Source organism: Citrobacter sp. Cf118, from assembly GCF_030334095.1.
In the GTDB taxonomy this organism is placed as follows: domain Bacteria; phylum Pseudomonadota; class Gammaproteobacteria; order Enterobacterales; family Enterobacteriaceae; genus Citrobacter; species Citrobacter freundii.
The window spans coordinates 144,254-201,924 of record NZ_JAOWES010000086.1 but is presented as its reverse complement, the minus strand read 5'-3'; the positions used below and the strand labels follow the sequence as shown (position 1 = coordinate 201,924).

At 49.9% G+C, this 57,671-nt stretch carries 43 protein-coding genes and 2 pseudogenes (1 of these 45 cut by a window edge); 23 read left to right on the top strand and 22 right to left on the bottom strand.

Annotated elements, in window-relative coordinates; translation table 11 throughout:
• Nucleotides 1-13 precede the first annotated feature (13 nt).
• The 11 genes and pseudogenes from OGX67_RS15025 (at nucleotide 14) to OGX67_RS14975 (ending at nucleotide 5,916) form a co-directional block, all read left to right on the top strand.
• Entirely contained in the window at nucleotides 14-724 is a 711-nt protein-coding gene (locus OGX67_RS15025; protein WP_047174770.1) for a DeoR family transcriptional regulator, read from the top strand.
• A gap of 25 nt (nucleotides 725-749) precedes the next feature.
• Nucleotides 750-1,286: a DUF4339 domain-containing protein gene (locus tag OGX67_RS15020; RefSeq protein WP_165716174.1), complete on the top strand. Its 537-nt coding sequence runs from the start codon at nucleotides 750-752 to the stop codon at nucleotides 1,284-1,286.
• 41 nt (nucleotides 1,287-1,327) lie between these two features.
• The gene (locus OGX67_RS15015; protein WP_023321463.1) at nucleotides 1,328-1,765 is read left to right on the top strand and encodes a hypothetical protein; all 438 of its coding nucleotides are present in this window, start codon (nucleotides 1,328-1,330) and stop codon (nucleotides 1,763-1,765) included.
• A 66-nt stretch (nucleotides 1,766-1,831) separates the two neighbouring features.
• A complete protein-coding gene (locus tag OGX67_RS15010; protein ID WP_064791165.1) occupies nucleotides 1,832-2,242 on the top strand; it encodes a hypothetical protein in 411 nt (136 codons plus the stop codon).
• Nucleotides 2,243-2,319: 77 nt separating this feature from the next.
• A pseudogene (locus tag OGX67_RS15005) lies at nucleotides 2,320-2,556 on the top strand (DUF905 domain-containing protein).
• Between the two features lie 85 nt (nucleotides 2,557-2,641).
• On the top strand, nucleotides 2,642-3,100 hold the full coding sequence (locus OGX67_RS15000; RefSeq protein ID WP_196588619.1) for an antirestriction protein: 459 nt from the start codon (nucleotides 2,642-2,644) through the stop codon (nucleotides 3,098-3,100).
• An 8-nt stretch (nucleotides 3,101-3,108) separates the two neighbouring features.
• Nucleotides 3,109-3,591: a JAB domain-containing protein gene (locus OGX67_RS14995; RefSeq protein WP_165716177.1), complete on the top strand. Its 483-nt coding sequence runs from the start codon at nucleotides 3,109-3,111 to the stop codon at nucleotides 3,589-3,591.
• Nucleotides 3,592-3,599: 8 nt separating this feature from the next.
• Nucleotides 3,600-3,821, top strand: coding sequence for a DUF987 domain-containing protein (locus tag OGX67_RS14990; RefSeq protein WP_165716178.1), 222 nt, complete (start codon nucleotides 3,600-3,602; stop codon nucleotides 3,819-3,821).
• 18 nt (nucleotides 3,822-3,839) lie between these two features.
• Complete coding sequence (locus OGX67_RS14985; RefSeq protein ID WP_165716179.1) at nucleotides 3,840-4,157, top strand: type IV toxin-antitoxin system YeeU family antitoxin; 318 nt, start codon at nucleotides 3,840-3,842, stop codon at nucleotides 4,155-4,157.
• 20 nt (nucleotides 4,158-4,177) lie between these two features.
• A pseudogene (locus OGX67_RS14980) lies at nucleotides 4,178-4,368 on the top strand (hypothetical protein).
• Between the two features lie 381 nt (nucleotides 4,369-4,749).
• The gene (locus OGX67_RS14975) at nucleotides 4,750-5,916 is read left to right on the top strand and encodes an integrase domain-containing protein (protein WP_257651649.1); all 1,167 of its coding nucleotides are present in this window, start codon (nucleotides 4,750-4,752) and stop codon (nucleotides 5,914-5,916) included.
• A gap of 35 nt (nucleotides 5,917-5,951) precedes the next feature.
• On the opposite strand, the gene OGX67_RS14970 is transcribed toward OGX67_RS14975, so the two are convergent.
• Both OGX67_RS14970 and OGX67_RS14965 read right to left on the bottom strand, forming a co-directional pair.
• Nucleotides 5,952-8,231 carry a hypothetical protein gene (locus OGX67_RS14970; protein ID WP_286526718.1) on the bottom strand — a complete coding sequence of 760 codons (2,280 nt, stop codon included), beginning with the start codon at nucleotides 8,229-8,231 and terminating at the stop codon, nucleotides 5,952-5,954.
• A gap of 309 nt (nucleotides 8,232-8,540) precedes the next feature.
• Nucleotides 8,541-9,089: a phage polarity suppression protein gene (locus OGX67_RS14965; protein WP_373371753.1), complete on the bottom strand. Its 549-nt coding sequence runs from the start codon at nucleotides 9,087-9,089 to the stop codon at nucleotides 8,541-8,543.
• Between the two features lie 544 nt (nucleotides 9,090-9,633).
• Between OGX67_RS14965 and OGX67_RS14960 the strand changes: the two genes are divergently transcribed.
• From OGX67_RS14960 to OGX67_RS14950, 3 genes are all read left to right on the top strand, one after another.
• The gene (locus tag OGX67_RS14960; RefSeq protein ID WP_200058806.1) at nucleotides 9,634-10,179 is read left to right on the top strand and encodes a hypothetical protein; all 546 of its coding nucleotides are present in this window, start codon (nucleotides 9,634-9,636) and stop codon (nucleotides 10,177-10,179) included.
• A gap of 627 nt (nucleotides 10,180-10,806) precedes the next feature.
• Nucleotides 10,807-14,349 (top strand): inverse autotransporter beta domain-containing protein, encoded by a 3,543-nt coding sequence (locus tag OGX67_RS14955; RefSeq protein ID WP_257651583.1) that lies wholly within the window; start codon nucleotides 10,807-10,809, stop codon nucleotides 14,347-14,349.
• A gap of 433 nt (nucleotides 14,350-14,782) precedes the next feature.
• Nucleotides 14,783-19,138 carry an autotransporter outer membrane beta-barrel domain-containing protein gene (locus OGX67_RS14950; protein ID WP_257651584.1) on the top strand — a complete coding sequence of 1,452 codons (4,356 nt, stop codon included), beginning with the start codon at nucleotides 14,783-14,785 and terminating at the stop codon, nucleotides 19,136-19,138.
• A gap of 214 nt (nucleotides 19,139-19,352) precedes the next feature.
• Here OGX67_RS14950 and iolB read toward each other — a convergent pair whose 3' ends face one another.
• The 10 genes from iolB to OGX67_RS14900 all read right to left on the bottom strand — a co-directional run bounded on the left by iolB (nucleotide 19,353) and on the right by OGX67_RS14900 (nucleotide 32,526).
• Nucleotides 19,353-20,171 (bottom strand): 5-deoxy-glucuronate isomerase, encoded by an 819-nt coding sequence (gene iolB / locus OGX67_RS14945; protein WP_204583342.1) that lies wholly within the window; start codon nucleotides 20,169-20,171, stop codon nucleotides 19,353-19,355.
• A 9-nt stretch (nucleotides 20,172-20,180) separates the two neighbouring features.
• The gene (iolE, locus tag OGX67_RS14940; protein ID WP_204583341.1) at nucleotides 20,181-21,071 is read right to left on the bottom strand and encodes a myo-inosose-2 dehydratase; all 891 of its coding nucleotides are present in this window, start codon (nucleotides 21,069-21,071) and stop codon (nucleotides 20,181-20,183) included.
• A 14-nt stretch (nucleotides 21,072-21,085) separates the two neighbouring features.
• Complete coding sequence (locus tag OGX67_RS14935; RefSeq protein ID WP_032938051.1) at nucleotides 21,086-22,990, bottom strand: bifunctional 5-dehydro-2-deoxygluconokinase/5-dehydro-2-deoxyphosphogluconate aldolase; 1,905 nt, start codon at nucleotides 22,988-22,990, stop codon at nucleotides 21,086-21,088.
• A 12-nt stretch (nucleotides 22,991-23,002) separates the two neighbouring features.
• Nucleotides 23,003-24,136, bottom strand: a complete 1,134-nt coding sequence (locus tag OGX67_RS14930) for a Gfo/Idh/MocA family protein (RefSeq protein ID WP_086550382.1) — start codon at nucleotides 24,134-24,136, stop codon at nucleotides 23,003-23,005.
• A gap of 8 nt (nucleotides 24,137-24,144) precedes the next feature.
• The gene (locus OGX67_RS14925; protein WP_003839791.1) at nucleotides 24,145-25,173 is read right to left on the bottom strand and encodes an ABC transporter permease; all 1,029 of its coding nucleotides are present in this window, start codon (nucleotides 25,171-25,173) and stop codon (nucleotides 24,145-24,147) included.
• An 11-nt stretch (nucleotides 25,174-25,184) separates the two neighbouring features.
• Entirely contained in the window at nucleotides 25,185-26,732 is a 1,548-nt protein-coding gene (locus OGX67_RS14920) for a sugar ABC transporter ATP-binding protein (RefSeq protein ID WP_003839789.1), read from the bottom strand.
• A 53-nt stretch (nucleotides 26,733-26,785) separates the two neighbouring features.
• Nucleotides 26,786-27,715, bottom strand: coding sequence for a sugar ABC transporter substrate-binding protein (locus tag OGX67_RS14915; protein WP_003826099.1), 930 nt, complete (start codon nucleotides 27,713-27,715; stop codon nucleotides 26,786-26,788).
• A 38-nt stretch (nucleotides 27,716-27,753) separates the two neighbouring features.
• Nucleotides 27,754-28,740 (bottom strand): inositol 2-dehydrogenase, encoded by a 987-nt coding sequence (gene iolG / locus OGX67_RS14910; RefSeq protein WP_003845960.1) that lies wholly within the window; start codon nucleotides 28,738-28,740, stop codon nucleotides 27,754-27,756.
• A 343-nt stretch (nucleotides 28,741-29,083) separates the two neighbouring features.
• Nucleotides 29,084-31,009: a 3D-(3,5/4)-trihydroxycyclohexane-1,2-dione acylhydrolase (decyclizing) gene (gene iolD / locus OGX67_RS14905; protein ID WP_204583340.1), complete on the bottom strand. Its 1,926-nt coding sequence runs from the start codon at nucleotides 31,007-31,009 to the stop codon at nucleotides 29,084-29,086.
• 11 nt (nucleotides 31,010-31,020) lie between these two features.
• Nucleotides 31,021-32,526: a CoA-acylating methylmalonate-semialdehyde dehydrogenase gene (locus OGX67_RS14900; RefSeq protein ID WP_192474309.1), complete on the bottom strand. Its 1,506-nt coding sequence runs from the start codon at nucleotides 32,524-32,526 to the stop codon at nucleotides 31,021-31,023.
• A 293-nt stretch (nucleotides 32,527-32,819) separates the two neighbouring features.
• Between OGX67_RS14900 and OGX67_RS14895 the strand changes: the two genes are divergently transcribed.
• The 4 genes from OGX67_RS14895 to OGX67_RS14880 all read left to right on the top strand — a co-directional run bounded on the left by OGX67_RS14895 (nucleotide 32,820) and on the right by OGX67_RS14880 (nucleotide 39,065).
• Nucleotides 32,820-33,674, top strand: coding sequence for a MurR/RpiR family transcriptional regulator (locus OGX67_RS14895; RefSeq protein ID WP_003839777.1), 855 nt, complete (start codon nucleotides 32,820-32,822; stop codon nucleotides 33,672-33,674).
• A 244-nt stretch (nucleotides 33,675-33,918) separates the two neighbouring features.
• The gene (locus OGX67_RS14890; protein ID WP_003839775.1) at nucleotides 33,919-34,485 is read left to right on the top strand and encodes a Slp family lipoprotein; all 567 of its coding nucleotides are present in this window, start codon (nucleotides 33,919-33,921) and stop codon (nucleotides 34,483-34,485) included.
• A 280-nt stretch (nucleotides 34,486-34,765) separates the two neighbouring features.
• Nucleotides 34,766-35,920 carry an efflux RND transporter periplasmic adaptor subunit gene (locus OGX67_RS14885; protein WP_060855037.1) on the top strand — a complete coding sequence of 385 codons (1,155 nt, stop codon included), beginning with the start codon at nucleotides 34,766-34,768 and terminating at the stop codon, nucleotides 35,918-35,920.
• 28 nt (nucleotides 35,921-35,948) lie between these two features.
• Nucleotides 35,949-39,065, top strand: coding sequence for an efflux RND transporter permease subunit (locus OGX67_RS14880; protein WP_286526711.1), 3,117 nt, complete (start codon nucleotides 35,949-35,951; stop codon nucleotides 39,063-39,065).
• Nucleotides 39,066-39,273: 208 nt separating this feature from the next.
• Here the strand turns inward: OGX67_RS14880 and OGX67_RS14875 are convergent, their stop codons facing one another.
• Nucleotides 39,274-39,621, bottom strand: a complete 348-nt coding sequence (locus tag OGX67_RS14875) for an HdeA/HdeB family chaperone (protein WP_008321512.1) — start codon at nucleotides 39,619-39,621, stop codon at nucleotides 39,274-39,276.
• Complete coding sequence (locus OGX67_RS14870; RefSeq protein WP_044699615.1) at nucleotides 39,621-40,217, bottom strand: DUF308 domain-containing protein; 597 nt, start codon at nucleotides 40,215-40,217, stop codon at nucleotides 39,621-39,623. The genes OGX67_RS14875 and OGX67_RS14870 overlap by 1 nt, the downstream gene beginning before the upstream one ends.
• Before the next feature lie 281 nt (nucleotides 40,218-40,498).
• On the opposite strand from OGX67_RS14870, the gene OGX67_RS14865 reads away from it, so the two are divergent.
• Nucleotides 40,499-41,131, top strand: coding sequence for a YfdX family protein (locus OGX67_RS14865; RefSeq protein WP_016150840.1), 633 nt, complete (start codon nucleotides 40,499-40,501; stop codon nucleotides 41,129-41,131).
• A gap of 74 nt (nucleotides 41,132-41,205) precedes the next feature.
• Here the strand turns inward: OGX67_RS14865 and OGX67_RS14860 are convergent, their stop codons facing one another.
• The 6 genes from OGX67_RS14860 to dpaL form a co-directional block, all read right to left on the bottom strand.
• Nucleotides 41,206-43,989 (bottom strand): ATP-binding protein, encoded by a 2,784-nt coding sequence (locus OGX67_RS14860; RefSeq protein WP_373371755.1) that lies wholly within the window; start codon nucleotides 43,987-43,989, stop codon nucleotides 41,206-41,208.
• Between the two features lie 463 nt (nucleotides 43,990-44,452).
• On the bottom strand, nucleotides 44,453-45,067 hold the full coding sequence (gene evgA / locus OGX67_RS14855) for an acid-sensing system DNA-binding response regulator EvgA (RefSeq protein WP_003839762.1): 615 nt from the start codon (nucleotides 45,065-45,067) through the stop codon (nucleotides 44,453-44,455).
• Between the two features lie 470 nt (nucleotides 45,068-45,537).
• A complete protein-coding gene (locus OGX67_RS14850; RefSeq protein ID WP_003839760.1) occupies nucleotides 45,538-46,824 on the bottom strand; it encodes an MFS transporter in 1,287 nt (428 codons plus the stop codon).
• A gap of 78 nt (nucleotides 46,825-46,902) precedes the next feature.
• Complete coding sequence (locus OGX67_RS14845; RefSeq protein ID WP_257651587.1) at nucleotides 46,903-48,495, bottom strand: N-acyl-D-amino-acid deacylase family protein; 1,593 nt, start codon at nucleotides 48,493-48,495, stop codon at nucleotides 46,903-46,905.
• A gap of 67 nt (nucleotides 48,496-48,562) precedes the next feature.
• The gene (locus tag OGX67_RS14840; protein ID WP_003839756.1) at nucleotides 48,563-49,747 is read right to left on the bottom strand and encodes a YgeY family selenium metabolism-linked hydrolase; all 1,185 of its coding nucleotides are present in this window, start codon (nucleotides 49,745-49,747) and stop codon (nucleotides 48,563-48,565) included.
• Nucleotides 49,748-49,779: 32 nt separating this feature from the next.
• Nucleotides 49,780-50,994 (bottom strand): diaminopropionate ammonia-lyase, encoded by a 1,215-nt coding sequence (gene dpaL, locus OGX67_RS14835; protein ID WP_008321489.1) that lies wholly within the window; start codon nucleotides 50,992-50,994, stop codon nucleotides 49,780-49,782.
• Nucleotides 50,995-51,375: 381 nt separating this feature from the next.
• On the opposite strand from dpaL, the gene OGX67_RS14830 reads away from it, so the two are divergent.
• Nucleotides 51,376-53,124: a sigma-54 interaction domain-containing protein gene (locus OGX67_RS14830; protein ID WP_204583337.1), complete on the top strand. Its 1,749-nt coding sequence runs from the start codon at nucleotides 51,376-51,378 to the stop codon at nucleotides 53,122-53,124.
• 78 nt (nucleotides 53,125-53,202) lie between these two features.
• Here the strand turns inward: OGX67_RS14830 and OGX67_RS14825 are convergent, their stop codons facing one another.
• The gene (locus OGX67_RS14825; protein WP_257651588.1) at nucleotides 53,203-53,694 is read right to left on the bottom strand and encodes an anti-virulence regulator CigR family protein; all 492 of its coding nucleotides are present in this window, start codon (nucleotides 53,692-53,694) and stop codon (nucleotides 53,203-53,205) included.
• A 259-nt stretch (nucleotides 53,695-53,953) separates the two neighbouring features.
• Between OGX67_RS14825 and OGX67_RS14820 the strand changes: the two genes are divergently transcribed.
• The 3 genes from OGX67_RS14820 to galE all read left to right on the top strand — a co-directional run bounded on the left by OGX67_RS14820 (nucleotide 53,954) and on the right by galE (nucleotide 56,806).
• The gene (locus OGX67_RS14820) at nucleotides 53,954-54,589 is read left to right on the top strand and encodes a carbonic anhydrase (protein WP_003839748.1); all 636 of its coding nucleotides are present in this window, start codon (nucleotides 53,954-53,956) and stop codon (nucleotides 54,587-54,589) included.
• 209 nt (nucleotides 54,590-54,798) lie between these two features.
• A complete protein-coding gene (locus tag OGX67_RS14815; protein ID WP_071697091.1) occupies nucleotides 54,799-55,737 on the top strand; it encodes a glucosamine inositolphosphorylceramide transferase family protein in 939 nt (312 codons plus the stop codon).
• A gap of 52 nt (nucleotides 55,738-55,789) precedes the next feature.
• A complete protein-coding gene (galE, locus tag OGX67_RS14810) occupies nucleotides 55,790-56,806 on the top strand; it encodes a UDP-glucose 4-epimerase GalE (protein WP_286526706.1) in 1,017 nt (338 codons plus the stop codon).
• A gap of 46 nt (nucleotides 56,807-56,852) precedes the next feature.
• Here the strand turns inward: galE and OGX67_RS14805 are convergent, their stop codons facing one another.
• On the bottom strand, nucleotides 56,853-57,671 hold the 3' portion of the coding sequence (locus OGX67_RS14805) for a DUF4832 domain-containing protein (RefSeq protein ID WP_086504457.1). 573 nt of this gene lie beyond the right edge of the window; only the last 819 of its 1,392 coding nucleotides appear in the window; the start codon falls outside the window, past its right edge — the gene reads right to left on this strand; the stop codon is at nucleotides 56,853-56,855.

Here is a 57,671-nt window from a genome sequence, read left to right as displayed (position 1 = left end):
ACGGAGATTTAAGATGACACAGGCAGAGCGCCGTCATGACCGGCTGGCTGTCAGGTTGTCACTGATAATCAGCCGCCTGGTTGCAGGTGAAACGCTGAACATGGCGCAGCTGGCTGCAGAGTTTGGTGTGTCAGTCCGTACCCTGCGACGGGATTTTCGCGAACGGCTGATGTACCTCGACCTTGAGTATCGACGGGGACAATGTCGCCTGCGCAGCACCGGTGGGGGCGTACAGGGCGAACTGGATGCGCTGACCTTCGCGCACCGGGCCGGACTGGCCGATATTTTTCCGGGGCTGGACCGGCGTCTGGCGGGCATGCTGCTCACTGCAGGAGGGATGCCATGTCTGGTATGGCAGCCGCCACAGTCTGTGTCACCGGCCAGCTCACTGGTGTTCTACCGTCTTGTCAGTGCCATTACCGCCTGCCAGCGGGTACTGCTGCTGGCCGAGGGAGAGCGCTGTGACGGGCTGGCCCCGTACCGCCTGATATCACTCGACGGCTGCTGGTACCTCACTGGTGAACTTAACGGATATATCACCGTGCATCCTCTGGCGACCATCCATGCGGTGACAGTCCTCAACACAACGTTCACTCCGCTAAAACGTCTCAGCCAGTTAACCACACAGGCGGGCTTTATCCGGGCCCTTCCGCACTTCAGCTGTATCCGTGAAGTCCTGTCTCCTGGGCCCTCTGAGGAGGAGCCGGGCAACACACTGATTTAATTACCTCTGTTAAGAAGGAAAAACAATGATCTGGCATTACGAGAAAAATGGCATACGTCACGACAATGTGACCGAAGACGACATCACCAGCCTGATTATACGCGGTGAACTGACTGCATCCACTTTGGTGTGGCGACAGGGAATGGCAGAGTGGCAGCCGATCTCCGCTACTCCGCTTGCTTCGGCGCTGCTCCGGAGCACCACACCGCCAGCGCTGCCGGGGAACCGCATTCCGGGTGGCGTTGTGTGGACGCTGGCATTTGCTCCCTTCATTGGCTACGCGCTGGAGTTGTGGACTGCAGGATTGAGCGGGATGTCATTTGGCGAGGCATATGATGCCGTCTCGGGTGGGCAGTACTGGTTTATCACGCTGCTGCTCAATATCGCTCTGGGGTATCTCGATGAACGACGCCTTCGTAAGGCCGGAGTGGACACCACCACGTTCGGCAAACTGGCCTGGCTGGTGCCGTTCTATCTGTGGCGGCGGGCGAAAACTCTCGGTCAGAAACCGACTTACTTCTGGGTATGGCTTGTGATGCTGGGCCTGACCGTCTGGGCCTGAATGACCGCTACCTGATTCTTTCTCTGTTAAGGACCAACGTAATGAAAACACTAATTAAAATACTGGGTATTACCGGCAGCCTTCTGCTCTGTGCGGGCGCTCAGGCTCAGCCTTATAACCGGACTCTACCTGCGGTAGTTAATGACAATAACGGGAACATTTTCTGGTGCGATGCGCATCGTCAGGTTACTGGAAAATGCGAAGCTATGTCTGTTGACCGTCTGGGTGGGATGGTCACGGTGCGTTCCGCACCCTTTAAAAACTGTGAAGGCGGCCTGTGGGGCTGGATAACCATCATGCACAACGATGTGTCGAAGGGATTCACCATTACTCCGGATAAGAAATTCGGTCTCACCGTAAAAGATCTGTGCCGTCCGGGCACGGTAGTGACCTTTAAGCCCAACCAGAAGAAGCCGGAATATGACGACCTGGTGGCACTTTACCAGGGCAAAGAGCTGTTTCGCTACCGGCGCTTCTGATAACACCCGATATCAACCACTCTTATTTTGCCCAACTGCGGGCTGGATTAATTCAGGACGAAGACCATGCTGAAAATACTGACCTCTGCTGTACCCGCCCTCATTCTGTCACTTGCCGCATTCAGTGCCGGTGCCGCTCAGCTTCCGGCAAGCCTTATGGATAAAGACAATCCAGGCCAGGAATACTGGTGCCAGGGAAACGATATCAACACCTCCATGTGCTCACTAACAGGTGTCAGCGACGACCATAAATTTGCCCTGATTCACGACCTGCCGGGCCCGGCCTGTGAAGACTTAAGCTTCGGGGTTATCGACCTGGTGCGCCAGACCGGTGTCAACATTCCTTACGACGGTGGTGACTGTAAGGGCGATGTGCAGGCCGGGTTTGTGCGCGGCACAAAAGATAATGCCCTGTATGTGAAAATTGTCCGGGGCAGTAAAACCCTGCGGTTGTATAAGGTACAAACCGGTTACTGATAATCACCCCACATCTGCACACACTCATAGCCCCTGACGCTTCTGCGTCAGGGGCTTTTGCTTTTAAGGTACATCGAATGTCTGAATCTCACATGCTGCCACCGGGACCTTTCACCCGACAGCAGGCTTAAGCGGTTACCCGCCGGTATCACAACATCAGCATTGAAGACGACCAGGGTAGCCACTTCCGCCTGGTGGTTCGTGACTCTGAAGGTCGAATGGTCTGGCGGGTGTGGTACTTTGAACCTGATGCTGGTGAAGGACATAACTGTTATATCCGACAGTACGGCACCCTCAGAGCCTCCTCCTCCTGATTACACCCATCCATCATCCCTGCATGTCCTTTATTTCCCATACGCCAGCCATCGTCGCTGGCGTTTTAATTGACGGAGAATATCCATGACGACACAAACGCAATTCAAATTGATGTCCGCTAATGAACCTCAATTTGACCTTACTGCATCACCAGTACCTGACGAGCAGCGTCTCGATTTCTGGCCGCTGCACTTTGGTGCTATCACACAGTGGATAACGCTGGAACCCCGTATTTTCGCCTGGATGGACCGCTTCTGTGATGAGTACAGCGGTGGTATCTGGTCCTTTTACACGCTCAGCAATGGCGGCGCGTTTATGGCTCCTGATGCTGACAGTGACGATAAATGGCATCTTTTCAACAGCATGAACGGTAATGGTGCGCAAATGAGCGCAGAAGCCGCAGGTATTGCTATCTGCCTGATTGAATACAGCCATCACGCCTGTCGCACCGAATGCGATGCCATGACGGAGCACTATTACCGCCTGCGGGATTACGCCCTGCAGCACCCTGAATCCCACGCCATTTTTCGCATTATTGATTAAGGATATTCATGATAGAACAGTCACTTATCCCACAGGCTCCGGCACTTCCACTGACCGCACAGCGTACGGTAAAACGCGCCTTAACCCTGCTTGACCGACACCTGCGCGAAACAGGCGTGGCATTTACCTCCACTCAGGCTGCCCGTGACTGGCTGAAAATTAAAATGGCGGGGCTGGAGCGCGAAGAGTTTATGGTGCTGTACCTGAATCAGCAGAACCAATTGATTGCCCATGAAACCCTGTTTGCCGGTTCCATTAGCAGCACCGAGGTACATCCCCGTGAGGTGGTCAAACGCGCCCTGTATTTCAATGCAGCAGCAGTGATACTGGCGCATAACCACCCCTCCGGCGATACCACGCCCAGCCAGGCAGATAAGACCATAACGCAGCGTTTGGTACAGGCGCTTCAGCTCGTTGATATCCGTGTGCCTGACCATCTGATTGTCGGTGGCAAGCAAATCTATTCATTCGCTGAACACGGTCTACTGTGAGGTATGACATGAACATTATCAGTAAACGCCGGGCGATGACGATTTACCGTCAGCATCCGGCCTCCCGCATTTTCCGATACTGCACCGGCAGATACCAGTGGCATGGCAGTGTCTGTCATTACACCGGTAAGGTAGTTCCTGACATTCCCGGCGTGCTGGCGGTATACGCCGAACGCCGCCAGGACCGCAACGGGCCCTATGCCTGTCTGATGAGTATCACTCTGAACTGACAATAAAGGAGGTTATAAATGAGCAACATTACATGGGGCCTGCAGCGGGATACCACGCCGCGTCTGGGAGCCCGTCTGGTACAGGAGGGGAACCAACTACATTATCTGGCTGACCGGGCCAGTATCACCGGTAAATTCAGTGACGCCGAATGCCGGAAGCTGGATGAAACATTCCCGCACTTTATCAGCCGGATGGAATCGATGCTGACCACTGGTGAAATGAATCCCCGCCATGCCCACTGCGTCATCCTGTATCACAACGGTTTCACCTGCGAAGCCGACACTCTTGGCAGTTGCGGCTATGTATACATCGCCGTCTATCCCACAAAACGCTAACAAATTTCACGAGAGCAAACATGAAAAATCTACCTGCTACAATTTCGCAGGCGGCGAAGCCCTGTCTGTCGCCCGTGGCTGTCTGGCAAATGTGCTTGTCCGTATCGATCGGAAAGGATTTTCGTGGCAAGAGCAGACCCCGTATCTTTCCGTAGTGGATATTCTGCGAGCAAGGCGCTCTACCGGCTTGCTAAAAACTAACGTGAAATGAACGCTTACATACAGAGCAGACCAAAGGAAAGCAAAATGTTAATCTCACAGACGAAGAGACTTCTACTGTAACCTCCCCTCCCCTGCAAAAAACCTGACATTTTCTTTTAGGACCAACAATGGGACCAAAATGAAAATTGAACTGAATGTTATCAGCCATTAAACAATGAGTTACACAACCAATTCAGACTCCGCCAGCCCACCAAATGATGATCCGGATACGTCCGGTGAAGTACAGAAAGCCCGCATGGCACAAGCCCTGCGGGCTTTTTTGTGTCTGTCGTTGTCCGAGAACATCCGGCTAAATCCGGTGATTATTGGTATACGTTTAGGTATACGGTAGTATGTATACCTAAAAGCGTATACCAATTCATGACGCCCCCTGACCAACACTGAAGTTCTGCGCGCTAAAGCGTTAGAGAAGGATCTGACGCTGCATGATGGCGATGGGCTTTTCCTGATAGTGAAAACCAGCGGGAAAAAGCTCTGGCGTTTCCGTTATCAACGTCCGATAACAAAGCAGCGAACAATGATGGGGCTTGGTGCTTTCCCTGCCCTTTCGCTTGCTGATGCCCGAGGGTTAAGAGCTGATTACCTTGCCTTATTAGCCAACGGAATCGACCCGCAAATTCAAGCTGAAATTGCAGAGGAACAGCAGCAAATCGCACTGGACAGTATTTTCTCAACTGTGGCCGGCAACTGGTTCATAATGAAGAGCAAAAGCGTCACTGAGGACTACGCGAAGGATATTTGGCGTTCTCTAGATAAAGACGTATTCCCAGCAATAGGCTCGATACCTGTTCAAGAAATTAAGGCCAGAACGATAGTTGAAGCATTGGAACCAATCAAAGCACGCGGCGCATTAGAGACTGTTCGTCGCTTGGTCCAGCGCATTAACGAAATAATGATTTACGCAGTCAACATCGACCTGATTGATGCTAACCCGGCATCAGGTGTTGGAATGGCATTTGAGAAACCCAAAAAGCAGAACATGCCCACGCTACGACCAGAAGAATTACCTAAGCTGATGCGTTCTCTGGTCATGTCGAATCTGTCTGTTCCGACTCGCTGTCTTATTGAGTGGCAGCTCCTGACCCTTGTTCGCCCTTCAGAAGCATCTGGCGCTCAATGGGCTGAGATCGATCTTGATGCAAAGCTCTGGACAATTCCTGCAGAGCGGATGAAGGCCAAGCGTGAGCACATTGTTCCTTTATCACCTCAGGCATTAGAGATTCTGGATATCATGAAGCCTCTCAGTGCACATCGCGAACATATCTTCCCGAGCAGGAATGATCCAAAGCAACCAATGAATAGTCAAACAGCTAATGCTGCTTTGAAGCGTATGGGGTATGGTGGCAAGTTAGTTGCACATGGATTACGTTCCATTGCAAGTACCGCTATGAATGAACAAGGATTCAATGCTGATGTAATTGAGGCAGCACTTTCTCATTCAGATAAAAATGAAGTAAGAAGGGCATATAATCGCTCAACATACTTAAATAAAAGAAACGAATTGATGAATTGGTGGGGAATGAAGGTCAAACTATAGAGATTGGGACATTAGTCCCAATCTGATTTTTATCATCAAAAAAAGAAAGAGGAGTCACCATATAGAGCTAATTTATTATAAGCTACATCATGGTCATCTAAATTCTTACCCACAACCAAACAAAGCTTCTTCCCTTGAATATCTATAAGCTCATTCGCACAACCTTCAGAAAAAGATGTAGCATCTTTTTTATTTTTGTTGCAATAAGCAAAGTAACAAAAACCAAAGCTTTCAAAAATCCCAGATGAATAGATAACTGAATTTACATGACCAGAAACCCTCCAATTTTTCCTCACGTTTCTCTTCATTTCATTTATCATATCATAAATAACCGCCTGCTCATTTGGATGTATATTATTTAGTAACAAGGACAGTTCCAACCATCTATACGTCTTCCTCGTTTCCAGTTGTGTAATAATATCCATAAAGAGTTTTCGCACTTTTGGTTTTGGTTTTGGTTTTGTTATTTTTATTCCATTCTCCAAAGAAATATAATAATCATCTATTTTTTGTGACATAGTAGTCAATATTAAATTGGTTTTTTCATCTGATCCCTCCAAGCAAAAAAGGGTATCCAGATAGGTTCCTAGCAAATCCAATTCATCACCAAAATAATTGTATTCACTCTCTATACGTTGACGTGAAGAGAGGTAATGCAAAACAAATGAAGGTTTTTCTAGTATATCAATAACAGTTTCAAAATCGGCTAAGCACATAGATGGGCAGGACTCAAAATCATCTGTAAACCATCCACATGCCTTAATCTTTTGCATATGCGACTGCATAGCACCAAAACTTTCCAGTGAAACAGATACTCGAATAATCTTTTTTACTTTTCTTAATTCATCACCTAATTGTTTTGTAAGATCATCTTCAATATCCAAATTTCCATTTAAATAAATCATCCTATCTCTCAGTCTTTGTGACTGTATACACGGACTGATAATTAATTCATTTATATGTTTTTTTAACCGTTCTGGCGCCCCACGCAATGCTGGTTTAGATATTTTCCCTGATTTAGCTTCAAAGATAATGGCAAATGAATCTATAAGTGTTAATACATCCGTCTCATATACCTGCCCATCCTGCGTCCACTTCAAGCCATTATATATTACTGCTTCATCAAATTTTGATTTAACTATCTCATTTATCTTATTTTCTAAATAGACACTTTTCCTATCTGATAAAGCCACGTCAGAAAACGTGGAGACCAGATCATCAAATATAGGAATAATAAAGCTAAAAAATACCTGAGGAATAAAGCAATAAACCTCCGACTGACTTTTATTTATAAGAGGTTTATACCAAACAGGATTATCAAGAGTTAGATAATCTCTATTTATTCCTGCCAACTGCCCTTTTTCAAGAGAAAAATAAGTTTGTATGTTTCTAACTTCATTTATAGGAATAGAAGTGCCAGATGATATTTCTGAGTCATTAAAAACAAACAATGACTCATCGTAATGCATTACTCTAACCAATAAAAAATAAATTAAGGTTTCTTTGTTCGCATCATGAACCCCATATTTCATAAGTTCCAAGAACTCATCTTCATTAGTTTCATCTAACACTACTTTACGCAGACTTCCTATATCAAGCTTATAATATTCCTGTAACTTTGAAATTCTTTCATTTATTTTTGATTCTATAGTATCTATAAGGAATTCAAAAAAACCAATGACATTATCGACACTAAACCCAAAATGCTCTTTAAGACCATCATTAAAATATCCATAAAGTTCTAAAGAAATTTTCTTTACCTGTGTGTAGTACCCCCAATTTCTAACCGATGTAGTCTGCCCCTGCATTAAACTCCGCATTAAAAATGCGCTTTTTTCCTCATCAGTCTCAAGTTCAGTTCCGCCATCAAATCTCGCCAACATATTTGTTGAAAAGATATAATCCAAACTATCTTTAATACTATTAAAATCTTCACTTGTTGTTTTTGCTTCTGTATTAAATTCATTGCCAGGCAATGTTAAGAAAAGAGCTTGAATATACTCAATGTAAAACTGTGGAATTGCAATTTTACTATCTTGTATAGATATACCTTTTTTCTCATCAATAGGAGAAAGAGAGCTTGTAACAAAACCTGATAGCAAATGAATGGGATTAACCTCTTTTATCAAATCAACAAGTTCATTTTTTAATAGTGGTAATTTTTCCTTAGCATCTAAAAATGATGCACCCACTACTTTTTTTATTTGTTCTCTACTCATATCCTTAAAAGGGTTTATAACCTCAGTCAAATCACTAGAGTTTTGTATTTGAAATTGTTTTTTATTAATCATTTTTTTACTAAATTTATTCTTCACCTTACCGTTCCTTTTCATAAATATAATTAAAGCTTAGCTACACGCATTTTTGTTATCACCTATGAAAATGTATCATCAATATGATAACGATGCTTATTAATGCTGTATGTTACATACTCTACTATTCAGAAAGCCAATAAATATACAGCGCGCAATGCTCTCCCCGCCACGCCTGCCCGCTTCGTGGCGCGCTTTTAATGCAGGTGCGTGAGGGCACTCAGGCCGCGCCAGTGCTGGTGTGGCTGGGTGTGGAAAATTCAGGGTTTTGCATGCAAAGCCATGCAGCGTAGGCATGCATGGCTATTTTTATTAAAAAAACGGGTATTTTCGGGGCGTTTTATGCGGATTTTTTGCGGGTCTGCGCGGCCTGTCGACACATGAAAATCTGACTCTGTTCAGGCGTATATTTGCCCGGTTGTCGGCTCCCGATGCTCTGTCAGGCCGGAAACCGATGGTTGTCAGAATGTCGCGATCTTCCTCTGCGTAATCAATGTTTCCTCCGCGGGTTATATGTACGGACAGCGCTTCGCGAACACTGGCGGCCGCCCGGTCGAGAGCCCGTTCTCTGACGATGTCAGGTTGTTCGCTGAGATTCAGTAATTCCGGTGCCAGTGCGGCGGCCAGCGCATCACCGCTTACCTGCATAAAGTCATGGAGCTGACGCCGGATACTGATACGCTGCACGGCCTCATGTGACCGGATGTGCTGCCCGGCCGACTGATTTACCGCCCATTTTTTCAGGTCAATATCATCACGCAGCGCCTGTGCTGCCTCCGGTTCATAACGGGTGCAGGTCAGCTCCAGCTCTTTAGCCCGCGCCATTCTGAGGGCGGGGCTTTTGTAGAGTTTCATATCCATGCAGGTGGAAATCGCCTGTGATGTATTACTCAGTTCCTTTAACCTTAAACAACAGTAAGTTGCTTGCAAAATAAATGATTAACTAACAGCGTTGGTATCATTTTTTAAAAGTGACTAGCCTCACATTTTGTAAAAGAAGAGGAGAGATACAACTGCAGCATCTTGAATGAAAAAGAACCCATACTCATATCAAGAGTACTGTTTTTAACCTATGAGGTTTTTCATGCCTACCTGCCAAGCACCACACCGCTACGACACAATGTTTGCCGCCCTTCCAGAGGATCAGAGCTATCCATTCCGTCATAAATGTGCCGGATGTGCATACGAACTGGGATTTCAGGCAGGGGTATCAAACCAAGAGCCTAGCGCTGCTACGGCTATTGACTCCATTTTAAAAAGCCAAGCGGCTGAAGTTCGCCATAGAAGCCCAAGAGTAGCTTACTACCAAGGTTACACCGATGGTCTGAACGAGTATTACCTACAAAACCCTCGTGGATAATCATCCACACTCTGTGACTTTCATTAATTTAGCAAGGAATCCTATATGATCACTTATGCTTCTGATTTTAATGAAATACCTAGTGCTTTAGGCAACAACCAAGAACTCCAAAGCAAAATGTTATCTCTTATTGCCAGTAAAAAGATTGCGGGCAAAGCGACCGAAGGAGCAGGCAGGGTAGAAGAGTTCAGAGCAATTTTATCTCAGCTCACAAAAGGTGAATTGCGCTTAGACGAAGCAATTAGAGCTGTTGAAGCTCGCATTCCACGTTATACATCAATCCATTCAGGGGATAACAGAGTCTTTGCTAGTGGCTGGGCTGAACGTTTAACCAGAACACAGTTTAGTCGGTTCTACAACCAAGCAGTATTAGAAATCGAGATAGCAAAGGGACACAACGAATGCTTTGTTCCCCCATCGTCGCAGGAGCAAGCATCATCACAGTGCTCACAAGTTCTTGCAGGCCGTTCTCATGACGTCAGTCATCTACTCAGATTATTAGTTACCTCTTATGAGGATGGCAACTGGGACAAAACGCCTAAAATTCCTGATCATCCCCATTGCACCCACGTAATTAAGCCGATGTCTTGATTTTTGTATTGGGCATCTGACATAGTGGTGTGACATTGATTCCCGCTACATTGCTCAAAGAATCAGATAGTTAGTATTTGGTGTTGCTCTCAGCCAGCTCCACCAATCATGATTGGACAGTGCCAGGACGGTACTAGCAAAAACAGGAAGTTAGCAGTCTCAGCAGGACACCGACCAGACGGTGAGGGGACAAAAAAAGATACGCAAAGGAGCCGCGGCTCCGGAGTGACATAAAAGCCCGCTTATGCGGGTTTTTTTATGCTCTTTGACCCGTCCTGAATAGCGTTGGCACGTTCCAGACTTAAATCCGGAGAACGTGATGATAGATGAATACGAACAAGCAGATTAATTTCCTGATACCCCTTTTTATTTAACAGTGAACGACCAGGCTTAAATAATAGCCCTATAAGCTTAAGATCGTCACTATAAAAAGAAACGTATTTTTTAGAACATTCGCCATTTAAACGTTCGACATCGCCAGACAACCCCGACAGAGGATCGTGTAAAAATATCCAGTTAACTTCTCCATGAACAACTCTTGAATTTTCCTACTAAATACATATATTACGCATCCCGTTCAGTACATAGAATAACCTTTGATTTTTTTAATTGATATTGGAGTTACGAATGTCAAATAAGAAAATTTCGCGGAGCAATGGGGCAACTGGCCCCGTTAATAAGGTTGTCGCATGGTCAACAATCGCTTTGCAGGCCCTGTATCCTGCCCTTCTTAGCTTCACGCCAACCATTAGCCATGCGTCAGCCGTTAAGGCATCGCAGACCGCCGTAGAACAGCAAGAACTGCGCGGCCTGTCTTCTCTCACCGCGCAAGCTGGCAGAAGTATTGAAAACGGCCATGCGGGCAGTTTTGCTGCCAATACCGTCTCAGCACAGGCAACGAAGGAGGTGGTAGAGTGGCTACAGAAGTACGGTAATGCGCGTATTCAACTCAACGTCGATGACGCTTTCTCGTTGAAAGATTCGTCGTTCGATTTCCTTTATCCGTGGATTGATACAAAGCAGCATGTTTTATTTAGCCAGACATCGCTTCACCGTACCGATGACAGAACCCAAACTAATATCGGTATGGGTTATCGCTACTTCACGGCGGATAATTCAATGCTGGGCGCAAACTTATTTTATGACTACGATTTAAGTCGTCATCACGCACGTATGGGTGCAGGCGTTGAGTATTGGCGAGATTATTTACATGCAGGCGCAAATGCTTATTTAAGATTATCAAAATGGAAGGATTCCCACGATCTGGATGATTATCAGGAACGTCCGGCGGATGGATGGGATATCTATACCCAAGGTTGGTTGCCATCGTATCCGCAACTGGGCGCATCGCTTAAATATGAAAAGTATTACGGCAAGAATGTCGGCCTCTTTGGCAGCGATCATCTTCAGGAAAATCCGTACGCCTTTACAGGCGGGATCAGCTATACGCCGGTTCCGCTAGTTACGCTTTCCGCTGAACACAAGCAGGGGCAGAGCAATACTCATGATTCACGCTTCGGCGTAGAGATTAACTATCGCCCCGGCATCCCGCTGGCGAAGCAGTTGGATAGCGACAATGTTGCGTTGATGCGCGAAGTTCAGCACGGACGCTACGATTTTGTCGAACGAAATAACAATATTGTTCTGGAATACCGCAAAAAATCGGTTCTGAAAATCCGCCTGCCTGAAAGCGTACAGGGGGAAGGTGGCGCCGTTGTTCCGGTGACTATTTCACTGGATAAATCCCACTGGGGCATTCAGTCGGTAGAGTGGAACGATAGCGCATTTGCCGCCGCTGGCGGGCGCATTTCCGGTAGCGGCACGTCATGGCAACTGACGTTACCCGCTTATACACCAGGCGGCACCAATCAGTGGCAGATCGGCGCAACGGCGCGAGATGTTAAAGGAAACGTCTCTAACTATGCAGTGATGAGCGTAACGGTGACGGGGAATTCAGCCTCTGTCGGCACAATGGATTTTACATTGAACGACGAGCAGCAACCGATCATCGCGGCTGATGGGAAGTCACAGCATCCGGTTAAGCTGGTGATTAAAGATACCAATGGCAATCCGTTAACAGGGCTCGCACATGACATTGAATTGTCTTTGGCATTTACGCCTGACGCACAGAGAAATCGTGAGCGTTCGGCACAGGCTCCAAAGCTTGGTGAAGTGCAGGAAACCCGTTCAGGGGTGTATACCGCTATGCTGACGCCGGGTTTAACGGCGGGGACGGCACGCATAACCGCTAAAGTCCTGGGTAAAACAGAAACCCTGACAGTGACACTAAAAGCGGTTTCCGCCGAGTCGGCAAAATCGACATTCACGGTAATGCCCATAGAGCAGGTCGTTGGGCACCCGATTAACCTGGCGTTAGAAGCAAAAGATAAAGACGGGAATGCCATCACCGGCGACGACAGCTTACGTTTTTATGCTGTTTCAGCCAGCGGCGAGATCCGTTTTACTGCAGTAGAAGAGAAAGACGGCGTGTACAGCGCTAAGGCAACGTCTGAACTGGCTCAGGCGACACGCATTGGTGTGACGTCACAAAAACATGATTTCTCCGGGCTGGAAAAACAAGCCAACTGGATTGCAGACAAAACGCAGCCGGTGGTGCAGGCGTTTAACCTGACCAGAGACAATGCGCTGGCGGATGGCAAACAGAGTAATGTCGCGGTCGTTACCCTGACCGACCCTTATGGTAACGCGCTATCCGGATACACGGTCACCCTGGCGTTACCGTCACAGGTCAAGGTTGCGAATGGCGAGAACGTTGCCACCACCGATGCCAAAGGTGAAGCAAGATTCTCACTGACCAGTTCAACGCCGGGAACCTATGAGGTTACGCTGAACGTGGGGAACATCAGCTCATCCCTAAGCGTCACATTTGCCTCTGCAATGGAGGGGGCAACATTGTCTCTGACAGCCAAAGACAATGGCGCAATCACCAATATTGCAGCAAACGGTCGCGATGGTGCCACGCTTGAGATCATGCTCAACAATACCAACGCGTCGGTTGAAGGACAGAAAGTGGAGCTTATCGTAACCCCACAAGGTCTCGTGTATCCGGACAAAATCACCACCAATAAAGAGGGTTACGCGACGGTAACGTTAACAACGGTTAAGGCGGGTCATTACACCGTTAATGCCAGGGTTACAGATGGGCAGCACAGCGTTGAGTCCTCAAGCGTTGACCTGGAATTCGTACCTGATATTAACAGCGCAGTGCTGAATTTGGCGGCACCTGCTGAGAGCATCGTGGCAAACGCATCAGCTACGCATGAAATTCAGGTACAGGTTGTCGACGGTGAGAACAACCCATTTAGTGGCGACGTGCACCTGACCAGCACCCCTGCCAGTGGATTAAAACTGGGCCAGTCAGAACTGACATTGGATGAGAAAGGAATGGCATCAACAACCTTTGTTGCCACAGAAGCCGGGCACTATCAATTGCAGGCAACCTTTATCAAAGAGGGTAAACGCGTTACGGCTGGTAAGGCGATTGAGGTGGTATCAGATCTGCAAAATGCAGCGTTGACGATCGAACCGTCAACCACATCCGCCGTAGTGAGTGATGTGGATAACGTGGCGTTTACCCTGCATCTGAGCGATACATCGGGGAACAGCGTCAGCAACCGTAAGCTGAAGATTACGGCCACAGGCCCATCGCCACGCGATCCTCTGGTGATTGATAATACGCTTGTCACCACCAATGCTTCCGGTACTGCGACCGTAAATGTCCACGGTCAAAAGGCGGGTCGTTACACGCTGACCGCCACATTGGCTGAACACGGTAGCAACGTCTCGGCAAATGCTTCGCTGATGCTGAATGCTGATGCCCAGAATCCAGTACTCACTCTGGAGCAGGATTTTGGCTACGTCGTTGCCAACCTTGAGCCGATGGGCTTTATGGCCCGATTGCGGGATAAATTTGGCAATCCGTTAAACGGCAGTGTCGAATTTAGCGCAGGCAGCAGAGCCAAACCCGACAGCGGAACCTTTACGATGACACCGGATAAAACCAACTTTAAGTTAGGAAATGCCTACTCTGAACTGAGAACGGATACTGCTGGTGAAAGTTGGGTGAAAGTGAAGGCAACGACGGGAGATAAAACGTTGGAAAAAGAACTCACCGTCTGGGTAGTTGAGAATCATCAACCGAATTCCTGATCGGGATATAAACAGGAGATAGCCGCAACATGGCGGCTATCTCCCTTTCTATATATTGTCCACACGTCTTCTACCCACTAAGACTCAGAACTGTAATAGGTATTGCAAAGCTAAGTTCACTCTCGACGATTTCCCCTCCCCCGTTGATTTGAAAACAAGCAGCAATATAATAAAAGGGCTGGAAATATCGGCAAAGCCTCAGGTAAAATATTTTCAGACTGATGGCAGTATTATCAAAATTAATTTATCACGTGACAAACTACGCAGGGAGACTTGAATCAAGTATCCAGTACTGATGTTTACACCACATTAATGACATATGACATATATCATCAATTCGGAGATCTGCATTTTCACTCTCAAAAATGTGGCCCGATAAATACCTCACCCCAAAAGTGTTAAATTTTTATTATGATTATTTTGCGGAGAGTTTATGAACAAAATATATCAAATAAAATGGAGTAAAATCCGTAATTGCTGGTGTGTGTGCTCCGAACTGGGAAGGAAGAACACGAAAAAAAAATCCAGGGCGTTATTAGCCGGTGCTGTAGCGCTATGTTCATCAATGGCCTTTGCTAATGATATTGATGTCAGCACAGATAACACCGTTGATTTTGGCGAAAAAAACCAGTCTATTAATTACCATATCAATGTAAAAGATAATGCTAACCTGGTAATCAATGCGCCGGACTCTCGCCCCCGCCTGACCTTCACATCAGGTGGTGGACTGGATATTACCCAAGGAACAGTGCGTATCAATGGCGAGCTAAACGTTCTGCTGAGAGGTACGGGTTACCTTAACGTGTCCAATGCAGGCAGCGAACTCTATGCTGACGACTTATATGACAGCGCATCAGACAACTGGCGAACTGGTGGTTATTTTAACGTGTCTGATGGCGGTAAGATTCATGTTAAAGGGACCAGTCGTCTTACCTATGAAAGGGGAAACATTAGCGGCGAAGGTAGCCAGGTAAATACACAAACATTCTTTATGGGTGTTTTCAAGAGCTACGGTGGCGATCAATTCCTGTCGGTTAATAACAAGGGTGAAATTAACGCCAGTGAGAAATTAAGCCTGGGGTATTACAATCAAGATTCAAATACCACGCTGGTGGTATCTGACATGGGGAAAATATCTGCCCCAGAAATTAGCTTGAGTACGAACTCAGAATTAGCATTAGGCGCTCAAGAAGGTGAGAAAGCTAAATCTGCTGGAGTTATTGACGCCAAGAAAATAGAGTTTGTCTGGGCTAGCACAGACAATAAAAAAATCACACTGAACCACACCAGTGATAACGCAAATATAACAGCTGATATATCAAGCGGCAGTGAGGGGCTGGGTAATATCAATGCGCTAAATGGTACAACGTTTTTATCTGGTGATAACTCAAAATTTAGCGGCAACGTAAAAATTGCCAGGAATGCCACCCTTGGGGTTACGCAGAACCTGGGAACCGCTGATATTAGCAATAGCGGCAAACTCTTACTGAACGCCCAGGACAACATGGCGTTTACCAATAAGGTTTCGGGGAACGGCATTATCTCCGTCGGCGCCGGAAATGTGGCGTTATTAGGTGATAACACCGCCTTTAAAGGAAAGATCAATGTTGAATCGGGTGCCGTTGCAACCGTGTCCGATCAGAAAAACTTGGGCTCTGCCGGGTTATCCGTTGACGGGAAACTGCAGCTCAATAGCACCAGCGACTGGTTGTTTAGCCACCAGATTTCTGGGTCTGGCATCCTGGGGGTCGATACGGGAAATCACGCTTTCTCTTTTAAAAATAGCGCAGCGACCTCTGGGTTCACTGGTGATCTGGCATTACAAAATACGACATTCAACCTGCAGGGAACCAACACCGATGCTCTTGCAAAAGCAGGGCTGATTGCAGGAAAAGGGAGTGAAATTTCACTGGGCACAGGCACACAGTCCATCGGAAGTCTGGCCTTTTCTGGCGGTACCATTGAGTTTGGTAACATTACCCCCGGCATACACCAAACCGACAAAATGGTGAATGTTAAAGACCAGTTAGACCTGACGGGATCTGGTGCTGTGCAGGTGAATCCTGTGGGCGTAGTGGACGCCATATCTCAAGGTATTGATACCGGTCTCTCCTTAATGGAGCAGGAAGACGCCAATGCGGAAATTAAACTGGTTTCCACCAATTCAGCAACCGTTGTAACAGGAGATGCCGGAAACCTGCAACTGCAGGATCTGAACGGTAACGCGATAACAGACGCTGTTCAGCATGACATCAGCCAGGACGGGCAGGTTGTAGCAAAGGGAACATACGACTATCGCCTGACCAGCGGGCAAAACCATGACGGCCTTTATGTGGGCTACGGTCTGACGCAGATTGAACTACAAGGACAGGGTCAGAATGCACTGATCCTGAACGCCAACGGAAAAGTCGGGGCGGCTGCGGAATTGAGTTCCCGCCTGACCGGCTCCGGGGATCTGGCGCTCGACAGCCAGAAAGGCCACACAGTTTCACTATCTGGTTTGAATAATGATTACACCGGTTTGACCGATTTGCGCAGCGGTAATCTACTGATGCTCAATGACAATGTTCTGGGCCATACAGCAGGTCTGCAGATGGCAGAAGAGACCGTTTTGGATATGAATGGGCATAGCCAGACGATTGGGCAGCTAACCAGCGCAGCGGGATCAGTTCTGAATATTAATGGCGGTAGCCTGACGATTTCTAACGGCGGAACATCCGCGGGGGCATTGGTCGGCAGCGGTAATCTGAATATCGATAACGGTGTCTTTAGCGTGAAGGGCTGTAATGCGTCCTTAAACGCAACAACGGCCATCGCCTCCGGCGCAGAGGTCACTCTGGATAATGTTCAGGGATTGGGAACCGGGAAGATTATTGCCGATGGTCATCTCAACCTCAATGCCGTTGAGGGACACTTGTCCAACAACCTTAGCGGTAAGGGTGAAGTTTCATTCAGCGAATCTAACGTCGCTCTTAAGGGGGATAACAGTGGATTTAGCGGCCAGCTTAACCTGGATAAAAACACACAATTAGTGGCGTCAGCCGCCGAACATCTGGGGGAGGCGACGATTCACAATCAGGGTGACATGATCCTTAGCAGCATGGATGACTGGACCATGCAAAACCAGGTCGATGGCAGCGGTAATATCATCAAGCAAGGCCAGGGCACTGTCACTCTGACTGCGAATTCCACCTATACCGGCACCACGGATCTTCAACAAGGGAGGCTGATGCTGGGTCAGGAGGATGCGCCTGTTACTTTAGCGAGCCAGCAGGTCAATATATCTTCGGCCGGTATGCTTTCAGGCGCGGGAACGGTACTAGGCAGTATCCATAATGCCGGACTGTTTGTTGCCGGAAATGGAGCATCAGGCCACTTTACTGTTGGCGGAGATCTCACCAATCAGGGTGCGATCTCTTTGGGGAATATTGGACAGTCCGCCGGCAACCAGCTGATTGTTGAAGGAAATTACCACGGCAACAATGGTCATATTAATTTTGATACGGTTCTGGGGGACGATCGTTCGGCCACCGATAAGCTTATTGTAAAAGGTGATACCACTGGCAATACTCAAGTAAGTGTCACCAATGCAGGAGGCCAGGGTTCACAAACTCTGGAGGGGATTGAGCTTATTCATGTTGATGGCCGTTCTGATGGTGATTTTGCTCAGAGCGGGCGTATCACTGCGGGTGCGTATGATTATTCATTGGTTCGAGGTCAGGGGGCTAACAATAATCACTGGTATCTGACCAGTCAGTTGATTAAGCCTGAAAATCCCGAAAAACCGGTTTCGCCCACAGAGCATATGCTTCGCCCGGAAGGAGGAACCTATACCGCGAACCATGCTGCAGTAAACACCATGTTCAACATGCAGCTACACGATCGCTCGGGCAAAGCTCAGTACACAGATGTGTCAACCGGAGAGATGAAAACCACCGGTATGTGGATGCGTCAGGCAGGTAGCCACCAAAGTTGGTATGACGGTAGCAGCCAGTTGCGTACTCAAAGTAATCGCTATGTGATGCAGCTCGGCAGTGATATCGCGCAGGGCTCAACCAACGGGCATGATAGCTGGCGTCTCGGGATCATGGCCGGATACGGTCATGACAATAATCAGACCCGCTCATCAGCAACGGGTTACACCTCGCGAGGTAGCGTCAATGGCTATAGCACTGGCCTTTATGCCACGTGGTTTGCCGATAACACTGATCATAAAGGCCTGTACTTCGACGGTTGGGCACAATATGGATGGTTTGATAACCATGTCAAAGGTGAAGGACTGGCTTCTGAGTCCTATAAATCCAAAGGTCTGACGGCATCTGTTGAAACAGGGTATACCTTTAAAGTTGGCGAATTCTCTGGCAGCAAAGGAACCGTTAATGAGTGGTATGTTCAACCGCAGGCGCAGGTTACCTGGATGGGGGTCAAATCTGATGACCATCGGGAAGCTAACGGAACGCGTATCGAGATGAATGGTAACGGTAATATTCAAACCCGTCTTGGAGCCAGAGCCTATCTGAAAAGCTTTAATAAAATGGATGAGGGCAAAGGCCGCGAATTCCAGCCATTTATTGAAGCTAACTGGCTCCATAATACACGCAGTTTTAGCACAAAAATGGACGATGTTAGCGTCAGCCAGGAAGGTGCACGCAATCTGGGAGAGATTAAACTGGGTGTCGAAGGCCAGATTACGCCAGATTTAAATCTGTGGGGTAATGTGGGCGTCCAGATGGGAGACAACGGTTACAACAACAGCGCGGCAACGTTAGGACTGAAATATCATTTCTAATCAGCCCGCAACAAAATATAGCCGGGGTGTTTTCGACAGCACCCTAGCTACTGCCATAACCCCAAATATATCGACGCTTGCATTATTCTCATAGCCAGGCGAGCTATGAGAATAATGAGCACTTAAATAGTACCAACCGTCATCCCATTCCTCCCATTTTACTGATCAAAGGGAGGGAAAAAACGACTCGCTTTTAACAAAGCCATTCAAAACCTTATTTATCAACTGGATACTCGCGATTAATCCACGCATGTTCATCTTCCCAGGTGAACATCCATTTGCGTACCGGGCCCGCCATCACGTTGAGGTAGTAGCTGTCATATCCTGCCAGGGTTGCCACCGGGTGATACCCTTTTGGCACCATCACGACATCACGGTTATAGACAGCCATACACTCGTCAAGCGATCGGTCGTCGGTGTATACCCGTTGCAGACAGAATCCCTGCGGCGGGTTGAGGCGATGGTAGTAAGTCTCTTCCAGATAGGTCTCCTGCGGCGGATTGTCGGTATCATGCTTATGACTTGGCCAGGAACTGGTACAGCCTTCGTTGGTCCACACCTCCACCACCAGCAGGCTGTCGGCGGGTTTATCTTCCGGTAAGATGTTGTGCACGTAGCGCTGGTTATGACCTTTGCCACGCGCTTCGCCGTCGATATCCTTAGGTGCAATCAGCCGCGTCGGATACGTTCCTTTCCCTGGTGCCGCGCAGACCGCCAGCTCCAGTCTGGTCACCGCCTGGACCTGTATTGCCTCGCCAGAAGTGACATACACCGCCCACGGTTTGATACGCTCGAACGGGCTCATTCGCTCGCCGATATCCGTAAAGGTTGCGCCCGGCGTGGTGACGGTCGCGCGTCCGGCGACCAATACCAGACAACGTTCTTCGCTGACGGCGGGCAGCGTAAGCTGCTGCCCCTCTTCCAGTTCGTACGCTTTAAAGCCAACATATTCCCAACCGGCGCTTTCCGGCGTCACTGACTGCGTACGCCCCTGCGCGTCCGGCTGCTGCCAGCGTGATAATAAACGTGACATATCACCTCCTCAGATAAGACCAGCGTCACGCGCCAGACGGCTAAGGTTGTTATAGCCCAGACGCGCATACGTTAGCGGATGCGCGATGGCCGGATCCTGCTCCGCCTCCACGACTAACCACCCCTGATACTGGTTCGCCTTCAGCAAGGCCATGATCGGCGGATAGTCAACGCAGCCATCGCCCGGCACGGTAAAGACCCCACTCAGTACCGCATCGAGAAAGCTGGTTTTGCGATTTTTGACATCCGCCAGCACGTCGGCACGCACGTCTTTACAGTGAACATGGTTGATACGCGATGCCCAGCGCTGCGCCACCGCCAGCGGATCGGCCCCGGCGAAGGTCAAGTGTCCCGTGTCGAGCAGCAATCCCACTTCCTCACCGGTATGGGTCATCAGGTTGTCCACGTCATCGGCGGACTCAATCACCGTTCCCATATGGTGGTGATAGGCAATCTGTACCCCCTGCTGCTGGGTGTAGCGCGCAAACTCGGTGAGCTTTTCACCGTATTCTTGCCAGCGCTCTTGCGGGAAGCGCGGACGCAGATGTACCGGCGTCTGCTGCTCGCCGTGAATGCAGCCACTGACTTCGGCAAAGACCAGCACCTTGGCCCCCAGCTCGCGCAGTAACGTCAGATGTGACTGCACGGCGGCAATCTCCTCCTCCACACTGCGTTCCAGTAGACGTCCGGAGTACCAGCCGGAAACCAGTTGCAGGTCGTGACGCTGCAAAATGGGGCCGAGCAGTCGCGCCTCGCGCGGGAATTTATTACCCAGTTCGAAACCAGCAAATCCGGCCTCTTTGCCCTCGCTCAGACAAGTATCAAGCGACGTCTCAGCGCCCAGTGAAGGAAGATCATCATTCGTCCATGTCAGTGGATTAATACCTAATTGTACCGTCATTATCTTCTCCTGAATTATGCTTGTCCGCGCTCGCGCCACCAGGCGATAAGCTGCAGGTAGTTATCTTTAATGCGCGCCACCAGTTGCGCATCGTCAATATCGTGTTTCAACCACGCGCGGGAAGCGTCGCCAAACAGCGTGCGTCCCACGGCAAATCCTTTCACCACCGCATGACCCGCAGCCGCTTTGAAATCCGCGCGCAGTTGCTCTGCCGGTGCGTCCAGACCAAGGATCACCACGCCACGGCAGTGCGGATCGCGCCGTTCGATAATGTCACTCAACGCCGTCCAGCCAGCAGAAGTCAGCGGTGGGAGTTTCCACCAGTCGGGGTAAATCCCTAAGTTGTAGAAGCGGGAAATAGCGCGCAAATACAGTTCATCACTGCGCGGCATACTGGCCGGCAAAATCACCTCCAGCAGCAGCTCATGACCAGACTGGCAACAGGCGCGGTACACCTCGGCGATTTTCTGTTCTTGCTCCAGACGCAACGCATGGGCATCTTCCGGATGGAAAAAAACCAGACACTTCACCACATGTTCCTGCGGCCAACTGATGAGCTGCGAGCCAATATTGCCGTGTTCCATCTCCAGCGGGCGAGATCCCGGCAGTTCGATAGGGCGACCTATCCACCAGCCCTCTCCGGTTATCGAATTCAGCGCATCCTGACCAAACGTACCGTCGCAAAGCAGCCCGGCCTTGCCCTCCAGCCCGGCGCTGTTGGCCGCTTCACGGCTGGCCTGCAAAATAAGCTGTTTCAATGCCGGAATACGCTTCAAAGACGCGCCGCACTGTAGCGCCATCTCTTCAAGCTGACTGCGGTGATCGAAAGCCATCACGCACAGTTCCGGCCATGTGCGACGGCGAGTCGTCACGCGATGCAAATGGTTGAGATGCGGATCGAGATCCGGACGCGGAACCTCCGCAGCACGAGAAAGATAATCATCTAGCTCAACTTTGCTCGGCATCGCCGGCGCACAGCCGTGACGAGATACCACCAGCGCACCGCAGGCATTAGCATAGCGGCACGCCTGCTCCCATCCCTCATCGTTGAGGTAGCCGCGCAGCAGGCCGGACATAAAAGCATCCCCCGCCCCCAACACGTTCAGCACCTCCACGCGTACGCCGGTCACCGTCAGGCCATCGTCCAGCCGGGCCGGGATCGCGTCGGTATACACCGAGCTACCGAGCGCACCGCGCTTGCAGACCAGCGTCGCGTTACTCACGCCGCGAACCTGCGACAGCGCCTGCAGCGTATCGGTACTGCCGCCCGCGATATGAAACTCCTCCTCGGTGCCGACAATCACATCAAAAAGATGCAACACCTCCTGCAACTGACGGGTGACCTGATCGGCGGCGATAAAACGTGTTTCGCCGTCGCCTAAGGATGTAAGCCCCCACAGCACCGGGCGATAGTCGATATCCAGCGCCGTACGCACGCCGTGACGGCGGGCGTAAGCGAGCGCCGTCAACACCGCCTCGCGGGTTTGCGGATGAGAAAGATGCGTCCCGGTGATAGCAAGACAACGAGCAGAAGCGATGTACTGTTCATCAACATCGCTGGCGGTAATCGCCATATCCGCGCAGTTATCACGGTAAAAAATCAGTGGGAAGGTGTCCCGGTCTTTAATGCCGAGTAGCACCAGCGCTGTCAGGCGGTCTTTATCGGTAATCAGATGGCTAGTATCGCAGCCTACCTGGTTTAATTCTTCACGCAGGAAACGCCCCATATGTTCGTCGCCAACCCGCGCCAGCATTGATGAACGCAGTCCCTGTCGCGCCGTTCCGTAGGCCACATTGCCGGACGATCCGCCAAGATATTTGGCAAAGCTCGACACATCTTCCAGGCGTGCGCCAATCTGCTGACTGTAGAGGTCAACCGCCACGCGGCCCATGCATATCACATCAAACTGCTTTTCCACGTTGATACCTCTTCAGACAATGTCGTTCACATTCAGCCAGCGGCCTTCCTGGTGCGAGAGTGCGATGGCGTCAAGCACACGCGACACCTTCCAGCCCTCTTCGAAGTCCGGCCACATCGGCGCGTCGGCGGCAATGCCGTCCACCAGGTCGCGCACTTCCACTGTTTTCTGGTCGTTAAAGCCGATGCCATGCCCGGCTCCCATACAAAACGCGCCGTAGTCCGGATGCGCCGGACCAACCAGTAAAGTGCGAAACCCCTGGCGGTTGACCGGATCGTCATGCAAATAGAGCTTCAGCTCAGCCATGCGCTCCTGGGTAAAACTGATGGTTCCTTTGGTCCCGGTAATCACATACGACAACCCCATCTTGCGGCCACAGGCAACGCGGGAGGTTTCAATCACCCCTTGCGCACCGCCTGCAAAGCGCACCATCGCGTGGGCCTGATCTTCGTTCTCTACCGCCACCATTTGCGAGGAACCGACCTGCGCCGGACGCTGTGGCACCACGATCTTCAGGTCGCCGCAGACCTGATGAATATCCCCAACCAGGTACTGCGCCATATTGACGATATGCGCCGCCAGATCGCCAAGTGCCCCCAGACCCGCCGTTTCTTTAAAACAGTGCCAGTGGATCGGCGCAAGCGGATCGGCCATGTAGTCTTCGTTGTGGGTGCCGTAGAAATGGATCACCTCGCCAATTTCTCCGCGCTCAATGATCTCTTTCGCCAGCTGCGCCGTTGGGTTCTTCATATAGTTGAACCCCACCAGGGTTTTCACTCCTGCCCGCTGTGCAGCCTCAACCATTTCACGCGCGTCGTGGGCGTTCAGCGCCAACGGCTTTTCCGAGTACACATGCTTGCCGTGGCGAATCGCTTCCAGCGCCATCTCTTTGTGCAGATGGTTGGGAGAGCAGATATCCACCACATCAATGGCCGGGTCGGCCACCAGCGCCCGCCAGTCTCCGGTTGAGCGATTGAAGCCAAACGCCTGCGCCCGCTCGGCGGCCAGCTCCGGAGAAACTTCCGCTACCATTTCACGCACCAGTTTGCCGCGCAGGTTAAACACCGTCGGGGCCTGGGCATAGGCGATAGCATGCGCCTTGCCGATATACCCGGTGCCAATCAATCCAATACGAACTTCTTTCATCATGATCCTCACAGTGCGCCGCGACGGCTCTTGGCGTAGGTATCGAACGCCACCGCCAGAACGATAATTAAGCCAGTAATAATTTGTTGGTAGTAAGCCGAGACGTTCATCAGCACCAGACCATTAATCAGGATGCCCATGATGATCGAGCCGATAATGGTGCCGCCGATACGTCCGTACCCACCCATCAGCGACGTGCCGCCAATCACCACCGAAGCGATGACGCGCAACTCAAAGGAGATCCCGGCGACCGCTTCCGCACTGCCTAAACGCGCACTGAGGATGAAGCCCGCCAGCCCAGCCAGACAGCCAATCAATACGTAGACGCTCACCAGCACGCGCTTCACATTGACCCCTGCCAGACGCGCCGCCTCCGGGTTGCCGCCGATGGCGTACACGAAGCGCCCCCAGCGGGTTTTATGCAGTGCCAGGTAACCGCCAATAGCGACCAGAGCAAAGATCCAGATTGGAATCGAAATGCCGAGCAGCTCGCCGCGTCCCCACCAGCGGTATCCCGCGTCGAAACCGGCAATCGGCGCGCCGTCGTTGATCACCAGCGTCAGGCCGCGCCAGATGGTCATCCCGCCGAGGGTGACGATAAACGGCGGCAGACGCAGGCGGGTCACGCCGAGGCCATGCAGAAAACCAATCGCGGTGCCCATCGCCATACAGATGCCAAGGCCAATCAGCCAGCTCATGCCGCCCCAGGCGTTCGGATCGACGGTGGTGAAGTTGTCGCCCTTGATCACATACGCGGCGGTCATAGCGCAGACCGCCAGGATAGAGCCCACCGACAGATCGATGCCGGCAGTCAGAATGACAAACGTCATACCCACCGCCATGATCCCGTAAATGGAGACTTCGGTCAGAATGTTGAAAATGTTGCGTTCAGAAAGAAAATTGCTGTTCTGCAACTGAAAGAAAATCAGCAGCAGGATCATAAAAATCAGCACCCCAAAGCGCTCAAAAAAGGCAATGGGATCGAGACGTCCACCGCGTTTGGCTGGAACCTGCGTTTTAGAAATAATCTGCGTCATGAGTCACTCCGTTATGCCGCATTCAGGGCGTTGTGGTTGATGGCCATCATCGTCATTAGCCGCTCTTCGTTGGCGTCATCGCCGTGGATCTCGCCAGTCACCCGGCCTTCACTCAACGTGATGATCCGATCGGAAACCGCCATGACTTCCGGCAGATCTGAAGAGATCACAATCACCGCCACGCCCTTTTTCGCCATATCAAACAGCACCTGATGGACTTCTGATTTGGTGCCAACATCGATGCCGCGCGTCGGTTCATCCACAATCAACACCCGAGGGTTAAGCGCCATGCAGCGCGCGAGGATCACTTTTTGCTGGTTTCCGCCGGAGAGCTTGCGCACCTCCTGCGCACTGTTGACCATTTTGATCTGCAGCGCCTGGCGGTAAGACTCAATCAGGGCATCTTCTTTGCGGGTATTCACAAACCAGCGCCAGTGCAGCAGTGACGACAGGCTGGAGAGCGACAGGTTGTCGCGGATCGACAGTCCCAACACTGCACCCTCTTTTTTACGATCTTCCGGTACCAGCGCCAGCCCCTGATCCAGCGCAAACAGCGGATCGCGCGGCTGATACGGCACGCCATCAAGTTCAAAGCTGCCGGAGGTAAAACCGTCGGCGCCAAACAGGCAGCGGGCCACTTCGGTGCGCCCGGCACCCACCAGTCCGGCAATACCTAATACTTCGCCAGCATGCACGTGGAAGCTAATGTCGTGCAGCGCGATGCCATGCGGATCCAGCGGCGGTTTTTCGCGGCTAAGCCCCTTCACCGCCAGACGCACAGGTTTATCTTCATGGTGAGTTTCGCTGGCCGGGCGGCGATTAAAGGCCACATCGCGCCCCACCATCAGGCGGATCAGCTGTTCTACGGTGGTCTGTGCAACCGCGCCATTCCCGGTGAATCGTCCATCCTGAAAAACGGTGAACTGGTCGCAGAGTTGAAAAACTTCATGCAGGCGATGGGTGACGTAGATAATGCTCACGCCACGCCCTTTAAGTTCCCGCACCACCCGGTGCAGACTTTCTACTTCGCTGTCGCTCAGCGCGGCGGAAGGTTCGTCCATGATGATCAGCTTTGCGTTCAACGTCAGCGCCCGCGCAATTTCCACCATTTGCTGCTGCGCCACGCTCAGTCGGGCCACGGCTGTGGTTGGCGCAACGTTCAGTTGCAGGTAATCCAGAATCACCTGCGCCTCCTGATTTACCGCCTTTTCGTCCACAATCAGATTGCGTTTACGCGGTTCGCGTCCGAGGAACATATTCTCGGCGACGGTCATATTGGGCAGCAGATTAAATTCCTGATAAATCGTGATAATGCCCTTGTTCTGCCGCTCAACCGGAGAGTCTTCTACCGGCAATGTTTCGCCGTTGAACCAAATATCCCCGCGTGTTTGCGGCTGTGCGCCCGCCAGCGCTTTCAGCAGGGTCGATTTTCCGGCACCGTTCTCACCTAACAGCGCATGAATTTCGCCTGCTCCGACAGTCAGTTGTGCGCTGCTCAGCGCCCAAACGCCGGAAAAGCTTTTCGCCAGGTCGGTCACTTTCAGTAAGGGTTGCGACATCGGTCTGCTCCTCCTCATAGAGAGCCGCCACTTGCGCGGCGGCTGCGGACATATCAGTTACCGGCTTCGTTAATACGCTCGGCCTGCTGCAGGTTCTCTTTGGTGATAAGCGTTGGCGGGTAGTCAGCCCCGGTGATCGCAGTCTTCTCACGGACGTTATTCACCAACTGGCTCATGGCCGTTTTCACCGCAAAGCCAGGACGTTGATCCGCCGTCACTGCCAGCCAACCGTCGCGCACACGCGCCAGTGCTTCCGGCACGGCATCGAATCCCGTGACCAGAACTTCACCCGGCTTCAGTCCTTGTCCCTGTAATGCTTCAATCGCGCCCAGCGCCATATCGTCGTTAGCGGAGAGGATCACCTGCGGACGCTTCGGCAGCGAAGGCAGCACGCTTTCAACAATGCGCATCCCTTCAGAACGCATCCAGTTACCGGTCTGATCGGCAACGATCTTGTACTTTTCACCACCCGCCTTCAGGCTGTCGCGAATACCTTTAGTACGTTCAATGTTGGAGGAGGAGCCTGGCTGGCCGGTCAGCAGAATAATGTCTGCCCCGTCTGGGAATTTGGTTTTGACAAAGTCGCCAATCGCCTGGCCGCCTTTGTAGTTGTTCGCGCCGAAGTGCGGCACTTTTTTCTGGCTGTCAACGGAGCGGTCGAGCGTGACCACGGGCAGTTTCGCATCCTGAATTTCATCTACCGCGCTGGATACCGCGTTGACATCGTTCGGCGAAACAATAAAGCCCTGTGCGCCACGAGTTATGGCGTTTTCCAGGTCAGCGACCTGTTTTGGCGAGCTACCCTGCCCGTCCAGGACCTGTAAATTCACGCCCATCTCTTTTGCGGCTTTCACCGCCGTGCGCTGCATGTGAACTTCAAATGGCATCGCCAGGTTTGGCGTACTGAAAACAATTTGCTCATTTTCAGCAATGGCTGCCCCGGATGTCATGGCGATGAGGACAGCTAAGATCAATTTTTTCATTATTATGTCTCTCTGTGTAGGGTAGGTTGTGGTGACAATCAGAGGAGAACTTCACGCTGGCTATGCAGTGACTCCAGCGCTTTATCCGCCAGATACAGCGCACGCTCGCCATCGTCCCCGCTGCAATCAGGGACCGCTTCGCCGCGCAGTACCGCAACAAAGTGTTCCCATTCCGCGGCATAGGCCGATTTATAACGCTGCAGGAAGAAGTGTTCAGGTAACGCGCTGGTGCAGCCCTGTTTGCCGTAGTGCTGCACCTGGTTTTCGAGAATATTGCCCGCGCACAGCAGCCCTTCAGAGCCGTGCAGCTCAAGGCGCTGATCGTATCCGTAAGAAGAACGGCGGCTGTTGACGATGGTCGCCATCGCGCCGGAGGCATATTTCAGTACGATGAACGCGGTGTCGATATCGCCCGCTTCGCCAATCGCCGGATCCACCAGATTACTGCCCTGGGCATACACCGAAACCGGCTCTTCGCCCATGATAAAGCGCGCCATATCAAAATCGTGGATGGTCATATCGCGGAACATACCGCCGGACACACGCACATATTCCGCAGGCGGCGGCGACGGATCGCGGGAGATGATCAGCAGCGATTCCGGCTTACCGATACGCCCGGCCAATGCGTCAGTTTTCACGCGGCGAAACTGCGGATCGAAGCGGCGGTTGAAACCGATAAACAACGGTACGTCGTACTCTTTGACCACTTTCAGGCAGTCGCGTACACGGGCCAGATCCAGGTGGACCGGTTTTTCACAGAAGATGGCTTTGCCGTGGCGTGCGGCCATTTCAATCAGATCCGCGTGGGTATCGGTCGCGGAGGCAATCAGCACGGCGTGAACGTTAGGGTCCGTCATCGCCTCATCCAGGCTTTGCAAACGAGCCTGGTACTGTGTGGCAAGACGAGTGGCAAATTCCTGATTCGGGTCGACGACCGACCAGAGGGTAGTAGCACTGTGACTGGCAATGTTAGCTGCATGTACCTGGCCAATTCGGCCAGCGCCCAGTAAAGCAATGTTAAACATAACGGCTCCCGGTGTTGGTGAATGCGATGAACTAACGACCCTTTAAATAAAACATTTATTTCATTTTTATAAATAGTGAAAATTATGTTTTTGGGTGCAAGTTAACACTTTTGAGATGATCGAGATAAAATTTGTTATCAATATCACAACATAAAGACAGGAAAGATGAAGGAATTGGCCCCCTTCCGTTCAGGAAGGAGGTGATGGATGAAGAGAAAGGAAAAATGAAATGAAAATTTCGTTGTCGCAGGTTGCCGGATGACGATGCTAACGCCTTATCCCGCCAGAAGGTAGAATCCGCTGTAGGCCGGATAAGCGCAGCGCCATCCGGCATTAATCGCTTTTAGTACTGACGTGCGTTTTTCACCTGCTCAAACGTCTGCTCAGCCGCTTTTCGCACCGACGGAGAGTCTGCCACCTGCGCATCGCCAGTGCGCCACCAGGAGGCATAGTCGTGGGTCATGGTTTTCGGCAGAACTTTGATATCCAGCAGCACAGGCCCCGAATGCACACGGGAGGCTTCCAGCGCCGCCAGCAGGCTTTGCTCGTCATGTACGCGCCATGCCCGACAGCCGTAGCTTTCCGCGTTTTTGGCAAAATCGACCTTCACCAACGGTCCATCTAACCGTCCGGTTTGCGGGTTGCGGTGGCGGTTTTCCGTACCGAAACTCCCCATCCCATGCCCCATCTGCAGGTTGTTAATGCACCCGAAGCTGGCGTTATCAAACAACAGGATAGTGACTTTTATCCCCTCCTGAACGGCGGTTTGTAGCTCGGAATGCAGCATCATGTATGAGCCATCCCCCACCATGGCATAAACCGGCTGCTGTGGCTTCGCCAGCCTGGCCCCAATAGCAGCCGCAATTTCATAGCCCATACAGGAGTAGCCGTATTCCAGGTGATAGCTGTCCGGGGTTTTGACCTGCCAGATACGCTGTAAATCGCCAGGCAGCGATCCAGCGGCCCCCACGACGATAGCGTTATCTTCAATGTGCTGATTGATAAGTCCCAGCACCTTCGTCTGGGTCAACCGGGTGTTTAGCGTGTCGCCATATTCCGCTAACTGAGCGTCAAGATGCCCTGCCACTTCGGGTTCGTCGTCGGGACGCCAGTCGCGATCCCATAAACGTTGGCACTCATCGCGCCAGGCCTCTTGCGCCTGCGTGACCTCCTTCCCCCAATCGCTGCGGTAGTCTTTCAGCGTTTCAGTTAACGCCGTCAGTCCGGTACGGGCGTCGGCGATAAGCGCGGTGGCATCAAACTTCAGTGCGTCAAACTCCGCCACGTTCAGCAGCAGGAACTCAACCTCCGGATGAGAAAACAGCGCTTTCGAACCGGTGGTAAAGTCGGTGAGGCGCGTACCGATGCCGATCACCAGATCGGCTTGCGGTGCGAGCTGATTCGCTGCCATCCCTCCAGTTACCCCAATGCCTCCGAGGTTAAGTGGGTGGTCACTAACCAGTGCGCCTTTTCCGGCCTGAGTTTCGGCAAACGGCAGTTGCAGCGTTTCAACAAACGTACGAAACGCCTCATGCGCGCCGGAATATCGTACCCCGCCGCCGCATACCACCAGCGGACGGCGTTTGCGGGCAATCAGCGCCCGCGCCATCGCCAGACGCTGTGGGTCGGGCGGTCGACGTTCAATCAGATGAACGCGGCGCGCAAAGAAACTCTGGGGATAGTCCCAGGCTTCTCCCTGTACATCCTGTGGCAGGCAGATGGTCACGGCACCAGTATCTGCGGGGTCAGTAAGCGTTCGCATCGCGTTTAGCATCGCACTCATTAACTGCTCCGGGCGGTTAATCCGGTCCCAGTAACGCGAGACCGGGCGGAAGCAGTCGTTGGTGCTGATGCCGAGGTCATGGTATTGCTCAATTTGCTGCAATACCGGGTCCGGCTGACGGCTGGCGTAGACATCGCCTGGCAATAACAACAGAGGAATACGGTTCGCCGTTGCGGTCGCCGCTGCGGTCACCATGTTTGCAGCTCCCGGCCCAACCGATGACGTCACGGCAAAAATACGCTGGCGCCGATGCTGTTTGGCGAATCCGGTCGCCATGTGCGCAATTCCCTGCTCATTACATCCCTGCATCACCTGCAAATGACCGGGATCCTGCTCCAGCGCCTGGCCAATGCCAAGCACATTACCGTGACCAAAGATGGTGGCGACCCCCTCGACAAAGGGCGTTTCCACGCCATCGACACAGATATATTGTTGATTAAGGAATTTGACCAGCGCCTGAGCCATGGTCATACGTTCGGTTTGCATAACCCCTCCTGTCAGCCCAGCGTTGGCATGGAGAACGCTGCCCCTGTGTCCTGCAGCATCTCCGGCCAGCGTGCGGTGACGGTTTTCATCCGGGTATAGAAGCGCACGCCATCATTGCCGTGAACATTGAGCGCACCAAAAATGGACCGCTTCCAGCCGCCAAAACTGTGGAACGCCATCGGCACCGGAATAGGCACGTTAACGCCCACCATGCCCGCCTGCACCTCTTCGCAGAAACGACGCGCACAGCCGCCATCACGTGTGAAAATTGCCGTGCCGTTACCATATTCATGACGATTAATCAGTTCCACCGCGCTGCTGTAATCTGCTACGCGCACCACAGAAAGCACCGGTCCAAAAATCTCTTCTTTATAAATGGTCATCTCCGGCGTGACGTTATCAAACAGGGTCGGCCCAACAAAATAGCCCTGCTCATGACCTTTGACGCTAAAATGCCGACCATCCACACGCAGGCTGGCCCCCTGCGATTCCCCACTGTCGATATACCCGAGCACTTTATTCCGATGCACCGAGGAGATAAGCGGTCCCATTTCGTTTTCCGGTGTCTGATCAAGCCCCGGCCCGACACGCAGCGCCGCAATCTGTTTTTCCAGTCTCGAGCACAGCTCATCTGCCGTTTTATCACCCACCGCCAGCACGACAGAAAGCGCCATGCAGCGTTCACCCGCCGCGCCGTAAGCGGCCCCCATAATGGCGTTGGTCACCATATCCATGTCGGCATCCGGCATTAAAATGCAGTGATTTTTAGCACCACCTAACGCCTGGCAACGCTTACCGTGGGCTGACGCTGTCTGATAAATGTATTCCGCAATCGGCGTAGAGCCGACAAAGCTCACGGCTTGCACGCGCGGGTCAGTCAGCAGCACGTCGACGGACTCTTTATCTCCCTGTACGACGTTGAACACGCCGTCCGGCAGGCCCGCCTCTTGCAGCAGTTTCGCCAGAGCCAGGGCGAGAGAAGGATCTTTTTCCGAGGGTTTCAGCACAAAGGTATTCCCGGTTGCCAGCGCGATGGGGAACATCCACATCGGTACCATTGCCGGAAAGTTAAACGGCGTGATCCCGACGCAAACCCCGAGAGGTTGCATCAGCGAATGGCTATCGACGCCGGTGCCTACGTTGGCTGAGTGTTCGCCCTTTTGCAGATGTGGGATGCCGCAGGCAAACTCCACCACTTCCAGGCCGCGGGTCAGCTCACCAACTGCGTCAGAGAACACCTTGCCATGCTCTTCGCTGATGATGCGAGCCAGCCTCTCCATGTTTTCTTCCAACAGCGCCTTAAAGCGGAACATCACTCGCGCACGTTTTAACGGAGAATGGCGCGCCCACCCGGGGAATGCGTCGTGCGCTGCCGCAATGGCCTGCTCGGTTTCCTGTATCGTACTCATCACCACCTGGCGGATCTGCTCGCCGGTGGCCGGGTTGAAGATTGCCTGAACGCGCTGGCCTGAACCGGTGACACATTCGCCGTGGATAAAATTCGCTACTGTCTCCATCCTTAACCTCTCGCTGTTGATACGTGACTGTTACCTGAACACTGTTATCTGTGTACTATATATGAAACAAACATTCCATTTTAAGTTGAAATAAAATAAATAATGATTAATGTGATCAAGGATGGGTTTTTATGTTAACAAGCGGAATCGCATGATTAGCGTGCACTGGCAGAACGTTTCAGCGAACGGCAAACCTGAAGCTTTTGTTTCGTTTTTACAGCCAGATGAATGAGTGACATTTCAAAGACGCGGTTTTGCGTTTAGAATCATAAAACTATGTACCAGGAGGTAAAATGACAACAGCAACCAGCCTGAACGAGCTGCAGCAGCAAATCCGCGATCGCTACGATAGCCTGAGTAAGAGGCTGCAGCAGGTGTCCCGCTATGTGCTGGATAATACCAATAGCGTGGCCTTTGATACGGTTGCCGTCATTGCTGAACGTGCCGGAGTGCCACCCTCAACGCTGATCCGCTTCGCCAATGCCTTTGACTTCACCGGCTTCAACGAAATGAAACAGCTGTTTCGTATGAACCTGGTGGAGGAAACCGCCAGCTACAGCGACCGCGCGCGCATGTTCCGTGAGATGGAAAGCGAAGCCGTGCCGGAAACCCCGCTCGATATCCTGCAGGAGTTCGCCCGTTCGAATACTCAAGCGCTCCAGCAGCTGGCAGCCCGTGCCGAACCTGAAATGCTGGAACGCGCCGTACAATTGCTGGCAGAAGCCGACACCATTTACATCGCCGGTTTACGTCGTTCGTTTAGCGTCGCCGCCTATCTCACCTACGCCCTGAGCCATCTTGAGTGTCGCCCTATTTTGCTCGACGGAATGGGCGGAATGCTGCGCGAGCAGATTAACCGCATTAAAGCGCGCGATATCGTGGTGTCGATAAGCTTCTCGCCTTATGCGGAAGAAACGGTGATGGTCAGCGAAACTGCAGCCAATGCCGGCGCGCGCCAGATCGTGATTACCGACAGCCAGATAAGCCCGCTGGCAACGTTCAGCGATCTCTGCTTTGTGGTGAAAGAGGCGCAGGTCGACGCGTTTCGCTCCCAGTCAGCGACGCTGTGCCTGGTACAGTCACTGGTCGTGGCGCTGGCTTACCGGCTAGGTGACGGGAGTAATGAACGCGGTCATTCTGTCGGTTGATGAGCGACGCGAAAATTGATGATCCGCTTTATTACATTCCCGCCAGCGTGACGTGAAATCGTGATGTCTGCAGTTACTTTTATGGTCGTTGAAAATATCACCATCATTCAGCGACCGGATAAAATACAATCCGTTATTACCATGAGCTACAATTATATTAATTTTAGATAATCAACAATGCATGTGCTGACAATAATACGCAAAGGTTTACTATAGCCCTGTCTTTTTTAAGCAGGAAAGTAAAATGAAAAATACAAAAGGGTTGATGATTATTGCCCTTGCTTTCACCCTGGCATCATGTGCCGCCATTCCTGAGAATATCAAAGGTAATAATCAACCCGATATCCAAAAAAACTTTATCTCCGTGCATAACCAGCCTGGTTTATATACCGGTCAGCAGGCCCGCTTTGGCGGTAAAGTCATCAATGTGATTAACACCAAAAAAGATACGTTGCTGGAAATCGCCGTTTTGCCACTGAACGACTCTGCTAAGCCACAAATTGACGCGAGCTATCAGGGACGTATTCTTGCCCAGCAGAAAGGTTTCCTCGATCCGGTAAACTACAGAAACCATTTCGTGACTATTTTGGGAACAATTCAAGGAGATGAGTCAGGTTTCATCAACAAAGTCCCGTACAACTTTGTTAAAGTTGATTTACAAGGTATCCAGGTTTGGCATTTAACTGAGTCTGTCAACACCACTTATAATATGTGGGATTATGGTTACGGTGCGTTCTGGCCAGAGCCGATGTGGGGAGCGCCTTACTACGCTAATACAGTAACTCAGGTAACTCCGGAGCTAGTGAAATAATCCCAGAGGTAAGATGGCGCGACTATATTCCGGAGTCAGGTGTTGGCAAACAACCCTTCTCATTACCCCGCGTTTATCTTATTGCGCCATCCTGCTTCAGGAGATCCTTCGCTTAACATGCATTCTTCCTGTTACATATAATTTTTAACCGCTAATTCTTTAGCGAAGAAATGGGCTTTACCCTTCTCATGCCTGACCATCTTTTGTTATTTACCGACAACTCCCCCACCCTGCATGCAATAAAAGAACATTTGTGTTTACACATTATTCAGGGATTACTATGAACAGAAAATGCTTACTGTTGATACCATTATTCTTTAGTAGCGTCATCATCACTGCCTGCGATAATAAACCTGCAGTAAAAACCACCATTGAGCCCGAAGTCGGCGTTGTTACCTTAGTCCCCTCCTCAGTAAATATTAAAAGTGAACTTCCGGGTCGCGCACTTGCGTTCGAGATCGCCGAAATCCGCCCTCAGGTTGGTGGGATCATCATAAAACGCAACTTTGTTGAAGGTGATAAAGTCAGCAAAGGAGAATCACTGTATCAAATTGATCCAGCCCCACTGCAGGCACGACTGGACTCAGCCAAAGGCGCGTTGGCAAAGGCACAGGCTACCGCCAATAATGTTCGTCTGACACTAAATCGGCAGTCAGCATTAATAAAATCTAATTACGTCAGCCGCCAGGACTATGACACCACGCGTTCACAGCTTAATGAAGCGCAAGCCAATGTTGCCGTCGCTAAAGCGGATCTTGAACAAGCCACCATTAATCTTCGATATGCCAATGTTACCTCGCCCATTGATGGCATTAGCGGCAAATCTTCCGTGACCGTGGGTGCCCTGGTTACTGCCAATCAGGAAAACTCGCTGGTCACCGTTCAGAGATTAGATCCGATCTATGTTGATTTAACGCAGTCAGTACAGGACTTCTTACGCCTGAAAGAAGAGAAAGCTAACGGCAAAATTGCCCAGCAACAAGGCAAAATTCCGGTTGAGCTGATGCTGGAAAACGGCAAACCCTATCGCCATACCGGTACGCTTGAGTTTTCCGATCCCGCTGTTGATGAGACCACCGGTTCGGTAACCCTGCGCGCCGTATTTCCCAATCCTGAAGGTGAAATTTTACCCGGCATGTATGTCACTGCGTTGCTGGACGAAGGCAGTCAACAAAACGTGTTGATGGTCCCCCAGCAAGGAATTACGCACAACGAGCAAGGAAAAGCCACCGCGCTGATCCTTGACCAGGAAAACGTAGTGCAACTGCGTGAAATAAACGCAGTGAAGGCCGTTGGTAATCAATGGTTAGTGACCGCGGGATTACGCCCCGGCGATCGGGTCATTGTGTCCGGATTACAAAGAATTCGTCCGGGAAGCAAAGCCCGGGTCCTCCCTTCAAAACTGAACACACCTGACACGGTAGCTGAACAGTAATATTTCAGGTATTAAGGACACTTTCTTTATGGCCAACTTTTTTATTGAGCGCCCAGTTTTCGCCTGGGTGCTCGCTATTATCATGATGTTTACGGACGGTATCGCGATAATGAACCTGCCAGTCGCCCAATATCCACAAATTGCGCCCCCAACCATTACCATCAGCGCGGCCTACCCCGGGGCAGATGCAAAGACCGTTGAAGACTCCGTCACCCAGGTGATTGAACAGAATATGAATGGTCTTGACGGCCTGATGTATATGTCATCCACCAGTGATGCGGCAGGTAATGCCTCGATTATCCTGACCTTCAAAACGGGTACGTCACCCGATATTGCGCAGGTTCAGGTACAGAATAAACTGCAGCTGGCGATGCCTTCCTTGCCACAGGAAGTACAACAGCAAGGGATCAGCGTTGATAAATCCAGCAGCAATATCTTAATGGTCGCCGGTTTTATCTCTGATAATAACAGCCTGAGCCAATATGATATTGCCGACTATGTGGCCTCGAACATTAAAGATCCGCTAAGCCGCACTGCCGGGGTGGGGAGCGTGCAGTTATTCGGTTCGCAATACGCCATGCGCATCTGGTTGGATCCGCAAAAGCTCGACAAGTATAACCTCACTCCCGAGGACGTCATTACCCAGCTCAAAGTACAGAATAATCAGATATCTGGCGGGCAACTGGGGGGCATGCCTCAGTCAGCCGATCAGCAATTAAATGCGTCGATAATCGTCCAGACGCGTCTGCAAACAACCGATGAATTTGGCAAGATCTTCCTTAAAGTTCAGCAAGATGGTTCTCAGGTTCTACTGCGTGATGTCGCACGCATTGAGCTGGGTGCGGAAAATTATGCCACGGTTGCACGTTACAACGGCAAACCCGCCGCCGGGATTGCAATTAAACTTGCCGCAGGCGCCAATGCCCTTGAAACGTCCCAGGCTGTTAAACAAGAGCTGAACAGATTATCAGCCTGGTTTCCGGCCAGCATGAAAACCGTTTATCCCTATGACACCACGCCGTTTATCGAAATTTCGATTCAGGGTGTTTTTCATACTTTGATCGAGGCAATCATTCTGGTATTCCTCGTCATGTACCTGTTTTTGCAAAGTTTTCGTGCGACGCTCATCCCCACTATCGCCGTTCCGGTGGTTATCCTTGGCACCTTTGCCATTCTCGACGTCGCCGGTTTTTCGATTAATACGCTCACGATGTTTGGCATGGTGCTGGCGATAGGGTTGTTAGTCGATGATGCTATCGTGGTGGTTGAGAACGTAGAACGTATTATTGCTGAAGAGCACTTGTCTCCAAAAGCGGCAACGCATAAAGCAATGGGTCAGCTCCAGAGGGCGCTGGTTGGTATTGCCGTGGTGTTATCCGCCGTATTTATGCCGATGGCATTTATGAGCGGCGCGACAGGAGAAATTTTCCGTCAGTTTTCCATCACCTTGATCTCCTCCATGCTGCTGTCGGTGTTTGTGGCGATGAGCCTGACGCCAGCACTCTGCGCCATGCTGTTAAAAGCACATGATGACGAGCAGGCAAATACACATTTTCTGTTTACCCGATTCAATCATTTCATGGAGAAATGCACTCAGCACTACACGGACAGCACCCGAAAACTGTTACGTTGCACGGGCCGTTACATGGTCGTTTACTTAGTCATTGGCGCGGGCATGATGGTGCTGTTTTTACGTACGCCGACCTCCTTTTTGCCTGAAGAAGACCAGGGGGTATTCATGACCACGGCGCAATTGTCCTCAGGTTCAACGATGGTGAACACCAGCAAAGTGCTCGGGGAAATAACGGACTACTACCTGACGAAAGAACAGAAAAACGTTGCTTCTGTTTTCACCGTCGGCGGATTTGGTTTCAGCGGTCAGGGACAAAACAATGGCCTGGCGTTTATCAGCCTGAAGCCGTGGTCAGAACGCGTTGGCGAAGAAAACTCGGTTACCGCCATTATTCGACGGGCAATGATGGCCTTAAGTACCATCAATAATGCCGTCGTTTATCCGTTCAATTTACCCGCGGTCGCAGAATTGGGCACCGCATCAGGGTTTGATATGGAGTTGCTGGATAACGGTAATCTTGGGCATGAAAAAATGATGCAGGCCCGAAACGAGCTTTTGGCTCTGGCCAACCAGTCCTCAGGTGAGGTCGACGGGGTGCGCCCAAACGGCCTGGAAGATACGCCGATGTTCCGCATTCACGTCGACGCCAAAAAGGCTGAAGCTATGGGCGTTGCGTTATCGGATATTAATCAGACCATCTCCACCGCGTTCGGTAGTCGCTATGTCAATGATTTCCTGAACCAGGGGCGCGTAAAAAAAGTGTATGTCCAGGCCGATACGCCGTTCCGTATGTTGCCGGACAATATCAATCACTGGTATGTACGTAATGCCTCTGGCGCGATGACCCCACTTTCCGCCTACTCATCAACCGAGTGGACCTACGGCTCTCCACGCCTTGAACGCTACAATGGTCAGCCAGCAATGGAAATTCTGGGCCAGCCGGTAGAAGGGAAAAGCAGCGGTGATGCGATGAAATTTATGGCATCACTGATTAATAAACTGCCCGCAGGCGTCGGTTATGCCTGGACCGGTCTGTCTTATCAGGAGGCGCTATCCACAAACCAGGCACCAATGCTGTACGGCATTTCGCTGATCGTCGTATTTCTGGCGCTGGCGGCGCTGTATGAAAGCTGGTCGATCCCTTTCTCGGTGATGCTGGTTGTGCCAATCGGGGTGGTCGGCGCGTTGCTGGCCACCGATCTGCGCGGCCTGAGCAATGATGTTTATTTCCAGGTCGGCCTACTCACCACGATGGGGCTATCGGCTAAAAATGCTATTTTGATCGTCGAGTTTGCCGTCGAGATTATGCAGAAAGAAGGGAAAACGCCGCTTGAGGCCGCGGTGGAAGCCGCGCAAATGCGCTTACGTCCTATTCTGATGACCTCACTGGCCTTCATCCTGGGGGTAATTCCACTAGCAATAAGCAACGGCGCGGGCTCTGGCGCGCAAAATGCCGTCGGTACGGGGGTTATCGGTGGGATGCTGGCCGCGACGGTACTGGCGATCTATTTTGTTCCAGTATTCTTTGTACTCGTTGAAAATACGTTAGCGCGATTTAAAGCCCGACGTTGATCCCCTGCTCTATCCCTGGGTTTAGATTATTAAATCCAGGGATGGGACTTCATTTGTCAGGTCTACAGTTATTAGCGGGCACGGCTATCCAGCGAGTTTCTCGTGGATAGCAGGGTAAGCATTACGCGGACTTTTCTTGTAGGGGAACAACTGGGGCAGGTACAGAGGTTGTCAATTCTAACTAAAGCCAGGCTATCAAAACGGTTAATCAATAGTGCAGACCGGAACCTTTCAGATTTACAGCCAGTTCACCCAGTTTTGTATTCGGATGCTGATGACACATTTTAACCATTTTCGGTACAGCTTCCGTTTCCACCTCATGCAGGGGAACATAATCATCGCCTTTAAAGTCCGAATTTTTATTAACAATCACAAAGGCAATTGCCGTCTTGTATTGCTGACTCATATCAACGAATTCTTTACAGGTCATATCTTGTGGCGCAGCTTCCGTTGCCTGAGTAGCAAAAGCACGGGTCATTGGCGCCATAACAGAGGTCACAAGAATAGCTGCAGAAACCATCATTTTAATATTCACTATGCGCTCCAGAGGTAGCATTAATTTTTATCGGCGAGCTTATCAGTTTTTACCAGCGTCGCATTTCTACGCAGACTGATAAAAGCTAAAGAACTAAAGATCATCTCGACACCAATAAAAATTGAGGTAAATACATACGATCTGTCGGGATCCATATTCAGCCACACGCCGGCAATAAGCAGGTCAAAAATACCAATAAAAATGTTCCATCCATAACCCGGACTGTGGAACAGTTTGACCCCAGATGCGATACGAAAAATACCACCCAGAATAAACAGGCAGCAAAATACCATTGCCAATGAATTCATGCCTATCACAGGATTCACCAGGAAACAGTAACCCAGCAGTAACCACGCGATAGCAAAAAAGGCATAGGTAAATTTGGCTTTCAATTGCTTTTTACTTGAGCTAAACAGGCTATAAATAGAATAAAAACCACATACCAGGAACATAAAGCCAGTTGCATAGCTTAAATAAACACCTGCAGCAATCGGATAAATCAAGCAGCAGATGCCACAAATCAACATCAACACCGCCATAATCGTCGCATGCTTTTTATAATGAACGAGTGTTTTTTCATTAAACGCTCTCAGGCTACGCTGATTAAAAACAAACATACATCCTCCGTTATACATAAACGCAATGTAACCTGTTGACACAAGAATTATTACTCACTCAACATATGTTACTTACAATGGAATGATAAGACTTCCGCTAAGGAAGCGTATATAAGAACAAGAGAATGTCGCTATGCGTATATTCCTACACATGTCAGACATCTGACACTTGTAAGATTAAACGGTCATTATTCTATCGTGGTTCTGATTTCGCTCTTTAACATTATTTAATATGCTTATTGCGTTTGGTGACATATACCAAATTTATTCAGGAGAAAGTAATGAAAAAGATTATTCTTGCGGGTGTGCTTGCAACCATGATGGGTTCAGCACCAGTGATGGCTGCTACTGCTACCACAACTACTCCGGCGCAAGCTACTACCGCAAATGTACAAAAAGAAGCTGCCGATATTATGCAGGTCGCAGTGCAAGGCGCAAATGCGATGCGTGATATTCAGCTTGCTCGTTTGGCCCTGTTTCATGGACAGCCTGACAGCGCTAAAAAATTAACCGATGACGCCGCTTCCCTGCTGGCAGGCGACAGCAAAGATTGGGCGAAATTTGTAAAAACTGCGCCTAAAGCCAAGATGATTGACGATCAGTACGTGGTTATTAACGCTACGATCGCGCTGTCAGAAGACTATATTGCCACTCCAGCCAAAGAATCCGCTATCAAAACAGCGAATGGCAAAATGGCCAAAGGCGACTGGAAAGGTGCAGTGGATACCCTGCAACTCGCTGGTATCAGCGTGCTTCAGACCCAATACCTGATGCCCCTGAATCAGACTCGTAAAGCCGTTACCAGCGCGCAAAAACTGCTGTCTTCCGGTAAATATTATGAAGCAAACCTTGTGTTAAAAGGTGCTGAAGAAGGTATTGTGATCGATAGCGAGATGATCGGCGCAGGCCAGTAATACTCAGCACTACGGAGTGTTGAACCAGGACTTTCTCTCCTGATCGGGCAGCTACGGCCACCCGATCAGGGGGATTAATGGCTAATCAGACTGTCTATCTCAATCTCAATTTCCCGCATAACAGCAATAATCTTCTGCAATGCCTCCTGGCGTACTGCCAGAGGAAGATCGTCAGGTCGTCTGGATTCGAAAGGTTCGCACAGGTTTTGTAGCGCAGTGATGCCCAGAATTTGCGCCGAGCCATGCAACCGGTGAAGAGCGCGCAAAAACAGCTGAGGTTCATCTTGCAGAACAGCTTTCTCAGCCGCTTGTATATCATTCAGCGTTGCCTCGCGAAATGTCTCGAGAATCTCGTTCATTAGTGCGCGATCGCCGCCGGTATTCTCCGTCAACACATTGAATTTCAAATGCCGGATTGAACAAGGAGACGAATAACCGGTTTCGATTTTACTCAACTCATGTGTCAGTGTCTGAATCGACACAGGCTTGAACAGGCACAAATTCATACCATTTTGCAGGCATCGATCGCGTGACTGTGGAAGTGCGCTGGCCGTCAGTCCCCATATTTGTAAATTCGGCTGTTGACGACGTAGCGAAGCCGCGAGATCAAACCCGTCTTTTTTCGGCATATTTACATCGGTTATCAGCAGATCGTACGATTTTTTCGCCAGTTTGGCTTCTGCCTCCTCCCCATCACACGCTTCATCCACATTGTAGCCAATGGCATTCAACTGTCGCTTGAGCAGCAGGCGATTGGTTGGGTTATCGTCTGCAATCAAAATAGACAGACACGGAAGCGGTAACAGAGTACCAGGCGCATCGCCATCCGGTACAATCGACTGTCGAGCCGTTTCAACCGGCAGCGTTATGGTAAACGTGGTTCCTTGCAACGGGACGCTCATCAACTCCAGCGTCCCACCCATCAGCGTCACCAGTTCTTTACAGATAAATAACCCCAGACCGGAACCGGTTTGTTGACGCCCGCAACACCCCTGAGCGTAACGATGAAACAGCCCCGCCTGCTCCTCTTCACTAATCCCGCAACCGGTGTCGCTAATGGCAATGGTCAGGGTACCGTGATTCTCCCCGTCAGGCGTCAAACGGGCCGTCACATGAATACTGCCCTGCTCGGTAAACTTCAACGCATTGCCTACCAGGTTGGTGAGAATTTGCCGCAAAGCCTGCTGATCGACAAATACCCGTTCGTTTGCCGGCAACTGGCTAACGCAAGCCAGCGTAATTCCTTTCTGTCTGGCTAAAGCATCGAAAGAGTGGCACTGCAATTCAATGAGCTGCGAGAGATCCGTCCATTGAGGAACAACCTGGTATTTACCAGACTCAATCTTATCCAGATCCAGAATCTTACCGATCAGCCCAAGCAATGACTGGGCTGTCGCCCCGGTAAGGGCAATCGCCTCTTTTCGCTGTGCCGGGCTGAGTTCTGAACTCGACAGTAATTCCACAAAGCCAACAATCGAACTTACCGGGGTACGTAATTCATGGCTCATACTCGCCAGAAAGCGACTTTTGGCCTTGGTTGCTTCAATCGCTTTATTCTTTTCGTTTTCCAGTTCTTGAGATAATGCCTCTTTGAGATGAAGCTGCTCTTCCAGTAGCCGCTGAGATAGTTTCCTTTTCTTTACCTCACGGGAGAGTGAGATCCCCCAGATCAGGCTAATCGCTATCAGCAGCAGCGCGAATATCCCCAGTTGATAGAACTGTTTGCTATATCGACTCCATAAATCAACCTGCGTATTGGAAATTTTCGACCACTTCTCCGTCATCTGCAAAATCTCACGTGGCGGTATGGCCTGTAGCGCTTTATCCATAACAGACTTCAACATAGGCTCGTGAGAAGAAATCGCAAAACTTACAGAGGCACCAGGCATATCTGGAAGCCTAAAAAAGTGCATATTTTTCTGATAGTAATGATCGACCATAAACCTTGCTGACAATTCGGTAGCAATTGCCGCATCAGCGCTGCCCTCCTTGACCATGACCATCGCAACACTGCTAGTATCAGCATTAACCCAGGTGGCCTGCGGATAGCGTTGCTTCAGCTCGCTTTCCAGTACATGCCCGGCTGGTAGCGCAATACGTATCGGCTTCTCCAGTAGCGAGTCGGCGGTTTCCTCACGGGAAGTGATCATCACAAATGCCACATTCATCAGAGGATCGCTAAAGGTCGAATTGTGCGGGTTTTGATGAGTGAGCGTGATAGTGGGATACATATCCCACTGTTCGCCGCTTATTTGCTTTGTCTGCTCACTTTTAGAGTTAGCTAAAATGGGTTCAAAATCGAGCCCCGTTTGCAGATGAATAATATTCAGTAAATCGCCAAGAATACCGCGTAATTCACCGCTGCGATCGACCAGCGTATAGGGCGGGTAATCTGGGTTGATTAAAATGCGGATGACATGCTTTTTCTTCAACCACGCTTTTTCCTGAGTGGTGAAAGGTATAGGTGCATTCAGATAGGCAAGGTTGCCGCGGTTCAGCCAGTTCTGCATGACTTGCATATGAATTTCATTACTGATTGACGTAATGAAACCATCAAGAATATTTCTTAATACCGGCTGATCTTCGTTAACGACAAAATAATTATATTGTTCTTGCTTATCAAAGTAGTGCGTAATAACCAGTGATTGTGAGAAGTATCGAGAGATGCAATGGCTGCTGGTGATATTGTTACCAATATAATATTGGTTATCACCATTCACTACCGAGGCCATGGCCTGATACTCGTCATCATAAAATGAGACTTTAGCCTCAGGAAAAGCCTCCTGGATAACATCGAGAAAAGGGCAATCCCGCACACACGCGACGCTAACCTGATGGTTCGTGGTCAGCGGCAGCATAGTGTTTTTTAGTGATGTTACAAGCGTCGGCCACGTCGTCAGCAATACCGAAGTACGCAACAAATTTCCGCCCACATCCTGGCGTCGGGACAGTTGGGTTATCAGCGTATCAACATCGTTATTGGCGAGCGCGGCCAGCGCCTCTTGCTCATTATCATACTGCTTTATAATGATTTTCAGATTGAGGTTCTTTTGCATTAACGCAAGGTAATCTGCGTTGACTCCCCGATAATATTCGCCGCTATTTTGATAAACAATGGGGGAGACTTCAGGTAACTAGGTACCAACAACCAAGGTTTTTTTATGCGCTAACCAGTTTGTTTCTTCCCTGTTCAAGCTGATATTTTGTACTGAAGTATTATAATTACTTTTTAGCTCAACTTGCCGAGCTGAGCTTACACCCGTAGACAACCCGATGGTAAATATGACCATCAAAAAAATAAACAAGCGTTCCAGCATTACTCTATCCTATTTTATTTCTCTGCGCATAATCATAAATTTCCATTAATGATGAACAATCTAATTTTTCCATCAACCGGCTTTTATAGGTACTCACCGTTTTATTACTGATATTCATTTTGCTGGCAATTGAGCTGTAATCCATGCCATTAAGGATATAACGCAATACTCTCATTTCCTGATTCGACAACGTATCAAGCTTATCCTGCTCGCTGACGGATGAACCAGTAAAATGCTCAAGGGAAAAGGGAAAATAGCTATAGCCATTTTTTGCTGCTTCGATTGCGGCAAGAATATTATTCATACCTTCTTTTTTACTCACAAATCCGTTGGCACCGTATTCGGCGCTACGTTTACCGTAAAAAAATTCATTTTTGGCTGAAATGATAATGATTACACCAGCATAGTGCCGCTTTCTCAGCTGCTCCAGCACTTCGATGCCACTGATACCGGGAATATCTACATCGATAATCAACAGCTCCGGCTTAGTTTTTTCAACGGTTTGAACCACTTGATCTCCGCTGTCGAGTTCGGTGGTCACAGCGATACCATTAGTATCGAGTAAGTTGCGGATGGCAATGCGTGCCAATGGGTGATCGTCAACAATTATCGCGTTCATTGCGTATAAGAATCCCGATAAATAAAGAGAGGCGATGGCTATAGAGCAGGCGAGCCTTCAACATTATAATTTCTGAAAATAAGGCTTTATCAGGTAAATCCTAACATAATCACGCGTATATTTTATTCATTTTTTATAAAAAATGCAGAACAAGGTATAAACGCAACACTGTAATTTACAAATTTTAAACCTTGAGCCTATCTAAATATCAAACCATTAACACAACATAAAAGGAATATTCCTACACGCGTAGGACAAATCTCTCATTTATTATGATTTATTCTTAATGCTTTGGGACATATAACCGGGATATTGTTCATCAGAACTGCGAGGGGGGATATGCGAATAGCTATCTAAAAATAAATTTCATACCTGGTCAAATATGGAGAACAAGAGTACAAACCTGCTGAATTTAGAGAGAAACTCCCCGCAGCTCTGGAGCAGCAGTGCCACAGGGAGGCAGCGATTAATCAGGCTTTACTGGGCAATGCCCCTACTGCATGCGAGCTTTTCACAGTCAGTGTAACGACGGCAGAACACAACAGTGCGGCAATCATAAAGATAAAAGCGCTGTTATAGCTTCCGCCGCTACTTTGGATCAACCAGCCGATGATGGGCGCTGATACAACCCCTGCCATCTGGCCGCCAAAGTTAACAATACCGGATGCCCGCCCCATGATGTTGCTGGGAATGGTATCCATCAGAATACCCCAGAACGTTGCCATAGCGAAAAACATGAACAAGGCTGAAATACACTGATAAACCACCGCCATATCTGCACTGCTCACGCTGAAGGTCAGATACAGGAAACCCGCGGCAATAACAGAGGTTACGACATACAGCGTTTTACGCTGGGGTTTGAATTTGTCTGAGCAATAACCGCCTAATAATGTTCCGCCGGCCCCGAACAGGAAGGGAATGGCTGCCATGACACCGGTCTTTGCCAGAGAAAACTCTCGTACGGTAATCAGGTAGCTTGGCAGCCAGGTTGAAAAACCCCAGAAGGTGATATCAAACAAAAACCAGATACTGGCCATTTGCCAGAGCACCGGCATTTTGAGTACGTCTTTAAACGCGATAGCACTGGTGTTTTGCAGGCTCCCCTGGTCGTCAGCAGCCAGCTCCGCCAGGTCTTGTTGCGTAATGGCAGGGTGATCTTTCGGGTTGTCACGCGTAAATAAGTAGATACCTGCGGCGATAAACAGACCGGGAATACCCAGCACGATAAAAACCATGTGCCAGCCAAATGCCCCGATGATGCTTGCCGCCACGACTACCGCCAGCGCTGGGCCTAAGGTGTTTACCGTTGACTGAATCGCCGTGGCGCGACCACGCTCTTTCGACGGGAAATAGGTTGATATCATCTTCCATGAGGCCGACGGGAAACATCCCTCACCAATACCAAAGAAGAAACGTACTGCTAACATCAGCGGCAGCGTCAGCACAGCGCCGGTTAAGCTGGTGAACACAGACCACCATGCAATACCAATGGCCATGATTTTTCGCGAGCCAAACTTATCCGCCAGTAATCCACCGGGAATTTGAAACGCGGCATAACCAATAAAAAAGGCGCTAATAATTAAACCTTGTTGAGTCGTATCAAGATTTAAATCTTTGCCAATATAAGGGAGTGAAACGCTCATCACCATTCTGTCGAGAAAAGAGAGCAGCCACGCCAGCCAGATCAGTGTCAGGACGGTATATCTTGCTTTCCAGGTCTTGGGTTTACCTGAAGGTAAAGACGTTTGTAGGTTCATTGTGATGTCCTTAGGGTGTAGTGATCTACCGCGGCCATAAATAGTCGCGATAGATCCATGCGTGTTTAGCGTTATTTATTAATATTGTTTTCTAATAACCGTACCGCTACAAGCATAACTTTCCGTGCCATTGATTAAGGCAATGCGCCCATTAACCATGACAATTTCAATCCCTTCCGGGTACTGATTGGGTTCAACAAAAGTGCCTTTATCCGCAATTGTGTTCGGATCGAACATCACGATATCCGCTGCATAACCGACCTTCAGCAGTCCGCGATCCTGCAAACCCAATACTTCAGCAGGTTTCCCCGTCATCTTGCGGATTGCCGCTTCCCAGCTCAGACATCCCTCTTCACGAACATATTTACCGAGCACGCGAGGGAATGCGCCAAACACGCGCGGGTGCGGTTTGCCAGCCCCCATCAAGCCATCGGTACAGACGTTTTGTTCAGGTCGACAGAGAAACTTAATCACGTGCTCTTCGGTACCGTAGAAGTCGACCATCCCCACGGCGTTTTCCTCTTCAAAGAGCAGATCGAAGGTGGCGTTGTACGGATCTTTTCCACGCAGCTCGCCCAACTGGACGAGGTTCAAACCGACAGCATCCTGATTTTTTGCCGTTTTCACGCTGGTGACAAAAATCTGGTCCAAACCGGCAAAATCGATAAAGTTATCCCAGCCAGGAATACCCTGCTGAATATCGTCAATCATTTTGGCGCGCAGTTCGGGCGAGGCGAGACGCTCAAGTAATTTGTCTGTACCACCGGAGTGAACCCAGGGCGGCAGGATCACGCCGAGCATCGTGCTGCCCGCCACATACGGATACTGGTCGAAAGAGATACGAATCCCCTCTTTCTGCGCCTGTTCCAGCATGCCCAGCATTTGGTCGATCAGCCCCCAGTTTTTCTTGCCGCAAACCTTCATATGCGAAATATGCAGCCAGACGCCGGTGGCTGTGGCTATATCAATCAGTTCCTGGGTTGAGTTGATAATATCGTCAGCTTCACTGCGCTGATGCACCACAAAAATCCCGTCATATTTCGCCGTGACCTTACACAGTTCAATCATTTCGGCAGTATCACCAAAGGCGCAAGGCATATAGATAAGACCAGTGGAAAGTCCAAATGCCCCGGCTTTTAACTCCCGCTCAAGGACCTCACACATCTTCGCCACATCTTCACGGGTCGAAGGACGCCCATCCAGGCCCATCGCTTCCATGCGCACGTTGCCATGAGGAACTAAATACGCGAGGTTTGTCGCCGGATGACGCGATGCCAGCAGATTGAGATAACCGTCTGTATTTTTATATTTCCAGTCAATTTTGTCGGTGTCACCGTCCAGTCCGGCGATATTTTTACGCCAGGCTGGAATATATTCTTCCGGTAGCGGTGCTAAGGCGACGCCATCCTGGCCCAACAGTTCGGTGGTGATACCCTGACGAATTTTTGCCGACAGAGCGGAGTTAATAATGGCTGACAGGTCAGAGTGCGTATGGGTATCAATAAAGCCAGGGCAAACTATTTTTCCTGTTGCATCAATAACCTGCTCATTGACACCAACCTCAATTTGGCCGATTGCGACAATACGTCCTTCATCAACCATCACATCGGCAATTCTGCCTTCACTGCCCGTCCCATCAATTACATTTCCGTTTTTGAAAATGGTTTTCATCGTTATTCTCCATGGCGGTGCTGCTGAGCTACACCGCCTGTAAGGTAAGAGGTGGTTATCTTTATTTTTATTGGCGATAGAGTGTCTGGATAATGCTGTAATAGCCGCTGGCCGAGCCGGTTAATTGCTCGATCTCGATATACTCATCAATGGTGTGTGCCAGGTTTTCTCGTGAAGGACCGAAGCCGATGGTTTTGATTCCCGCTTCGCCCGCATAGTGGCTACCGTTGGTACAAAATGAGTACTGCGTAATGGTTGGATTAAAGCCAGCCTCACGAACGCCCGCCAACGCTGCCTGCACGAATTCGTCGGACTCGTCGTACACCCAGCCAGGGAAGAACCGCTCTCCCTCAATCGTGGCGCCGGTATAGCAAGACTCCTGACCCACCGCGTAGGACACTCGGGCCTTAAACTGCGGATCCTGAGCAATAAGTTCCGCAAGCGCATTTTCCAGCGGAGCAATCACGCTTTCTTTGGTTTCACCCACCAGCAAACGGCGATCGTAGGTTGCGCGACAGTAATCCGGTACCACCGAGGCCCCCGGGTACGGCGAAGATTTAATGTCGGTCAGTTCCAGAATGCCAGGCCCCAGAACCGGATGCGTTGGCGGCGTGATCGTGCGAATTTTGTCGATCAATTGCGCCATTTTGTACACCGCGTTAATCCCCGCCTGCGGGTTAGCGGAGTGCGCGGGTTTACCAAATGTTTCGACCACAATTTCAGCGCGGCCACGCTGACCAATTTTCAGGTTTAACTCGGAAGCTTCACCGATGATCACATAGTCTGGCTTATAGCGCTCGCTGACCAGGCGAGCGGCAATACCTTCGAAACACTCTTCATGCACGATGCACGCAACGTAGATTTTCCCGGCAAAATTTCGCTGATTGTCCTGACCGAAAAAGCCCACGGCGGAGATCATCGCCGCCACGGCACCTTTCATGTCAGTTGTGCCGCGACCATAAATTTTGCCATCTTCAATATCGCCGCCGTATGGGTTGCGGGACCACTTCTCTTCGTTCACCGGCACAGTATCGATATGTCCATCGAGAACCAACGTTTTCCCTGGCTGGTTGCCGACAATACCGCCAACAATGTTGCCGTACTTATCAACGTGGATGTCATCGAATTGGTAATGCTGCATCATTGTTTTTATGGCATTAACCACTTCACCTTCCTGACCGGAATAACTTTTTTGTTGGATCAGTGCCTGACAGTTTTTAATGACTTCTTCAATGCGGTTTGCAGATAACATGGGTTTCTCCGTTATATCTCTTAATCAGGGAATTATTTGTTGATGCCCGGGTACTGTCCGCCCCAGACAATATCCAGATATTGTTGCGGGTCGGTATCCCCTTCGGTGCTGACTAACAGCACGCGAGAATGCGCATCCAGCCCCAGTTGCTCACGCGTTTGCGCCAGTTCAGGTGAGGTCATCAACAGCGCCAGCAGACCGGTAGTAACCGCACCTGACTCACCCGAAATAATCTGTGGATCGCCTGCCAGCGGGTTGCCCAACATGCGCATGCCTAACGCTGCAACTTCATCAGGGCAGGAAGCAAATGCGTTGGCATAGTCGCGCAGCAGTTTCCAGCCGATACTGTTCGCCTCACCGCAGGCGAGACCGGCCATCACGGTTTGTAAATCACCGCCCACCGCAATGGCATCCCCCTCTTTCGAACGGGCTGAGCGGTAGAGGCAATCGGCAATTAACGCTTCGGCGACGATCACTTTCGGGCGATTCTCACCCCAGGCTGCCGTCACCATTCCCTGAACCATGCCGGCAAACGAGCCGACGCCTGCCTGCACAAAAATGTGAGTCGGCGCAACCTGATGCAGCTGATCTATCGCCTCCAGCATCAGCGTGCCGTAGCCCTGCATAATCCACTGCGGGATCTTTTCGTATCCTTCCCAGGCGGTATCCTGCACGACAATCCAGCCATACTTTTCGGCCTGCTCTGCGGTCATACGAACCGCATCGTCATAGTTCATATCGACGATCTCAGCGGTAGCGCCTTCGTTACGGATAGAGGTCAGACGTTGCTGCGAAGAGCCCTTTGGCATATAAACCACGGCGTTTTGCTTCAGTTGGCGCGCCATCCATGCCACGCCGCGACCGTGGTTGCCATCAGTGGTGGTAGCAAACGTGACGGTTTGCAGATCGTGGCGTACCTCTTCGCTGGTCATCACGTCAAACGGCAGTTCACTGATATCCTTACCAACTAATTCAGCGATATGGCACGCCATCGCATAGGAGCCACCCAGCGCTTTGAAGGCTTTCAGGCCAAAACGCTGAGATTCATCTTTGAGGTAGATATTTTTTACGCCCAGTTTTTGTGCAAGCGCCGGTAACGTATATAGCGGCGTCGGCGCGTAGCCCGGAATAGACCGATGAAAATTCAACGCTTTTACCAGTTCCTGGCGGCTAAACGGTGCCAGCGGCGCGTTCGGATGTTCGGTAAACGGTGTCTGGTTGATAAAAAATGATAAGTTTTCCTGCATCATAAAACCTCATTGTCCTGGTATTTCACTCCCTGTAATCGGTGCAATACAGAGATATTTCCGTTATCGGTAATGGCAATAGAGCAAAATACTTACCAGCTTTTTATGAATTGAGTAAATTCTTATAAATATTTTAATAAAGGCTTTAATTTCAATAAATTAAATAGAATTTGAAATTGACAACCAAAAATATCAACGCATCAGTTTATCGCTTCATTTTGATAAATTCTCATCATTGATAAATAGTGTGATCGCGGAAGATAAAATAAGAAAAACATTCAAAAACAGCGTTGTGGATTGATTTTTCGCAAATCATTTTTGCATTGTTTCGCCTATTTATCATTTTCCTTGAGAAATGTGACACACCGCCGGAGAAGTACCATGATTTCAGTACTCAGCAATATTCAGGATGATATATGCAATTACGCCGACGCTATTTCTGGCATAACGGGCACGGACGTTGAAATCATTGATGAATCTTTAATGCGCATCGCGGGTACCGGGAAATACCGGCATATGCTCAATGAGAACGTGGCCAAAAATGGCTACATTTATCATCACGTATTGCAGGTGCGAGAAACGGTACTGATCAAAAACCCCGGCGAGCATCCGCTGTGTCAGTTATGTGAAAAACACCACTACTGTTCTGAAATGCTGGATTTGAACGCACCTATTTTTCTCAATAATCGCGTGATTGGCGTGATCGGGATTATTTGCTCAACCCAGGCACAGCGTGACACGTTACTGAACCAGATTGATAAATTTGTCACCTTTATTGAGCAAATCGCCGTAATGATCTCCAGTAAGGTCTTTGAATGCCTGGAACGTTTACGCGCACAGGAAACGCTTGGCGCATTTCGGCGTCTGATCGATGCCATGGACCGCGGCGTGGTAGCGATTGATGGCAAGGGTCTTATCTGGCATGCCAATCATTCAGCCGATCGCATCCTCAACCGCGAGGTTCAGGGATTACCTCTGACCATTGAAACAACCGGGGACAGCCTGTATGGCGATGAAGAAGCGTGGCTGACGCTTGAAGGTCAGAAACATCATGTACTGTGCAAACAAATTTCGCTCTCCTCGCAGGATAACGATCGCTTAACCATGGTTATCTTTCGTGATGCACACGACTACCTGAGTAACCTTACTCCATCCCCTTATGAGTCCGACATACAGGTACGACTAATTGGTCACTCTCCCTCAATGGAACAGCTCAGAAGTACCATAGGTAAAATCGCCAACAGTTACGCCAGCGTGCTCATCACCGGGGAAAGTGGCTCGGGGAAAGAGGTCGTGGCATTTGCCATTCACCAGAGCAGTCCACGTAAAGCCGCGCCTTTCGTAACAATCAACTGCGCGGCTATTCCAGAACAACTGCTGGAAAGCGAACTGTTTGGTTATGTTCGCGGCGCATTCAGCGGGGCTGATCCCAAAGGGCGAATGGGGAAATTTGAACTGGCCAACGGCGGCAGCCTGTTTCTGGATGAGATTGGCGATATGCCACTGCACCTGCAGGCCAAGCTGCTCAGGGTATTGCAGGAAAAGGCGATCACCCGCGTTGGCTCTAATAACACCATCAATATTGATGTGCGCATTATTGCTGCAACTAACAAAAACATTAACGCGATGGTGGAAAATAATCAGTTTCGTGAAGATCTTTTCTATCGCCTGAACGTGGTCCCTCTGGTACTTCCTTCCCTGCGTGAACGCCGAGCTGATATTGCGGTCCTCGCACAGTATTTTGCCGATGAGTTTTCGGTCAGTTACCAGCGACCACCGCAAAAACTGCCTGATGACGTTATTAATCGCCTTTATGCCTGGCACTGGCCGGGTAACATTCGTGAATTACGCAACGTGATCGAATACATTTTTGTGATGCGCGGAGAAGCCGCTGGGATCAACGCCAGCCATCTTCCCCCTTACCTGCTTACCGCCGCTGACGGTAGAAAAACGACGATGACCGCGCAACCCCGACAGCTTGCCAGCAAAGGAAAACAGGCGGAAAGGGAGGCTATCGAAAACGTCATCCAGCGATTCGGCTCAAGCGTTGAGGGAAAAAAGCAAGCCGCGACAGAACTGGGGATCAGCATTGCCACGCTCTATAGAAAAATAAAACTGTACGGACTGTAAGCTTTCCTTATTAACTGAGAAGCCCGCACAACGCGGGCTTCTCATAGGTAGAACAGAGCAAATTAAGCCCGAAAATACTTAATCAAACACACCATTAATTACCGCGGTGACAATCGCCGTACTAAGTGCAATCAACACCAGATTGTCGCCCACAACCTGCCATTCATAACCTGGATAATACGGCAATTGGTTCAGCATAGAGGATGGAACACTTTTCTTAGCGATCCCCGGAGGAAGCGGCTTTCCTCGCGCCAGATTTTTGGCGATACCCGGAGGCAGTGACTTATAGCCCGTCAAACCATATCTGACGGCATACTGTCTGGCCACGTTATAGCTGATGTCACTATCAACATGGTCCGGCTTACCATAATTTTTACGTTGTTCTGCCGGCGAATTGCCTTTCTGGCTATTGCCCTTATTCCCGCTATTACCATGATTGCTACTATTTCCATGGTTGCCACTATTACCATTGCCGTTGCCATTACCGGGGTTAGCCAATACAGGAGTGGTACACATCGTCATCGCAGCAACGGCAACTACCGCTGCGACTAAAGTACGAAGCTTGGGCATGATGATTCCTTAACCTGTGGATACAAATAAAAATGTACGGTATCGCGTGAATACTGGCTATCGCTACAACTCCGATTTATTGGCAAAAAAGGGGAAAGCACGTAGCGCACATCACGCTATTCGCCTCGCCGCGGTGGAGAAAAGTTAGCCAAAGATGTTGCTGAACTGCTATAAAGTCTTTCCCTTCTGTCGGCTGGTGTTAAACTGGAAAGTGTGATCTTCATCATAACCTGCTTAAACAGAGACAAGAGACACTGCTATGCAACATATCATCGAGGGCTTCCTCAACTTCCAAAAAGAGATATTCCCTCAACGCAAGGAACTCTTCCGCAGCCTGGCATCCAGCCAGAATCCTAAGGCACTTTTCATCTCCTGTTCCGATAGCCGCCTGGTACCTGAACTCGTTACTCAGCAAGATCCAGGACAGCTTTTCGTTATCCGCAACGCCGGTAATATCGTACCGTCATTTGGTCCGGAACCGGGTGGTGTATCCGCAACCATCGAATACGCGGTTGTCGCACTTGGCGTAACGGATATCGTCATCTGCGGTCACTCCAATTGTGGCGCGATGAAAGCCATTGCCGATAGCCAGCCCTTGGATCCGATGCCCGCTGTCGCTCACTGGCTGCACTATGCCGATGCCGCGAAAGCCGTGGTCGAGAAAAAAACCTGGGATAACCCAATCGACAAAGTTAACGCCATGGTAGAAGAAAACGTTATCGCACAGCTTAACAACATTAAAACGCATCCTTGTGTCGCGGTTGGGCTGCGCAATAATGCGCTTCGTCTGCACGGTTGGGTGTATGACATCGAAAGCGGTGAAATCCGTACCCTGGATAAAAACAGCAAAACCTACGTTTCCCTTGCAGAAAACCCACAAGTGCATTTCGAGTAATTCCTCCACTGGAGCAAGGATGCTCTGGACATCTCCTCCCCCTATTTCTGTTAGTGGACAAAAAACGGACTTGCGACTAGCTTTAAAGTGGCCACTGGTGTTCCCACATCGGTTTTCGCACATTTTATAAAATATTGCGACAGGTCTCATTTCCTGAGTCGCAAACAGCTGTTCATACATGGTGCAGGCGATAAAAGGAGCCGGTACGAATGCAAGCAAAAATAAAAAGAATAATGAATATGTTATTTTATCATGAGTCGTGGGATATCATGCTTATTAAGGATAATGGCACACACTTATTCCCTGATAACACCCTGGAGATATTAAGCAAATCCACTGCACAGCAGTTAAAAAAGAAATATACATTTCAGGCTGACCCTTTTCTGGTTGAAAAAGACGATAAACTGTATGTTTTCTATGAAGCTCTTAGCTTTCGCAACTCAAAAGGCACGCTACGATGTCGCGTTCTTGACCGTGAACTGGTTGAACTTGATGATATTAAGCTTGAGGGCTTTGACGACTTAAAGTGTCATTTGTCATTCCCTTATCTGATTCATATCAACGATCAACTCTTCATGATCCCCGAGTCTTCAGAAAGAAAAGAGGTAATACTGTTTCAGTCAATAGAGTTCCCTGCACGCTGGAAGCAAGTTAAAGTTTTAATCTCTGATATCGAATTAACCGACAACGTATTTATATCAATTAATGAAGCCTGTTATCTTTTGTCCACCACGATGGATAATGAAATAATTATTCATTCGGCAGATCATATTTATGGACAATGGCAGCGGATTACCCCCTCATTGAAGGTGAGCAATCCTCATCATCGAGGCGCAGGAGCCTCCTATCAGGTCGAAAATAAAATGTACTTCCTTACTCAGGAGTGCACACCTGAAACTTATGGAAAATCAATCTATATCAAAGAATTAGTGACACTGAACGACGCTAATTTTGATGAGAACCTGATCGAACAAATCAATTCGTCGATCAACCACAGTGACGGCGTCCACACGCTGAATTTCTCAAATAACTATATTGTTTATGATACAAAAATAAACCAATTCAGCTTTTTATCTATACTTAAAAAAATATCTTATAAATGCATGGTGAGGTATCGCAACTATAACCTTACCAAACGTCACCAATAACGCGTTCTCTATGGTACTGGCGTGACTCAATCCCCGTTTATCTGGAGTCTGTATGGCAATTCTGGTCACTGGTGGTGCAGGTTATATTGGTTCACATACTGTTTTAACGCTACTGGAAAGAGGCGATGATGTCGTTGTTATCGATAATCTGGCGAACGCCAGCCAAACCTCGCTGGACAGGGTCGCGGAACTCACTGGTAGAGAACCTATTGTCTATATCGCCGATGTTCTCGACAGGCCGGCATTGAAAAACATTTTCGCCAACCATAACATCACCGATGTCATTCATTTTGCCGGGCTTAAATCGGTTTCAGAGTCGATAAAAGAGCCCCTCGCCTACTATGAAAACAACGTCACCGGAACGCTGGTTTTACTGGATGAGATGCTGGCCGCAGGCGTTAATCGTTTCATTTTTAGCTCATCCGCCACGGTATATGGTAATCCGGAAAGCGTACCGCTTAGCGAGCAATCGCGTACGGGCGGCACCACCAATCCGTACGGCACGTCTAAGTTGATGGTCGAACAAATTCTGACTGACTTCTCTCGTGCACAACCCGATTTCCGCATTACCTGCCTGCGCTATTTCAACCCGGTCGGCGCCCATCCATCGGGTCGGATTGGTGAGGATCCTAACGGTATCCCCAATAATCTGGTTCCGTACATCTCCCAGGTCGCGATTGGTAAGCTGGAAACCGTGTCGGTGTACGGTAATGATTATCCCACTCCCGACGGTACCGGCGTGCGTGATTATATTCACGTCATGGATCTGGCGACCGGTCATTTAGCCGCGCTGGATTGCCTGAACAAAGGCGCGGCTTACAAGGTGATTAATCTCGGTACCGGTGTCGGTTATTCCGTGATTAAGTTGATTGAAGCATTTGAAAAAGCAGCGCAGACTAAAATTAATTATAAGGTTGTCGCCAGAAGACCTGGAGACATTGCCGAATGTTGGTCTGACCCATCGCTGGCATATAAGGAGTTAGGTTGGAAGGCCATCTACAGCCTTGATGAAATGATGCGTGACACCTGGAACTGGCAAAAAAACAACCCGAATGGGTATCAAATTTAATGTTCACAGCAGCGAGCCTGACCGTCAGGCTCGCTGCTGTGTCTGACTATTGTACTGTTATTGTTGATACCCGGTACCAGCCGCTGTTCTGCTTCCCTTCATTGGCAAAGTTAATTCTCGCCGCACCCGACTTATCCAACATCGCAACCTCAATCGCGTACTGCCCTTTTGCCAGTCGGCCTGGCATAGATAACGCATAACTGACCTGATACTTACCGGGGAGCCAGCGGCGAATATCCTCCGCGGAATTCCCCTGTGCCACCACCTTATTAGCATTGTCCACAACACGGAATGCCAGCATATAAGGCAGATAAATCGGAGCGATACCCTCATTGTACCAGGTACTGTTCAATGTCAGCGTTTGTCCGCTGTCCCACACGGACTCATGGCTCAGGGACGCCAGGCGAAATCGATAGCCCAATTTGGTCAGCGCATCGTCGACAATAGGTCGATAGTCGCTCGGTATCGCTCTCGATTTCAGGTTAATGGTACTGGCGTGCTGTTTGACCGCCCAGTCAAAAATCCCCTGCACTTCAGCACGTGTATAGTGAAAGGTATTCTTCCAGTCCTGCATATACGAGCAGATCTCCAGGCTCACCGGCGCACGTTTCCATGCGTCATTGAACCCTGAATAACTCTGCTGCGCAGCCAGCAATCGCTGCGGGTAATCATCAGTCATATGGTTCCAGGAGTCCGAAAATACGCGCAGGTCCCCCCAACAGTCCGCACGCCATCCTGCCCCACGCTCCACCGCATTCGCCAGACTTTGTCCGCCGCTTATCAGCATGGTTTTTGGCGTCACCGGAAAAGCAGAAAAGTGCATCGCGACGTAGCGATCCAGTTGCGCCGTGGTGTATCGCTCCAG

Coding starts and splice junctions, on each gene's coding strand:
- OGX67_RS14885 (WP_060855037.1), top strand. CDS start 34,766: ATGAACAGAAAATGCTTACTGTTGATACCATTATTCTTTAGTAGCGTC.
- OGX67_RS14955 (WP_257651583.1), top strand. CDS start 10,807: ATGTCAAATAAGAAAATTTCGCGGAGCAATGGGGCAACTGGCCCCGTT.
- OGX67_RS14860 (WP_373371755.1), bottom strand. CDS start 43,989: ATGCTGCCGCTGACCACGAACCATCAGGTTAGCGTCGCGTGTGTGCGG.
- OGX67_RS15010 (WP_064791165.1), top strand. CDS start 1,832: ATGCTGAAAATACTGACCTCTGCTGTACCCGCCCTCATTCTGTCACTT.
- OGX67_RS14840 (WP_003839756.1), bottom strand. CDS start 49,747: ATGTTATCTGCAAACCGCATTGAAGAAGTCATTAAAAACTGTCAGGCA.
- OGX67_RS14815 (WP_071697091.1), top strand. CDS start 54,799: ATGCAAGCAAAAATAAAAAGAATAATGAATATGTTATTTTATCATGAG.
- OGX67_RS14915 (WP_003826099.1), bottom strand. CDS start 27,715: ATGAAAAAATTGATCTTAGCTGTCCTCATCGCCATGACATCCGGGGCA.
- galE (WP_286526706.1), top strand. CDS start 55,790: ATGGCAATTCTGGTCACTGGTGGTGCAGGTTATATTGGTTCACATACT.
- iolB (WP_204583342.1), bottom strand. CDS start 20,171: ATGTCACGTTTATTATCACGCTGGCAGCAGCCGGACGCGCAGGGGCGT.
- OGX67_RS15020 (WP_165716174.1), top strand. CDS start 750: ATGATCTGGCATTACGAGAAAAATGGCATACGTCACGACAATGTGACC.
- iolG (WP_003845960.1), bottom strand. CDS start 28,740: ATGTTTAACATTGCTTTACTGGGCGCTGGCCGAATTGGCCAGGTACAT.
- evgA (WP_003839762.1), bottom strand. CDS start 45,067: ATGAACGCGATAATTGTTGACGATCACCCATTGGCACGCATTGCCATC.
- OGX67_RS14845 (WP_257651587.1), bottom strand. CDS start 48,495: ATGAAAACCATTTTCAAAAACGGAAATGTAATTGATGGGACGGGCAGT.
- OGX67_RS15000 (WP_196588619.1), top strand. CDS start 2,642: ATGACGACACAAACGCAATTCAAATTGATGTCCGCTAATGAACCTCAA.
- OGX67_RS14850 (WP_003839760.1), bottom strand. CDS start 46,824: ATGAACCTACAAACGTCTTTACCTTCAGGTAAACCCAAGACCTGGAAA.
- OGX67_RS14825 (WP_257651588.1), bottom strand. CDS start 53,694: ATGCCCAAGCTTCGTACTTTAGTCGCAGCGGTAGTTGCCGTTGCTGCG.
- OGX67_RS14990 (WP_165716178.1), top strand. CDS start 3,600: ATGAACATTATCAGTAAACGCCGGGCGATGACGATTTACCGTCAGCAT.
- OGX67_RS14830 (WP_204583337.1), top strand. CDS start 51,376: ATGATTTCAGTACTCAGCAATATTCAGGATGATATATGCAATTACGCC.
- OGX67_RS14875 (WP_008321512.1), bottom strand. CDS start 39,621: ATGCTACCTCTGGAGCGCATAGTGAATATTAAAATGATGGTTTCTGCA.
- OGX67_RS14960 (WP_200058806.1), top strand. CDS start 9,634: ATGATCACTTATGCTTCTGATTTTAATGAAATACCTAGTGCTTTAGGC.
- dpaL (WP_008321489.1), bottom strand. CDS start 50,994: ATGCAGGAAAACTTATCATTTTTTATCAACCAGACACCGTTTACCGAA.
- OGX67_RS14925 (WP_003839791.1), bottom strand. CDS start 25,173: ATGACGCAGATTATTTCTAAAACGCAGGTTCCAGCCAAACGCGGTGGA.
- OGX67_RS14995 (WP_165716177.1), top strand. CDS start 3,109: ATGATAGAACAGTCACTTATCCCACAGGCTCCGGCACTTCCACTGACC.
- OGX67_RS14820 (WP_003839748.1), top strand. CDS start 53,954: ATGCAACATATCATCGAGGGCTTCCTCAACTTCCAAAAAGAGATATTC.
- OGX67_RS14895 (WP_003839777.1), top strand. CDS start 32,820: ATGACAACAGCAACCAGCCTGAACGAGCTGCAGCAGCAAATCCGCGAT.
- OGX67_RS14900 (WP_192474309.1), bottom strand. CDS start 32,526: ATGGAGACAGTAGCGAATTTTATCCACGGCGAATGTGTCACCGGTTCA.
- OGX67_RS15025 (WP_047174770.1), top strand. CDS start 14: ATGACACAGGCAGAGCGCCGTCATGACCGGCTGGCTGTCAGGTTGTCA.
- OGX67_RS14865 (WP_016150840.1), top strand. CDS start 40,499: ATGAAAAAGATTATTCTTGCGGGTGTGCTTGCAACCATGATGGGTTCA.
- OGX67_RS14890 (WP_003839775.1), top strand. CDS start 33,919: ATGAAAAATACAAAAGGGTTGATGATTATTGCCCTTGCTTTCACCCTG.
- OGX67_RS14930 (WP_086550382.1), bottom strand. CDS start 24,136: ATGAAAGAAGTTCGTATTGGATTGATTGGCACCGGGTATATCGGCAAG.
- iolD (WP_204583340.1), bottom strand. CDS start 31,009: ATGCAAACCGAACGTATGACCATGGCTCAGGCGCTGGTCAAATTCCTT.
- OGX67_RS14950 (WP_257651584.1), top strand. CDS start 14,783: ATGAACAAAATATATCAAATAAAATGGAGTAAAATCCGTAATTGCTGG.
- OGX67_RS14920 (WP_003839789.1), bottom strand. CDS start 26,732: ATGTCGCAACCCTTACTGAAAGTGACCGACCTGGCGAAAAGCTTTTCC.
- OGX67_RS15015 (WP_023321463.1), top strand. CDS start 1,328: ATGAAAACACTAATTAAAATACTGGGTATTACCGGCAGCCTTCTGCTC.
- OGX67_RS14880 (WP_286526711.1), top strand. CDS start 35,949: ATGGCCAACTTTTTTATTGAGCGCCCAGTTTTCGCCTGGGTGCTCGCT.
- OGX67_RS14870 (WP_044699615.1), bottom strand. CDS start 40,217: ATGTTTGTTTTTAATCAGCGTAGCCTGAGAGCGTTTAATGAAAAAACA.
- OGX67_RS14965 (WP_373371753.1), bottom strand. CDS start 9,089: ATGGATATGAAACTCTACAAAAGCCCCGCCCTCAGAATGGCGCGGGCT.
- iolE (WP_204583341.1), bottom strand. CDS start 21,071: ATGACGGTACAATTAGGTATTAATCCACTGACATGGACGAATGATGAT.
- OGX67_RS14985 (WP_165716179.1), top strand. CDS start 3,840: ATGAGCAACATTACATGGGGCCTGCAGCGGGATACCACGCCGCGTCTG.